Source organism: Proteus sp. G2674, assembly GCF_009915195.1.
Taxonomy (GTDB): domain Bacteria; phylum Pseudomonadota; class Gammaproteobacteria; order Enterobacterales; family Enterobacteriaceae; genus Proteus; species Proteus mirabilis.
Map to the genome: position 1 here is coordinate 115344 of NZ_JAABLS010000014.1, position 57671 is coordinate 173014.

The following is a 57671-nucleotide window of genomic DNA, read 5'->3' on the forward strand; positions in this document are numbered from 1 at the left end:
AAAACTACTTGGCAGCTTGGTTAGTGACTCAGAAAAGCCTAGCGAGTAGATCCCGCCCGCTCGTTCACGAAGATTAAGCCTTAAACGTTGGCTGACAACGGTATCAAGCAAGTTAAGTGCTAACAGTTGCTGTTGTGACCATTGGGCTTTGGCTGCGTATTGAATACTGATCATACTCTTATCGCTACTGGCAATAGGGTAGGTTTTATTAAATGAGCTTAATTTGGGATTAATCGCCGGATCAGCCCAAAATAGACGTTGCGATGAACGTGTCGGCAGCGTTGCTATCCAACGTTCGATCATCGGTTTGGCCTGATTTAGGTTAATAGGCCCACTAATCACCAATACCATATCGGCAGGCTGTCCTAGAAGTGATTGATTCGTTTGTTGTAATTGTTGTGCGGTAAACTGTTGCCAAGGGCCTTGTGGCGAAATCACTAAGCGCTCACCGTTTTGATAGCTCTCTTTATTAATATGATCTAAGAAAATACGTTCAACTGGTGTTTTGGCGATCCCTAATGCCGTTGCTTGTTTTTGTTGCTCTAATTTTTGCCCATTAAATTGTGGTGCCGTCACTTTTAAATGCAATAAGGTCAACAAGGTGTCTAACTCATCAATAGGCGCTTCGCCACGCAAGCCGTGGAATAACAACTCACTGTATGGACGCAAACTGATTTGATGCTGTTTACTAAATAACGCTAACTCTCTTGCGTTGTAATGCCCATATCCACTCACTTCTGGTAAGTTTAATGCCCACTGAACCAAGCCTAAACTTTGTCCTGTTTCCAGAGAAACACCTCCGGGAATACGCAGTGATACTTGGATATTGTCTTTTAGCCACTGGTCATTTTTAATAATAACTTTTACGTTATTGCTCAGTGTCCACAGCTGTGTTTTTTCAATCGGAAGTGTTTGTGTGGTGACAACAGTACCGGTTTGCTCAGGTTTAATATCTAATACCACCGCATGGGTTTTCAATGTAAACGCACCGGGATCAGATTGTCTAATCTCTTGCCAGCGTTGCGAGGCTTTAGTGGCACTAAATACCTGACTATCACTATCTGGGCCGATAATTGCCACTCGTGGTGAAGCTTGTGTTAGGTATTGGGCAAAATAGTGTTTTAAGGTATCAGGTGTAACGTTATTTATTAGTTGATAACTTAAGTTTAACGCCTGCTTTTTGCTTTGGATTGGCATTTCTAATTCAAGTGCCGTAGTAATTTGGTTAGCTAAATAACCATGCTCATAGCGCTCTTCACCAGCAGCTTGTTGGCTAAGACGTTTTAACAGCGCATTGCGGGCATTATCTAACTCTTGCTGAGATACTGGCTGTGAGGCTAAACGCTGTACTTCAGTAAATAGAATATCTAATGTACCTTGATAATCATCCCCTTTAGGATGGGCAATCATCAATTGTTGTGAGCGACGGGCATCTAACATCGCACCTTGTGTATTGGCACTGACGGAAGGCACTAACCCATTATCAACAATGGTTGAAAAGCGCTGATTTAAGATGGCGAGCCACAACGAGTCCATTAAATCATCATATTGACCTTGGCGACTATTTAATGGTGCAGGCAGTGTACGCTGTAGAGTGAATTGCACAATGCGTGAGCCTTGCTCTTTATCAAAAATCGTCTTTACTAATAAATCTTTATTGTCGATAAAGCGGTGCCATGATGGAGAGTCAACGCCTTTGTTTTCACTATTTTTTGCATTGAACATCTGGGTAATATCAGCAATCGCATCACCTTGATTAAAATTACCCACTAACACCAATGCCATTCTTTCAGGCTGATACCAAGTATCGTAATAACGTTTTGCTTCTTTGACATCACCATGCTTAACGATATCTAAGTCCCCAATGGGATCACGATCTAGATAACGACTGCCATAATAACGTAACTCTTCAAGTTGGCGATTAATACGAAAACCGATACCTTGGCGTAATCGCCACTCCTCGACGATCACCGGACGCTCTTTATCAAACTCAACGGGATCAAATGTCATGCCAAAGGCCCAATCGGACAAGATCCTCAACCCTGTTTTTATTTGGGTCGGATTGGCATTAGGCAGGGATAATTTATAGGTTGTTGAGTTTAAGCTCGTTGCCGCATTAACATGACTCCCCAACTTCATTCCTAGGCTTTCAAGCTGTTTAAACCCAGTTGTTCCCGGAAAATGAGTCGTGCCTTTAAAAGCCATATGCTCGGTAAAGTGGGCAAAGCCAAGTTGTTTTTCATCTTCTTGTACCGAGCCACTTTTCACCAGTAAACGCATTTCAACCCCCGTTTGTGGGCGTTGTAGCAAATAGACATTTAAGCCATTATCAAGCGTAAAATGGCGAATATCGGGGCGCAGTGAAAGGGCATTATTGGTATGCTTAGACGAGGTGCCTGTTGCACAACCCAGAAGTGATAAACTGACTGAGATAATCAGTAACTTACGATACATATTCAGTAACTCCAGCTGATTGAGAGGAGGACGCAGTCGGCGCTTGTAATGAAATTACTTGCTCGGCAATAGCGTGAGTGAAACGCTGATGACTGACTAAGACAATGCCCGAGGTTGGTAGATGCTGTTTAAGTAATAACAACATATGTAGGGCATTTTGTTCATCAAGAGCGGATGTGGTTTCATCTAATAAAATAAGATCGGGTTTATTGAGTAATAAACGGGCAAAGATAAGACGTTGTTGTTCACCACCGGATAAGCGCGTTGTCCAATCTGTTTCCAGTGAAAGCTGATTTTTTATTTTATCTAGCCCCACCCAATGAAGCACTTCTTGGTACTCTTGTTGTGAGAACTGAGATGCTTGGCAAGGATAAGCCAATAAGCTATCTAAGCGGGCAACAGGCAGATACATACGTTGTGGGAGCCAACTGATATTGGTTACCCGTTGAATATCTCCTTTAAAATAAGGCCAGTGACCGCTTAACGCACGTAACAGCGTTGATTTCCCGATACCTGAGCTACCTTCAATTACCGCCAATTCACCCGCTTTGAGAGAAAAGTGAATATTGTTAATTAATAATCTATCGTCTTGCATAAATAGCGATAAATTGGTTGTCAGCTTAGTTTGTTTATCATCTAACTCGGTGATCTCAGGCTGGTGATCATGCTCTAACAACACCACAAAATGATAAAGACGGGTAACCGTTGCCTGCCATGCAGCAATTTCTTTATAGGAGAAAATAAACCAGCTTAATGCCCCAGCAACACTGGAGAAGGCTTGTCGTAACTGCATTAATCCCCCTAGCATTAATTCGCCGGCGAGGAATTTTGGCAAAGCAAAAATAATTGGCGCCATTGCCGTGGCTTGCTGATAACCCACAGTAAAGAAAGCAAGGTTTCTCTCATAACGGATAAGGTTATTCCAGTTGCGGATCACCCCTAAAAAGCGTCCCATCAGTTCATGACGATCGCTCATTTCACCCCGTTGACCGGCAATAGCATCACCATGTTGTTTACGTGTGATAAGCGCAGTACGGTAATCCGCCTCTTTACGCTGTTTATCCATATTGATTTTACGTAATGGAGAACCAATGAGCTGGGTGATGGTGATCCCGATAAGGGTATAAATAATACAGGCCCAGAACATATAACCCGGTATATTCCACTCTTTGCCTGCTAAAGAGAAAGAGAGTGCACCAGAGAGTGACCATAAAATAGTGGCAAAAGAGATAAGTGTTAACAGTGAATGTAAAAAGGTCACTGTTAAGCGCATTGTCGATTCAATCAGTAAACGAATATCTTCGGCAATTCGTTGGTCGGGATTGTCTGGCTCTTGCGAGGTTAACCGCAACATATAGTGTTTACTATTTTTTGATAGCCAGCGCTCAAGCACTTGCTCTGTCATACCTTCACGCCAGCGAATGATCATTTTTTGGCGTAAGAAATCACCCATCACGACTACGGTAATTAATCCGGCAATAATAATCACAAACTGTTGCAGCAGTTTATATAAGGCTTGCCCATCGAGTTGTTGTAGGGCGTTATAGAAGCTGCCATTCCATTCATTCATTTTGACGTTAAACCAAACGGATGAGAGGGTTAACGTTAAAGAGAGAATTAATAGGAACCAGCAGTAAAGGGCGGCACGCCGTCCCCAAAAAGGTGAAACCAAATAGAAAAATTGTTTTATTGTTTTCATTGCTTATTTGTCATGTTTTTATTGTTTATTGACTCGGTTGCTCACATTAACTTCATCAATTTTTAATAGTCATAGCTGACTTGTAGCCAGAACTGTCGACCTGGCTCGTAAGATTTGTACTCTTTATCTTGATAGGTAATGTAATCATTGACATTTTTGGTATTGAGTACGTTATTCACTTCAACGGAAATACCTACACCGTAAGCAAATTCAGGCTGCCAACTGAGCTTGGTATCCCAAGTAAAACGACTACTGTAATGACGTTTTTTATATTCAAATAGCGGGCCGTACTCACTTGGTTTTGGCGCACCATTATTGGCTTTCTCTGCTTGTGAACGAGCTCCATTCCATTGCAAACGGTTAAACCAAGTCACCCCTACATCATCCCAAACACTGGTTAGCTCAGCGGTCACTTTTAACGGCGAGTTAAAGTTGTCAGAGGGTAAGTCTTTGGCATTGATAATTTTTCCGCCATACCACACCTTGTCATAGTTCATTCCTTGAACGCTGGGATCAAAATTGGCATAACCTGAGTCTTTTGGCGTATTGGTTTTGCTTTTTTGCCAGCTAATCGAAGCATTAAAGACGTGGTCGGCTTTAGCAAGCTCCCATGGTTGGCTATTTCTCACGGAGAGCGTTAAGGTATCGTGTGTACTACGACCATTATTATTGAAGTGGCGAATAGCACGTTTTTCATCAATGGTTGAGTCTGGATATTTAGTATCACTACGCACCTCATCACGACCATTGCGATGCACATACTGTAAACGCCAAGTGGTTGAGGCTATCTCTTGTTGTAGACCTAGAGTGAATTCATCGTTATAAGGGGTTTTTAGTGAATCAACACCATCAAAGTCGGTACGATTAGTCCACTTTTCCTCCGATGTTTGACAGTCAAAATAGCAGTGTTGTAAACCGGCATTTTGCGCACCATAAAGGGCGTAAGTGAGCATTGAACGTCCATAGTAACGGTTTACCCCACCAATAATTAAAGTATTACCTGTGCCCCAAATATCGTAAGTAGCACTTAAACGAGGTGAGAGGTTGTTTTTTTGTACAAAATCATCACGATCTAAACGTACACCGGGACGTAAGGTGAGGCGTTTATATTGAATATTATCGTCAATAAAAAATGAATAATTGGTATAAGACGCATTATGGGTACCCGTTAGAAAACGCGTCGTTTGTGATAAGCTTCCCATCCATTCATCATTGACCGTCATGCCGCGATAGGTGTAGTTGTAATAGGTTTTATCACGAATATAAGCGCCTTTGGTGCGGCTAATTTCAAATCCGGTGGTGGGGCGATGAGTGACGGCACCCCACACGATGGGATCAAAACGCATAATACTCTTGGCGCTATAGGTTTCTTGTTTACTACGCAGATCACCTTGACCACCACTGGAGACTTGATTAGGGTGTTGCCAATCAGTGTAATCTTCTACTTTGATAAAGTAGTCTTGGTCATTGGTGCGTTTATCTTCCAGATTTTGATAACCTGCGGTTAACTCTAAGGTTCCTAGCGCAAGTTGATGCTTATAAAGGGCGGTAAAACTGAGTCCATTATGTTCATTATCATAACCGGAGTTATACACAGAGCTGGAGAACAGATAGCTCTTATAGCGGGCAATATTACTTGATAGATCAAAAGATTGTTTATCAGAGATATTCCAAGAATATTTGATAAAGTAGTTATCTGAAGTACGCGTTTGATCACGATAATGTGGGCTTTGTAATACATGCTCTAATTCGCCTTCAGGGGTGTGAACAATTCCCCCTTCAGCACTTATCATCATTGGAATAGTTGATTCCCGACGAGAAGCTGAGAAAATTAATCCTGTATTTTCCGTTAAACCTGTTTCAAACCAACCGCCATAATTTTGTTTATCATATTTTTTCTGGAAACGGGCTGGATTACTAAAATCATTATTTGCAGTATCAAATTTTAATTTGGGATCGGTGAAAATATTATTCCAGCTTGAACGGGTAGTACGGTAATAGGCATTGGCATGGGTTTCGCCAGACCAACGACGACTTTGTACTTCAACTGTGCCTCCAGTAAATCCGCCAAATTCAACGGGAATATTGTTATCGTAAACGGTGACACTATCAATAAGTCGACTATCAAGATACATCCCTTGCTCATCACTGGTAATACGGGTATTGGTTTCACCATTGCCCGAATTTGCCGGATCAAAGTCATTATTAAAACTGACGCCATCAAGTTTATAGGCATTTTGATAGCTACTGGAGCCATGAATAGAAATACGTGAGGGCTTAATTTCACCTTGGTTCATCGAGTTGCTATCGTTATTTGCAAATTGAACCGCAGGGTTACTTTTAAGTAAGTCGGTGACATTGCCATCGCCAGTATTACGTTGCTTTATCTCTTCCGCGGTGATGTATTGTGGTGCTGAAACAACATCTGTAGCAGGATGATAACTGCTTCCCACCCCTGTGACTTTAACTTCAGGGATCACAATCGTACTGCTTGTTGCTAATGGACGAATAACAAAGCCATTTCCCTGTGAAATAATTTCCATACCACTACCGATTAACACCTTTTGTAATGCGGTATGGGTTTCATATTGACCAGAGAGTGCAGGAGCCCGTAAGTTTTTTATTGCGTTGGCATCAAACAGAATTTGTACCTGACCTTGTTTAGCGATAGTGTTTAAAGAATCAGCTAAAGATTGCTCTGGTAAAGAGACTGATAGCGTTGCCGCATAACTATAAGGGGCTGCCACGGTAGCCGTTATTAATAATGTGAGTAGCGACCTTTTTAGAGGCCTTTTTTTATTATTTATTCTCATTTCACCAATCCCATTCATAGACTTAATAATTTTTGTTACTAAGTAAGAGGGTGAAATGAGAATTATCCTCACCTGTAAAAAAGAATATTTTTCATGTTTGTTTTTACTTGTTGATAATTAACACATTATTTTTATCAGTAAAAATAACATTAACCGGTAAAAGTAGCGGAAGTGCAGTAATAAAGCTTTTCGCGTCATTAATATTTGCCACACCTGATACCTTTATTTTTGCTACATCGGCTGATGAGATATGAACGTTGATATCCAGATAAGGTTTTAATTTAGTGATCACGTCACCAAGTGGTTGTTCAAAGAAATGGAGTTGCCCAAAACGCCAGCTTCCTACAGAATCAGCATTGACTGAGGAAATGACAAATTGATTATCGGTTGATTGGCTAATTGCTTGAGAGCCAGCATATAGGTAAGTCGCAGGGGATTTTTCTGTGGCTTTAACTTCAACAATGCCTTCATGTACGGCGACACTAATTTGATTATTTTGATAACGACTCACTTCAAATTCAGTACCGACAACTTTAATTAATCGCTCATCAGCATGGACATAAAATGGCCGATAAGGATTGGGTTTTACTTTAAAATAAGCCTCACCTTTATCTAACCAAAGGCGTCTTTGGGTTTGGACATACGAGACGCGTACCTGTGTATTTCTATTTAAAAAAACTTTAGAGCCATCAGCGAGGGTCATCTCTTTAGGAAAATTGCTGGTGGCTAAGGTCATATTATCCATTAACAGGGTGGGTAAATGACTATAAGGAAGATATAACACAGCAACTAAACAGAGTGCGGCCGTAGTGTGAATAAAGGGGCGCCAGAGTGAAGATTTCCTTTTTTCTATAGGCACAATAGTAGGGCGTGGTAAGGCTTCACAACTATGCCAAATTTCCGCGATAGCTTGATAAGCTTGTTGATTATCTTTATCTGCTACCCACTGTTTAAAGGCTTGTCGTTGCTGTGAACTCATTTGCTGACTATGTTGACGGGTGAACCAAAGCGCAGCTTGTTCATCAATAGATTGCTGGCTTAATTGATCATGGGTATCTGCCAAAAGCGTTGCAGGCGCCTCATCTGTGTGAGGTTGATTTCCCGACTTACTCGTCATTGGTGCATTTCTCCTGTCCTGCATCGACATATCTTTTACAATGTAATAGTGCTGCGGCAATATGTTTCTCTACCATGCTTATCGAAATTTCCATTTGTTCTGCAATTTCGCTTTGTGATAATCCATCAAAGCGATAAAGAATAAAAGCTTCTCGACGGCGGGGAGGAAGAGTATCAATAGCTTGTGTCAGTAAATCTAAACGCTGTTGATGCTCAAGGACGTGCCCGGGATCAAGCTCTGTCGTATAGGTCTGTACCGCATCTTCTAATTGATAATCTTCTTGATAGATATTTTTTTGTTTTTGGTTTTTCCTCCAATGATCGATCAAAACGTGGTTCGCTATTTTAAATAAAAAAGCACGCTGCTCTTGGACAGGAGTTTGTTCTTTTCGATTTAGCCATAGTGTAAACACATCTTGAGACAAATCATCCGCATCATGGTGATTACCCGTGCGTTTTTGGAAAAAACGTACAAGTTGACCATAGGTTGATTGGTAGGCACAACTGATTTTTTGTGCTAATGATTTATCGCTAGTCATAGTCTCTGGTGTCTAAAAAAGAGTGAAATAATAAGCTCTTACTGCTTCTAATAAGGAATTTTTATAATCAATATTTAGCTAATTTTTTATTGTATTATTAATAATAAGCAATATCATTTGTGTTTGTATTATGCCTATAATTCATTAGAAAGAAAATCAGAGGCAAGAATTATGAGTAGTATGTCGGCGACTTTTCCACGCCGTTGGTCCTTTTCTATTGGTGGGTTAACTGCCAGTATTGTGTTTCATGTCACCTTGGTTGTGGTTGCTATAGGTTGGATAACGACGAAAGATGAGCAATATGCGGTTTTACCTCCAGCAATGACGATGCAAGTGGGGCTTTATCAATTGGCAAAAGCAGAACCCAAAGAGGTTCCTGTTGGGCCTGAACAGGTGATGTCAGTTCCAGAAGCTGCCGAGCCAGAGCCGATGAAAGAGCAACTTGATGTGTCTAAAATGCCAGTAGTCGAACAGGGAACTTATCAGCGAGTTGCGGAAAAGCCAAAGGTGAAACCTGTGGTTAAGCCTAAGCCTGTCGTGGTAAAAGTGCCTGATGATCTTCCCGTTTCTCAAGCGCCAGCAGATACCACAACCGCCCCTTTATCAGGTGAAAACGCGACCAGTAGTGCCGATTTTACCAGTACCGCTTCATCATCTCGCAGTGGCCAAATGGGGTGGGAAAGTTTAGTCCATAGCCATATTGATATGTATAAACGTTACCCTCGTGCAGCATTACGTTTTAAAGCGACGGGAGTGACACAAGTTGAAATTTCGCTCAATGCAAAAGGTGAGTTATTAGATGTGAGTATACAAACCTCGTCTGGTAATCGTATCCTTGATAAAGAAGCGATTAACACTATTAAACGGGCATCGCCATTTCCGGCACCTGAAAGCCACCGTTTAGTTAACGGCTCTTTCTCATTTATTGCACCCTTGAGCTTTGACTATCGGCAAAGTAGTTAATATCGTCATTGAATAGTGTGAGCCAATAAAACGTAAAGAGAGATAATAAAAAAGCAGAGGGTGAGCTCTGCTTTTTTGCGTTCAGCTAAATAATGATTACTTAGTGATGCGTTTATATTTCATGCGACGAGGTTGGATAGCTTCGTTACCTAATGTCCGTTTTTTATACTCTTCATATTCAGTAAAGTTACCTTCAAAGAATTCTACTTTACCTTCATCTTGATAATCGATGATATGAGTGGCGATACGGTCTAGGAACCAACGGTCATGGGAAATGACCATAGCACAACCTGGGAATTCTAATAGCGCATTTTCTAAGGCGCGTAGCGTTTCAACATCCAGATCATTGGTCGGTTCATCGAGCAGCAACATATTGCCGCCGACTTGGAGAAGTTTCGCAAGGTGTAAACGTCCACGCTCACCTCCGGACAGTTCGCCAACACGTTTACCTTGGTCAACGCCTTTAAAGTTAAAGCGGCCCACATAAGCGCGACTTGGAATTTCAAAGTTACCAATGCGCATAATATCTTGGCCACCAGAAACTTCTTCCCAAACTGTTTTGCTATCATCCATACTATCGCGGAACTGATCAACAGAGGCCAGTTTCACTGTCTCCCCTAAAGTTACGGTTCCTGAATCAGGTTGTTCTTGACCTGAGATCATACGGAACAGCGTTGATTTACCGGCACCATTTGGCCCGATAATACCGACGATAGCGCCTTTAGGAATGGAGAAACTTAAATCATCAATCAGAACGCGATCACCATAAGATTTAGTGAGGTGACTCACTTCTAGCACTTTATCCCCTAAACGAGGTCCAGGTGGAATAAATAGCTCACTGGTTTCATTACGTTTTTGGTAATCAACGCTATTGAGTTCTTCAAAGCGAGCAAGACGAGCTTTACCTTTAGCCTGACGACCTTTAGGATTTTGGCGGATCCACTCAAGTTCTTTTTGAATTGATTTATGGCGAGCGGCTTCAGTGGCTGCTTCTTGTTCAAGACGCGCATCTTTTTGCTCTAACCAAGAGGAGTAGTTACCTTCCCAAGGAATACCTTCTCCACGGTCAAGTTCTAAGATCCATCCTGCGACATTATCTAGGAAGTAACGGTCGTGGGTAATAGCCACAACAGTGCCTTCATAATCATGTAAGAAACGTTCTAACCAAGCAACAGACTCAGCATCCAAGTGGTTAGTCGGTTCATCTAACAACAGCATATCTGGCTTTTCTAACAGTAAACGACAGATAGCCACACGGCGACGTTCACCACCAGAAAGATGTTCAATTTTGGCATCCCAATCTGGTAAACGTAGTGCTTCTGCTGCACGCTCTAATTGGTTATCAAGATTATGACCATCGTGAGATTGAATAATCGCTTCTAGCTGACCTTGCTCTTTTGCCAGTTGGTCAAAATCAGCATCAGGATCAGCATAAGCTGCATACACTTCATCAAGACGATTGAGTGCATTTTTGACTTCGCTTACCGCTTCTTCAACGGCTTCACGAACCGTTTGTTGTGGGTTTAATTTTGGCTCTTGTGGCAAGTAGCCAATTTTTAGACCCGGTTGTGGACGTGCTTCACCTTCGATATCGGTATCGATACCGGCCATGATACGCAGTAAGGTTGATTTACCGGCACCATTTAGACCAAGCACACCAATTTTCGCGCCCGGAAAGAAGCTGAGTGAGATGTTTTTAAGGATATGTCGCTTAGGGGGAACAACTTTCCCGACACGCAACATACTATAAACGTATTGAGCCACTATAATTACCCTTTGATTATAAAAGAGATTTTATCTGAAGTGTCAGTTTTTGCGTTAAACACAAAAAAATGTAAATAAGCAATGAATATATGACACCTAAATGAACAATAGTAAAGTCAATGTCAGTATTTTGCCAAAGACCCGAAAACGATGAAAGTCGCCAGTATACCCGATTTATAAAAGAAAACCTTAGGTAAAAGAGAGGTTTTTATCATCCTTGAGTGCTTGTTCGAAAAGTGAGGAAAATTTCATTTAAAGAGGGAACTAACATTGTTAATGATTATCATATTAGCTAATGTATTTATTCTTTGGATGTTTAAATTTGAGGTGGGAGAGGTAACGTGGTTAAGCAAAAGTGGTCCTTCGTCTTGGCAATTAGTACATTGTGTTTCTCTGCGTGGGCACAAGCAGATTCATTAAGTGAACAACGAACACGTTACCAAGAAATTAAAGCAGCTTGGGATGCTAAAGATACAGCACAAGTTGAAAAATTATTACCGACATTACAAGATTATCCTCTTTACCCCTATCTTGAATATCGCCAAATTACCGACAATCTTGATGTGGTCGCTCCGGCTGTGGTGACTGAATTTGTCGAAAAATATCCAACTTTGCCACCCGCGAAAGCACTACCTTCTTTGTTTGTTAATGAGTTAGCAAAACGTCAAGAGTGGCAAAACTTACTGACTTTTAGTCCTAATCCTCCTAAGCCTAAAGCAGCAAGGTGTAACTACTATTATGCTAAATGGGCGACAGGGGATAAACAAACGGCGTGGGTTGGTGCAAAAGAAGTGTGGTTAAACGGTACTTCTATGCCTTCAAGCTGTGATCCGCTATTTGATGAGTGGCAAAAAGCAGGAAATTTAAGCATTGAATTAGTGTTAGAGCGGATTAATTTAGCAATAAAAAGTGGTAATACTGGGTTAGCAACTTATTTAGCTAAGCAATTGCCGATGGATTATCAAACGATTAACGATGCCATTGTTGAACTACAAGATCACCCTAATCTGGTTGCTCGTTATGCCACACAACTTTCACCAACAGATTTTACGCGTAATATTGTACAAGCCGCATTTTCACGTTGGGCGCGAAAAGATGCCGATAGTGCAAGAGCACAGCTTGATAGTATTGCCAGAGCTCAAAAAATGACGACAGCTGAACGCCAATTAATGCGTGATACGGTCGCTTGGCAATATATGCCATATGCCACACCAGAGCAGGCTAAATGGCGTGATAGTGTGATACAAGATACCGCTTCAGATACCCTGCGTGAGCGTCGTGTGCGTTTAGCGTTAAGCCAAAATCAGCCCGCAGAATTAGCTTTATGGTTAGAAAGATTATCACCTGAAAGTAAAAATAAAGAGGAGTGGCGTTATTGGCGAGCGATGGTGTTGCAATCGCAAGGTAAAAACAGTGAAGCACAAGCGCTTTTACAAGAACTAACACAACATCGCGGTTTTTATCCTATGGTGGCGGCTGAAAAGCTAGGTAAACCTTATGTTATGGTAATAGACAAAGCGCCAAGTGTTTCACCCACAATTCCACAGCAACCTGAAGTGCAACGAGTACGCGAATTAATGTATTGGCAAATGGATAATTTAGCGCGTACTGAGTGGGCAAATTATGTTGCCACCCAGCCTGCTACCACACAATCTCAACTAGCGCGTTATGCTTTTGAGCAACAATGGGCTGACTTAGCAGTACAAGCAACGATTACTGGTAAAATGTGGAACCATTTAGAAGAGCGTTTCCCACTTGCATGGCAAAATGAATTTGAACGATATACGAAAGATAAAGCGATAGACCGCAATTATGCGATGGCGATCGCTCGCCAAGAAAGTGCATGGAACCCACAAGCTCGCTCTTCAGCTGGGGCAACGGGTCTTATGCAAGTGATGCCGAAAACCGCAGAGTTCACGGTAAAACAAGCAGGTATTACCGGGTATGCAAGTAGTGCGCAACTGACAGATCCGGTTAAAAATATTGAAATTGGTACCGCTTATCTTGATTCTGTTTATCAGCGTTTTAATCAAAACCGTATTTTATCTAGTGCTGCCTATAATGCAGGTCCTGCACGGGTTGACCGTTGGTTATCTGATGCTAATAGCCAACTAGATGCTATTGCTTTTATTGAGAGCATTCCTTTCGCAGAAACGCGCGGTTATGTCAAAAATGTACTCTCATTTGCGGTGTTTTATAGCTATTTTGCCGGAGAGCAACAACCGGTATTAACTCAAACTGAGTGGAATAGTCGTTATTAATGAGATAATTAAGCGATTTATTAATGGAACCTCTTTGTCACAGGATAAAATATGCTATAGTTTGTACTAGTTTATGAGTGTGGCTAGAAGAGGTTCCCACTATGCTAGATCCTGCATTATCACCAGAAGAGAATGAACACTGGGTACGTTTTGTTGAGTTATTACGCCAAGCGTTTGAACAGGGAGTTGAATTTCCTGTTTTACAACTTTTAATGACGCCGGATGAGCGCAGTGCATTAGCAACAAGAGTACGTATTGTTCAAGAATTAATGCGTGGGGAATTAAGTCAACGAGAGCTAAAAGAGCTATTAGGGGTTGGCATCGCCACTATTACCAGAGGTTCTAATAGCTTAAAAACAGCACCCCATGATGTGAAATTATGGCTTGAAAAAGAGCTTATGATAAAAAAATAATTGCCTATTCGTTAGAAATAAAAATGCCATTTAATCAGTTGGTTAAATGGCATTTTTCTAAAATAGCGACAAGAGGACTATTTAATCACTCATTCATCATCTTTTTTGTTAAGTTGTTTATAAATATCATGAGTGACGGGGACTAAAGCTAATACAATCGCTTGTTGGTAAACAGAAGTGCGACTTAATAAACCATCAGTAAAATAACCAATAGCGCCACCTTTTTGCTTAATATTATCAATCTTGGTTAAAAATGCCATTTCATCGCCAAGTTCACGACCTTCACGAACACCTTTTAAGATCTGTTCCGGTAGCATTAAACTGGCTGAGCGAGATTCACCGCGAATTTGCTCGTGTTCGATAACAATCCAAGCAAAAGTCATATCGTCTTCAATACCCGCTTCAACACCTACCCAAAAGTCAGCTTCTGGACGTACTTGTCTTGCGGCCATCACACGTTGGCGTGCGCCAGTTCTCGTTTCTGTATTTCCAATAGGTTGCTGTGGAACGCGGCTATCGACATTAATATCTTCAATATCAAAGGTATCTTTACCGAACACTTGCTCAAAGGCGAGTTTGATCGCGTTGATTTTTGCTGGATTCGTAGTGGCTGCAATGACATGATACATAATGAGTTAATCATCCTTTGAAAAATTAGAGCAGTATAACGGAAAAAATGTATGTTACAGGTCTATCTTGTTCGCCACGGTGAAACTGAGTGGAACGTGGCGAGACGTATACAAGGGCAATCTGATAGCCCACTAACAGCAATGGGTGTGCGACAGGCACAACAAGTTGCTGAAAGAGTAAAATCAGCAGGTATTACCCACATAATTTCTAGTGATCTTGGCCGGACTTGTCAGACGGCAGAGATTATTGCACAAGCTTGTCGCTGTGACGTAATCACGGATCCCCGTTTGCGTGAACTTGATATGGGCGTTCTTGAACAGCGAGAGATCGCCACATTAAATACACAAGAAGAAGCTTGGCGCAAGAGTTTAATTGATGGTACACCTGATGGACGAATTCCCCAAGGAGAATCAATGGTGGAATTAGCTAATCGTATGCAGGCTGCTTTAAACAGTTGCTTGGCGTTACCAGAGCATAGCCGTCCTTTACTGGTGAGTCACGGTATTGCATTAGGTTGCCTGCTAAGTACTGTGTTAGGCCTACCTGCTTACGCTGAACGACGTTTAAGACTACGTAACTGTTCAATTTCACGAGTAGACTATCAAAACAGTCCTTGGCTCGCTAATGGATGGGTAATCGAAACAGCAGGGGATGTGAGTCATCTTACTGATATCGCTCTTGATGAAGTACAGCGCTAATGACAATAACAGACTCTCTTTGCTGTAAAAGAGAGTCTTATTGTTAGGCCATTTCGCGTTTAATGGGAATATAATACTCAAAACGCTTAATATGATCTTGTGGCTCGGCGGTCATCACATTGTCATAGTGCACTTCTTTAAGATAATACTTTTCAATATCATGTCCTTTACGGCGAGTAAGCCCCATGGTTGGCAAGCAAACACCATAAATTAAGAATAAAAATTCCTGCATGGCGCCTCGTTTTGCCTCTCCCTCGAAGTCAAAGCGAATATAATCGCCAGCCTCTAATATGACTTCATCAGCAGTATCATCTTCTACAAAACTCGCATAAGCAGGCTCAACGGCGGTGGTGTAGATAACACGCTGTTCATCTTCATGCTCATCACTGTGTTGCGTATGGTGCAAACCATAAACCTCATGGGGGATAGTGTTTACCTTAGTAATATAATTTTGCCAAAATGTTTGACGCATATCGGAACAAGCATTGGCCCATTGTTCTAGTGTATGGCTACAAGTTTGTTCAATACCAATCAATTTTATCTCCGGTAATTGCACATATTCCCATTTGGGCAAAGGCTGAGGATCTAATTTTATTGGAGGACAAATACCAACAGCACACCACTCATCAGAACGGCGATATAGGGCTGGAGTTCTATCAAACTGCTTCTTAAAGGCGCGAGTAAATGTTTGTTGAGAATCAAAACGATATTGTAAAGCGATATCTAAGATAGGACGACTTGTTAAACGCAATGCCACAGCCGCGCGAGATAGACGCCTCGAACGAATATAAGAACCAATCGCTTGCCCCGTTACTTCTTTAAACATGCGTTGTAGGTGCCACTTAGAGTAACCCGCTTTAGTTGCGACATTATCGAGGGATAGTGGCTGATCCAGATTATTGTCAAGCCAAGCGAGTAAATCACGTATGATGTTGGTTTGATCCATACATCTCCCTTAGTCATATTCGTTTATTTATGCTGTAGATGGTAAATAGCCTGAACGTCTATAACAAGTTATATTGTTAGATAAAGATGAAATATAGTCTTTTTCAATGAGTCATGTATACAAATTATTCTACCAGTTAACAAAAGTTTGCTTTATCCTAGACAAAATCATTCTTTCTTCTTTTTATGGAATAAATTTAATATGTTTAATTTCAAAAAGATACTCGCACTTTCTATCTTGCTTCCTATGTCAATAATGGTGAAAGCTGAAGAAATTGGTTATGTCGATACGGTTTTTAAGTTTTTTGGTGCCAATCATAAAATTGTCATTGAAGCTTTTGATGATCCTGAAGTCAAAAATGTCACTTGCTATTTAAGCCGTGCTAAAACAGGGGGCATTTCCGGTAGTTTAGGGCTTGCTGAAGATACCGCCGATGCGGCTATTTCTTGCCAACAAGTAGGGCCAATCGAATTAAGCGAAAAAGTCTTAAAAGGTAAAAATCGTGGTGATGTTGTTTTTCAAAAAAGAACGTCACTGGTCTTTAAAAAGCTACAAGTGGTGCGTTTTTACGATAAAAACCGCCATGCACTGATATATCTTACTTACTCTGATAAGGTTATCGATGGCTCACCGAAAAATGCCATTAGTGCAGTACCCATCATGCCATGGAAAGAGTAATTTTTTTAATTAATTAACAAAATTAATAAGATTAAGTGTAAGAAATTTTTTTAGCTGATAAATTAGTTTCTATTTAAAATAGTCGCTAAGATCAATTTTTATCTTTTATGCTTTAATAAAGAAAAACCCCGAAACTGAAATCCGGGGTTTTAGCATTATTTTTACTAGGGTAACACTGATATCACTCGTCTAAATCACCACAGAAACGATAACCTTCACCATGGATAGTAGCGATAATCTCAGGTGTATCAGGGGTTGATTCAAAGTGTTTACGAATACGACGAATGGTAACGTCTACAGTACGATCATGAGGTTTTAATTCACGACCCGTCATTTTTTTCAGTAATTCTGCACGAGTTTGGATTTTTCCTGGGTTTTCGCAGAAATGTAACATCGCACGAAACTCACTACGAGGTAATTTATACTGTTCACCTGTAGGGCTAATAAGAGAGCGACTATTAATATCTAGCTCCCAACCATTAAATTTATAGCTTTCAACTAAACGACGCTCTTCTGTGCCATTCGCTAAATTCATAGTGCGTGACAATAAGTTACGAGCACGGATAGTTAATTCACGAGGATTAAATGGTTTAGTGATGTAATCATCGGCACCAATTTCAAGGCCTAAGATTTTATCAACTTCATTATCACGACCTGTTAGGAACATTAATGCAACACTTACCTGTTCACGTAATTCACGGGCTAATAGAAGACCGTTTTTACCAGGAAGATTAATATCCATAATGACCAAATTGATATCATGGTCGGACAGAATATTATGCATCTCGTTGCCATCAGTGGCTTCGTGTACGATATACCCTTCAGCTTCGAATATGCTTTTCAGGGTATTACGAGTAACTACTTCATCTTCAACAATCAGAATGTGCGGGGTTTGCATATTTGCTACCTAAAATTACCAAAAATAGAAAAAGGATATCTGTGTGTAACTTCTGTGTGTGCAAGGTGTGTGGTTATTCATTTTTGTTATTAGCACGCCAAAATTAGACCCAGATGAAAATTCGATAAATAACCATCATGTTATTAATTACAAACATGACCTATTTTACTGACAATGGACGTTAAAATCAGAATGTAAAATGCCCATAGTCTATTAACAGCAATATAACACCTGTTGTATTAAATACCATCTAAAAAGCTAACTTTTGTTGACACATATCAAAATCAAGATAACAGCTTAACCTTGATTTCAATAGTTAACTATATAATTTGATTTATGTAATGCAAAAGAAAAATATATGTTAAATATAGTGAGATTTTATCTTTTTACCAGTTTTGTTACAAAAAAAGAAGTGAAATAAAATACCTTATTATTTGTAAAAGTACAAATCTCTAAGTAACTCTTAAATGGTAGCGTTATTTTCTGTAACTCCCCCTTATTAGTAGTAATATGTATACTACAATATAAGTAATGCTCGAATAAATTTTATTTAAACTGTAGGTAAATTGAGGCAATAGAAAAGAAAAAATTTGACATCTCTCTCGCTTTGCTTTAACCAGTATAGGGTCAAACTAATTTTGAGACAGACAGGATTGTTATGCGTACTTACAGCCCAGTGACTATGAATACAATTATTACCACCACCACCACCGGAATTTTATATTGCGGGGCGGGCTGTCGCATATAAAAAACAAAAAACGAAAAAGCCCGCATTGAGAAATGCGGGCTTTTTTTTGGCGAAAAATCAGGAGAGCTGTATGCGAGTGTTAAAATTTGGGGGAACTTCAGTTGCCAATGCAGAAAGGGTGCTGAATGTTGCTGATATCGCTGAGAAAAAACGAGAGCAGGGACAAGTCGCTCTGGTATTATCAGCACCTGCCAAGATAACGAATTACTTGGTGGCAATGATTGAAAAAACGGCAGAAGGAGAAGAACCTCTCACTCAAGTACGAGAAGCAGAGCAAATCTTCGCTAATCTATTGCAAGGTTTACGAGAAAATCAACCTGGTTTTGATTACCAAGGCTTAAAAGACAAAGTTGAGCGTGAGTTTGCTGAGATTAAACATATCCTGCATGGTATCTCCCTATTAGGGCAATGTCCTGATAGCATCAATGCTGCGATGATTTGTCGTGGTGAAAAGCTTTCGATTGCCATTATGGAGTCGGTGTTACAAGCTAGAGGATATAACGTTACCGTCATTGATCCGGTTAAAAATCTCCTTGCTCAAGGTCATTATCTCGAATCGACAGTGGATATTCCTGAATCAACTCGCCGTATTTCCGCCCTTAATATTCCGAAAGATCATATGATCTTGATGGCAGGTTTCACTGCCGGTAATGAAAAAAATGAGCTTGTGGTTCTCGGTCGTAATGGCTCAGATTATTCAGCCGCCGTATTAGCCGCGTGTTTACGTGCACAATGTTGTGAAATTTGGACGGATGTTGATGGTGTTTACACCTGTGATCCACGCCTTGTCCCAGATGCACACCTACTAAAAGGCATGTCCTATCAAGAGGCGATGGAACTTTCTTACTTTGGTGCTAAAGTCCTTCATCCACGCACTATTGCACCTATTGCTCAATTTCAAATCCCTTGTTTAATTAAAAATACGGGCAATCCAGAAGCACCGGGTACGTTAATTGGTGATGGTCAAAAAGATGACAGCACGCCGGTAAAAGGGATCACTAACCTGAATAATATGGCAATGATCAATGTATCAGGGCCAGGTATGAAGGGAATGGTGGGTATGGCGGCTCGTGTCTTTTCCGTGATGTCGCGTGCAGGAATATCGGTAGTATTAATTACTCAATCTTCATCTGAATACAGTATTAGTTTTTGTGTACCGCAAAAAGAGCTAATTAGAGCGCAAAAAGCACTGTCAGAAGAATTCTATCTAGAGTTAAAAGATGGCGTACTTGATCCGTTAGATATTATGAACAATGTTGCTATCATCTCGGTAGTCGGTGATGGTATGCGTACCCTTAAAGGGATCTCAGCCCGTTTCTTCTCTGCTTTAACTCGAGGCAATATTAATATTGTTGCTATTGCTCAAGGCTCTTCTGAACGTTCTATCTCTGCAGTTATTGCCAATGATGCAGCGACGAATGCGGTGCGTTTATGTCACCAAATGCTCTTTAACACTAACCAAATCGTAGAAGTCTTTATTGTCGGTGTCGGTGGTGTTGGCAGCGCGCTAATCGAGCAGATCCATCGTCAACAAGCATGGCTAAAAAACAAACATATCGACCTACGTGTTTGTGGGATTGCCAATTCACGTGCGATGCTAACCAATATGCAAGGTATCGATTTAGATAATTGGCAACAAGCGCTACAAGCAGCTAAAGAGCCTTTTAGCTTTAGTCAGCTTATTCGCTTAGAAAAAGAGTACCACTTCCTCAATCCTGTGATTGTTGATTGCACTTCAAACGAAATGATTGCACAGCAATACGCCAATTTCTTACAAAATGGCTTTAACGTTGTTACGCCTAATAAGAAAGCCAATACGATGTCGATGGATTACTATCATCAAATTCGCCAATCAGCGGAAGCATCACGTCGTAAATTCTTATATGACACTAATGTTGGTGCGGGTTTACCTGTTATTGAAAACTTACAGAACTTGCTTAATGCTGGCGATGAGTTGGTGCAATTTAATGGTATTCTTTCTGGCTCACTCTCTTATATTTTTGGTCAGCTAGATGAAGGAAAAAGCTTGTCTGAAGCGACACTTTCTGCGAAAGAAAAAGGCTTTACAGAGCCAGATCCAAGAGATGATCTCTCGGGAATGGATGTTGCACGTAAACTGCTTATTCTCGCTCGTGAAGCGGGCTATCAATTAGAGTTGAGTGATATTGATGTAGAGCCTGTTTTACCTAGCTCATTTGATAGTACAGGTGATGTCGAGAGTTTCTTAAACCGCTTACCTCAAGTAGATGTTGAGTTTGATGCTAAAGTCGAAGAAGCCCAAAAGTCAGCGAAGGTATTACGTTATGTGGGGCTCATCAATGAGGGGAAATGCCAAGTCAAAATAATGGCCGTTGATGCTAACGATCCTCTCTTTAAAGTAAAAAATGGTGAAAATGCGCTAGCCTTCTACACTCGCTACTATCAACCAATTCCTTTAGTTTTACGTGGATATGGTGCAGGAAATGATGTCACTGCTGCTGGGGTATTTGCAGATGTATTACGTACACTATCATGGAAATTAGGAGTTTAAAGGTGGTTAAAGTTTATGCACCGGCGTCAATTGGCAATGTGAGTGTCGGTTTTGATGTGTTAGGAGCCGCAGTTTCGCCTATTGATGGTCAATTATTAGGAGATTGCGTAACCGTTGAAGCGGCGCAAGAATTTCAACTTCACAGCAAAGGACGATTTGTTAGCAAATTACCTTCTGATGCTAAGCAAAATATTGTTTATCAATGTTGGGAGCTATTTTGTGAAAAATTAGGTAAACAATTACCTGTCTCGATGACACTTGAAAAAAACATGCCGATAGGCTCAGGATTAGGATCAAGTGCTTGTTCTGTTGTGGCTGCACTTGTTGCATTAAACGAATTTGCTCACAAACCATTTAGTGAAAGCCACTTATTATTAATGATGGGAGAGCTGGAAGGCCGTATTTCCGGTAGTGTGCACTACGATAATGTCGCGCCATGTTATTTAGGTGGTTTACAACTTATTTTGGAACAAAACGACATTATTTGTCAGCCTGTGCCAGCTTTTGACGATTGGTATTGGGTGATGGCTTATCCGGGGATCAAAGTTTCAACGGCACAAGCAAGGGCTATCCTCCCTAAACAATACGATAAAGCTGATATTATTAATCATGGTCGTTATTTATCTGGATTTATTCATGCTTGTCATACACAACAACCAAAACTTGCCGCAAGCTTAATGAAAGATGTGATTGCAGAGCCCTATCGAACACAGTTGCTCCCTGGTTTTGATAAAGCGAGAGAGGCTGCATTACAAAAAGGCGCGCTTGCATGCGGTATTTCAGGCTCAGGGCCAACGCTGTTTTCTATTACTGATTCATTGGCTATTGCCCAAGATGTGGCGCAATGGTTACAACAACATTATGTACAAAACGATGAAGGCTTTGTACACATCTGCCGTTTAGATACTCGTGGCGCAAGAGAGATAGGGTAAGTAATGAAATTATATAATTTAAAAGATAACCAAGAACAAGTCAGCTTTGCTCAAGCGGTTAAACAAGGTTTAGGAAAACAGCAAGGACTCTTCTTTCCCAAAGACTTGCCTTCATTTTCTCAAGCAGAAATTGATGCGCTATTAAAATTAGACTTTGCAACACGCAGTAGCCGTATTTTAAGTGCTTTTATCGATGATGAAATTCCTGCTGATGTGTTAGCAAAACGTGTGAATACGGCATTTGCTTTTCCTGCGCCAGTGACACAAATAGAAGAGGATATTAGTTGCCTTGAACTCTTCCACGGACCGACGCTGGCTTTTAAAGACTTTGGTGGCCGTTTTATGGCTCAAATGTTATCAGAAGTCGCGGGTGACCAGCCTGTTACAATATTAACGGCGACATCCGGTGATACAGGAGCAGCGGTCGCTCATGCTTTCTACAAGTTAGATAATGTCCAAGTCGTGATCCTCTATCCACAAGGAAAAATCAGCCCATTACAAGAAAAGCTATTTTGCACATTAGGGGAGAATATTCATACTGTTGCTATTCAAGATGACTTTGATGCTTGCCAAGCATTAGTCAAACAGGCATTTGATGATGAATATTTAAAGAACACCATGCATTTAAACTCGGCTAACTCGATTAATATTAGCCGCCTACTGGCACAAATCTGCTATTACTTTGAAGTGGTTGCACAAATTCCAGCTGAAAAACGTCAACAATTAGTTATTTCTGTACCAAGTGGTAATTTTGGTGATCTCACAGCAGGATTACTGGCTAAATCGATGGGATTGCCTGTTAAACGCTTTATTGCAGCGACCAATGTGAATGATACCGTTCCTCGTTATTTAGATAGTGGTAAATGGGAACCACATCGGACAATAGCAACACTTTCAAATGCGATGGATGTTAGCCAGCCTAATAATTGGCCTCGTATTGAAGAGTTATATCGTCGCAAAGGTTGGCTGTTATCTGATCTTTCGCATGGGGCTGTGAGCGATGAAACGACGGAAGAAACCGTACGTGAACTGGCACAAAAAGGCTATATTTCAGAGCCTCATGCGGCGGTTGCTTATCGTCTATTACGCGATGAGCTACAAGAAGGAGAATATGGGGTATTTTTAGGTACAGCTCATCCGGCGAAATTTAAAGAAAATGTCGAACGTATTTTAGGTGATACATTACCTTTACCAAAAGAATTAGCTGAGCGTGCTGATAAAAAATTACTATCGCATCTTTTACCGGCAGATTTTTCTCAATTAAGAGCATTTTTATTAGAACGAGCACCTAAATAAATGTAATTATTTATATTAATTAATTTTGTTTTTATTAAAAAGCTCACTATAAAAGTGAGCTTTTTTATTGTTTTAAATAATTTTACACTCAAATAAAAATAAGAAAATAATCATTTAATGCTAAGGAGAATTACACTAGTTTTTATCTCTTAATGTAATTAATAATAAAGAGGTAGGCTATGGGTGGATTTAAAAAAATTAATATCAATGGTGATATTGAAAGAATTACACTGGAAATAGTGAAATATATTAAAGAGCATAGTGTTGAATTACCTTTTAATATTGAGTCAGTAAGGCGTGTTTTAATTGAGAATTATATTTATATTCTTACTTATCAAAATGAATATGCTGCTAATGATTTTTTAATAAAAATAGAAAGTAATTTATCTCTTTATAATCGGGATAAATTTACTAAAGCGATTGATTTTATTGTAAAAGAAATTAATGCAAGTATAGAGAATTTATTTGTTAATAATTCTTATCTTGTAGAAAAAAATTATCAAAAGCTAAATAAAACACGTATTAATTCAGTATTTCAGCATTACCCTTCAGGGTTCTTTCACTTAAAAATAGAAGATAAAGACTTATTTATACAGATAGATAATACTAATCAATTATTTAAAATCATTGACTTTGAAGGTACGGTAGAATTCTTTTCTAAAAAAGATGAACTTATTCATATTATTAATCAAATGGTTAAAAACAGTGTTGCTGATAACTCTATATCTTACCGATTTTACGCTAAGAACGAATATTTTAATTTCTTTACTCTCGATAAATATTGGCAAGTAACACCTAAAGATATTTATGCCGAAGTTATTAATGATATCAAGGCAAAAAAACAGGTACATATTGATAGTCATTTAACTATTGAATTAATAGATAGTTATTCATATAAAAATATTTTTATTGTTAGAGACTCTAATGAAAACTCAGAAAAAATACTCCATATATATCTTAATAATATTGATGAAGCATTCTTGATTGCCGTAGCTAAACATCGTCAGCTAAAAGAAAATGGTGAGCATTTACTTTATAAATTAGATAAGGATTGGTTCTTTACTAAAATGAAAGATAAATCCGTTAAATATTTTTCACAAACTTCTGATTTATTAATACCATTAGAAAAGATAATGGGAAGAATTAATCTTGTTGCTTCAGCTGAAACTAATTATAATTTTAGCCATTTTGATCCACTTTCAGGGGTATGTTATGGAATAAGTTTGAAATATTTATTGGAGGTTAGAAATAATGGTATAGAAGGAGGGAATAAATATTTACATTGGCTAAAAGAAAATATTAACCTTTATAAGGATAAAAAAGAAAAGATATCGGATAAGCTTGAAAAAATTATATTTGATAGTGTGCAAGAATATGAAGTATTAAAATTGATTAAAGAGATCAAGGAAATTAAATTCGCACAGATTTTTCAAATGGAGAGAATATATGAAAAAATAAATTATACAATTTTTGATTTAACAAAGGCTACCGAATACCGAAAAATTTTAGCAGAAAATGGCTTGAAAGCATCGAATGCAAATAGGCTAGAAAGTAGTCTCTCACAAATAAATTATCACTTAGAATATATAATGCAATATTATAATGAATATTATGCGATTATTGCATTTAGAACGCATGCCATTGCTCTTACTTATAAAAGATATTCTAATAATCATTATAAATTTACGCTATTTGATTCTAATTCTGAATTGACAGAATTTTCTAATATAGAATCAATGAAAGACGCTTTGATAAAAACAATGGGCTCTTATACTCTAAATAAAGCTGATGGAAAAGAATATTTTATAATTGATGAATATAAAAGAAATCCTACAACGAAATATCGTAGTTTATGGGATCAAAATGAAATCGAGTTACATAAAGGTATCGCTGAAAATATAAAAAAAATTGGTTTTTCATTGCCTTTTAAAGATGGTGTTGTTGGACGAGTTATTCATTACAGTGAACAGCGTGATCTCATTTTAGAACTTAAAATAAATAATGAATTAGTTGAAGTTGTGGTCAAAAATGTTTTTGTTGATGAGGGAATATTTTTAGTTAAAAATAATTTAGATAAAATTCTTGAGAATAATAAAATCAGTAAAGTAATTATAATGAGTAATAGTGATGGTATTGATATTCAATTTACTGAATTTAATACACATCAAAAAATGAGTAAGCCAAAAGGATATCTAGAATTTAATGATGTTTATTATCGAGATTTAATTAAGATTAATAGTTATTTATTGAATGGTAAAAAATCATTTTCATTGAATAAAATTGTTTCATTAATTGATACACTAAGGGGGAATATTTATTTTGATAAAATAACAGCCAGTTTTTCTATAATTGATGAAATTATACTATTTAATCAGAACAATGAAAGTATTTCTCTTGTTGATATACTGAATCAAGTGAAACAGAAAATAGAAGATAAATTATTCTATGGCGATCTTCTTTATGGAAAGGAAAAGTTAATTGCATTAGCACAAAAAAATAGCCTAGTAGCGGCAATTTTTTATCGAATGATGGTTAATGAAATCAATGAAGGTTATACTGGAATTAGTAATTTTATTTATGAGCAAATTATTGATAACCCTTTTTTAATATTAGATAAAAATAGAAATGTTGGGGTTGTTGGTTATGATTATACGATTAATTTTAAAAATAATTATAAAACGTTAAAAGAAATTATTGATGGTATCGATATTTCTGAAATAAAAAATCTTTTTCTTTTAGATGATGAAAATAGACTGCACTTAAAATTAACTTATCAAAGATTATCAGAATATAGAAACAACAAGTATGTTAATAAGCTTCTTCATTTGATTGAAGATGAAATTGATTCTATAAAAAAAACAGATGATACAGGTATTTATCGTGATTTGTATTTTGAGTTTTTTAGCAATCATCAGTTTAATAATAGAGTGATTATTCATGAAATAGCACAATTAGAAAGTTATTTTAATAATAATTATCAGGAGCGAAACCATGGCTATCATCCTAGTAATTTTTATATTAATGAAAATGATCCTCTTACCCTACTAGAAAAGTCATTTAATCAGAACAAAAATGAAATAGATAGTAGTTATCTATTATTTAATGAAAGTAAAGAAAATTTTGACTTTTTATTTGTTGATAATAATTTTATTACTAGAGATTTTGTAGACAATATTGTTATTGAAAGCATTAGTGGCGTTTATCAAGATGATATCGTCATTTATTTCTATAATGGTGTCAAAAGTGAACAATTAACACAATACTTAAAAGATAAACCAGAAATAGGCCGTTTTCTTGATTATTGTTTAAAACATAAAATAAGAGTGATTGCTGCTGGAAATGAAGAATACTTTCCTGCCACCAATGCGCTTGTTAAGCAGAAAAGCCGTGTTGAATCACTACAAAATGTTATTTTACAACATCAATTTGTTGGTGAAAGAACAATTGTTTTTGCCAATAAGGAGACTTTATTTAGTTATCAAAGTGGTCATTTATTTATTGAAGGGATTGCTCAGCGGCTAAATATGCCTATTTATACTGTGACGGATAACAGTCTTATACTTGAAAATGAATACATTATGGTAAAACCGACGACTGAAAGTCAGTTTATTGGTCACCCTTTACTTGCTGATACAGGTGCATCTAATACGTTACTTACTGAAACAGTACCTAATGAGCCTAATACAGTGCCTAATAGGCAAAGAGTAGATATTGAAAATAAAAACTATGCTGCAGAAATTTATCAATTCGTCTCACACAATTACACTAATTATAGAGATAATCAAGAGTTTAAGTTAGGTTATCAGAATGAGATTAGCACGATTTTTTCTGGCTATTCTGACAATATGACCATTGCTGATATTTTAAATTACATTCAGTTAAATCGCTATCAGATTAATTATACTCAATTAGGTACAATTATTAGGAAAGTTGATCAAATTAATCTTAAATATCATAAAGAAAAACTCACAGAACTCAGTGATAAAATAATTAATCATGATTTACTCATTGATAATGCAATTGAGAAACATTTGGTTGAATTATCGGCAGTATTTAATACGTCAGATAATAGTTTAATAAAAAGGAATTTAATTCAATCACTTTATGATCCCTCTGTTAATAAAGAATTTAACCAATTTTTAATGGATGGAATGAACTTTGAACAGTGGCAAGAAATAACTAATAAAGACTATGGAAACTATAATTTAACGGAAAGAACGTATCAAGTTATTGAAATTATTCATGCAATTTATGATACTCCTCACTTAATAGATAATTTAAGTGAACTATCTAAAAATAGGCTTAATGCTTTTTTTGATGAGGGTAATAAAGGTATTTTATCACGAGTATTATTGAGCACAATTTCAAGCTTTGAACTCTATAAAGAGACCATAAATAATTTAAAAAAACTCGCTGTTATCAGTCAGTCTGATGAAAAAATTAGCGCTTTATCACCAGTAGAAGCATTAAATAAACTCAATGAGTTTAAAGGCGAAGTTAACTTAGCCACAAGTGAAGATAGCTCTACCATTTCATCTAAAGTGGAAATTAATAATCTTGTCATTGACAAAAGATTACTCTGTTATTTAGGTGCAAAGATAAATGGTGAAAGTATCGATGCGATAGATCTTAATCAGATAGAGAACTGGGATAAAAAAATTACTTTTGATCCTCAGCATCTTAATGATTATTTTTTATCTGTGACGGGCAATGAAAAAGATAAAGAAGTTATTGCATTATTACGTTATCTATTAAATAGCAAACAAGATAAAATTAAATATTTTCTTTCTCATATGGCCAGTAGAGCTGATTATGTCGCAGCTCATGAAAGATTAATGAAAATAATAGCATTAGGTAGTAAACAGTATAATCAGCAAGATTGGGAAAATTTAAGAATACCTTCATTAAAAATTCCCAGACATATGAGAGTTATCAGTAAAATTGGTTACGCTAATATTAGCTTCGGTATGTGGCAATCAATCAATTCAACCTTTATGCTTGCTGAGCAACTTAATAATCCGCTATTAACCCCTCAAGAGCATAGAGAGACCATCAATAATCTTGCCATAACATGGTCAGAAATGGCCTATAATGGCTTATCTGAATTCATTGAAATCGCTTTAGCTAAAGGATTATTAAAGTACCGTAATAATCCTTTAGAGTATATTAGTAAAACCAGCACTCGGATTGGTATCGGGCTTAATATCCTGTCTATTGGATTTGATATCTATAATATCTACGATAACTTTAGCCGTATCTCAGTAGAAAAAAATGAAAAACGACGGATTGACTATATTGTGAATGGCTCTTTAGCTATAGTCTCCGGATTGGTCACTTTGGGAGTTTCTATCGCAATGCTTGCTGGCTCTACGGTCGCGGGGCCTATTGGTATTGTCGCTGGCGCTGTTATCGCCTTAGCCATTTCAATTTATAATGCCGCAAGACTGATAGAAGAAGCGAAAGAAAAAATAGGATTTACACCACTAGAAGAACTTAATAATGGTTTTTATGCATTTTTAATGGGGGATATCTTACCAAGCAAAAAGAATGAAATCGTCTATTTAGAAACAAAATCACAGTTAGAAACCATGATTGACCAAAATGCACAAGAACATCTTAATGAAATAAAAAAACAGAAGCCTCACAGTTATTATTTTTATACGAATGAGAAACAACTTTATGAAGAACATCATTATTATAAAGTGATCCCTCGTATATTGGGGAAAACATTAGATAATATACTTAATCCGTTTGGCGAAATTGTTGTACAACGAGTGGCGAAAAATTTAAGTAAAGAAGAAGCAGAAAAGATAGCTGCGCTTTCTCATTATCTTAGTGTCGAAAGAACGGAATATAAATACTATGTTCCTAAAGAAGCCATCGCAACAGATGAAATTCTCATTTTTGATATGGATTTTTATGTTAATCAATTAAATCGTTATACGATTAATTTTGCATTTGAAGATGATAATCCTGTTTTTGAGGATGAGGTGGATATCTCTTTTTTTGATAAAATAAGAACAACAAAAGAAAAATCATTGAAAAATTTATCATCAGGAGAATTAACAGATGATTTAATTAAATCAACAGCAAGAAAACAATATTTTGAGCCAAGTTGGCGTGAGAATGAGCTATTTTATTTTAATACTTATAATGGGGATGATATTATTGCTGCACCATTAATAACACAAAATATATTTGATGTTCATAATGGGACTAAACGATTAAGTGGAGGAGAAAAAGATGACACCTTTAATGTGTTCACTTCAACATCCCCTCGTTATGCCAGCCGTTTTTATGGTAGAGAAGGTAATGATACATTACGTATTATTCAGACAGAAAAAAAATATATAGGGTATGAAGTTAATCTATCTAAAAATTATATTAAATTTATCGGGGGAGAAAATAAATCCAATAGCCAGAGTTTTCATGCCAGACTTTTTATCTTTCAAGAGCAAGGACAAATCTATACCCATAAATTAGCGGATACAATGCCTAATATAACACTACAAAAACAACCCGTTATTGCCTATTTAGAGAGTATTGAAAATGTAGTAGGCAGTGAAATAGGTAATGATATTATTTATGGTGACCAAAAAAATAACTATTTAAATGGCATGGGCGGGGTAGATTCATTATATGGATTAGCTGGAGATGATACGCTGGTATTACGGGAAGGTTATGCACAAGGAGGGGCGGGGAATGATAGTTATACGATTCTAAGAGCATCAAATACGGATAATAATGTTAAACAACTTGAAACTATTATTGATGAAGAGACGCATACAGAAGCTAGTCTTATCCAGTTAAATTATACTTTTGATGAAATTACCGCTATTTCTCGTCGTGAAACAGATATTGTTTTTACACTTAAAGTTAGTAATGATAAAGATCCTGATCAATTTATCGAGCATTTAATTGCATTAAGTCATGTATACCAAGATAAGAATAGTCAATTATTAGCCCATCGATATACCATTGTGACTATGGATGGTTTTATACTTACTATTAATGAAAATAATAATCAACCAAGAGAGGTATCATATAACTTTAGTTATTTAGAAAAGTATAATCAGCAAGAGAAGCTACAACAGCTTTCTGTTAATGACGATAAACACGCATTGTCTATTCAATCTGACAATAAAACTAAACTTATTCAATTATTACCTGAGTTGCAATACAGTGGTTTCTCTTCTGGAGAACATTTAAAGCTTAATCTACAGGGTAATAGCGAAAATAATCATTATGCTGGAATTGCGGCTCATTCATCAATTAAACTGAGTCGCGGTTATGACAATTATCAAATAAGCTCATTGCTAGCTAAAAATAGAAATGAAAAGATCACTATTTCTCTGAGTGATAATGATAAACGATTAACATCTGATTGTACTAGCCATTTCTTTTTATCTGATGTAAGTGGATTTGATTTGATGTTTAGTGATGGCGTTTTATCGCATCGCTATAATCCTGATGCTCATATTAAACTTGTGTTCGATACGGAAAGTGTTAGTGCTATTTTTAACTCAGGAATGACACTTCAATTTATTGATAAAGATAATCGAGTTTTTCATTTGCCTAAGCCAGACAGCGGTCAGCGTTTACTGATCCCCACTATCACTTTGGATGTTAGGTTGAGTCATCAAAGTGATGTTCTGATGATCCCACCCTCCCTACGTTTAAATCAAGAGACATTATCAGCATATTCTCTTTTATCTCCACGTATGCCCTCTATTTTAAGTCTATTAGCACATAATATTTCGCCCCAAGCTATGCAAGCGATAGATTTATTACCGGTGATAGAATTAATGGATGGTGATGATATTGTTGTTAATCATAATCAAAGTAGTTCAGTGATTGATGGGGGGAAAGGTGATGATCATATTGTTGTCAATGAAGGGCACCATATTTTAATTGCTGGAGAAGGTAATGATAATCTTAATGGCGGAAGTGGACATGATCTGTTTATTTCAACCTCAGGGAATGATTATCTAAGTGGAGGAAGTGGTAATAATGTTTATGTGGTACAAAAACGTCATGGTGAAGTGACGGTGTATGATGAAGGTGAAATGAGCCATATTTTTGTATCAGGATTATCTGAGCATGAAAAATTAATATCCTCTCAAGCAGGTGAAGATAAACAGTATCGAACTACCGATAATCAATTTGTCTTGACTGTTAAAACAAACCGAGTAGAGAAAATAGAAACTGATCCTGTGAAGGTTATCGAAAAAGAACAGACATTATCAATGGGATCCCTTGCGACAATTATTCAACAAATGGCTCAATTTAATCAGCAACAACTATCGACGATGCAAGGCAGTGATGTTATTCCCTCATCAAACTGGTCGCTTTTGGCTGTGGTCGTTAAGCATTTATAATTTCCCTTGTGACCCAATAAAAATAGCCCTAGTTTCAGGGCTATTTTTATGAATTACTATTATTTGATAGCAAAAAATGAGGCTTATTTTGCTAGATGTTCTGCACGTTTAAAGACAAGGGTATTGCCTTCAGACTCGGCGGCATTAAATTGATAACCCTCTAGATTAAATTCTTTAAGTTGTGCCTTATCACTTAATCTTTCTTGAATAATAAAACGGCTCATTAAGCCTCTTGCTTTTTTAGCATAAAAACTAATCACTTTATATTTGCCATTTTTCTCATCAAGAAAAACAGGTTTAATAATTTCAGCATTGAGTTTTTTTGGATTGACTGATTTAAAATATTCATCAGAGGCTAGATTAACCAAGATATTATCCCCTTGAGCTTCAAGGGCGTTATTTAACGTTTCAGTAATTATGTTACCCCAAAACTGATATAGATCACTGCCTTTTTTATTGTTCAGTTTTATGCCCATCTCTAAGCGGTAAGGTTGCATTAAATCGAGTGGGCGCAATACGCCATATAAACCGGAAAGGATACGCAAATGCTGTTGTGCAAATTGAAAGTCGTCATCTGTGAAAAGTTCAGCGGCTTGCATTCCGGTATAAACATCACCTTTGAACGCTAAAATGGCTTGTCGCGCATTATCGGGTGTAAAGTCAGGTTGCCATTCACCAAAGCGAGCCGCATTTAGTCCTGCCAATTTATCACTAATTTTCATTAAGCTTGCGATATCACTGGACGACAGTTTTCGACATTCTGTAATAAGTTGTTGGGAATATTTTAGCAATTCAGGCTGGGTGAACTGCGTTGTTGCTAAAGGCGATTCGAAATCCAGTGTTTTAGCTGGTGAAATAGTAATTAGCATAATTCCCTCAATAGTTATTTTGATTTAGTTCTACTATAGCAAATTGTTTGGTAGATAAGTTAAATCATAATAATAGGAAAAAACAATACTTTCACCAATGTGCCATAAAATAGACATATTAAACGATTCAGCCTGAGTTGTTATTCTGTTTTTTGCTACTTTTGTTTTGCGAAATCGTTTGGCATTCAAATAATTGCTTTCGATGAATCTAAGCATCTTGTAGTGTGAGCAGTCCATGTTATTATCAATAGATATCCGCAGGTGACTGCAAACAGATTTACCTAGTAGATGAGATAAACAAAATGACCAACAAATTAACTTCTTTGCGTAAACTGACTACAGTTGTAGCTGATACAGGTGACATTGCAGCAATGAAACTGTATCAACCTCAAGACGCAACTACCAACCCTTCTTTAATTTTAAATGCAGCCCAAATTCCTGAATATCGTAAATTAATCGATGAAGCGATTGAATGGGCGCGTTCACAAAGTGATTCTCGCGAGCAACAAATCGTTGATGCGTGTGATAAACTTGCTGTCAATATTGGTTTAGAAATCTTAAAACTGATCCCAGGTCGTATTTCAACAGAAGTTGACGCACGTCTTTCTTATGATACCCAAGCCTGTATTGTCAAAGCGCGTCGTTTAATTAAACTGTATAACGAAGCGGGTATTAGTAACGATCGTATCCTGATTAAACTTGCTTCTACATGGCAGGGTATTCGTGCAGCTGAGCAATTAGAAAAAGAAGGTATCAACTGTAACCTAACTTTACTGTTCTCTTTTGCTCAAGCTCGTGCATGTGCAGAAGCTGGTGTATACCTGATCTCTCCATTCGTTGGCCGTATTATGGATTGGTATAAAGCCAATACAGATAAAAAAGAGTTTGCACCAGCAGAAGATCCAGGTGTTATTTCTGTAACTGAAATTTATAACTACTATAAAGAGCATGGTTATAACACCGTCGTTATGGGAGCAAGCTTCCGTAATATTGGTGAAATTTTAGAATTAGCAGGTTGTGATCGCCTAACTATTTCTCCTGCGTTATTAAAAGAGTTATCAGAAGCACAAGGTGAAGTAGAGCATAAACTATCCTTTAATGGTGAAGTTAAATCACGTCCTGCGCCAATCACTGAAGCTGAATTTTATTGGCAACATAATGCTGATCCAATGGCTGTTGATAAATTATCTGATGGTATTCGTAAATTTGCGGTTGATCAGGAAAAATTAGAGAAAATGATTGCAGATTTATTATAATCTAATCTCTTATTCTCATAAATTAAGTTAATACCAATTGTAACTTGAATGAGATAATTAGGTTACAACTCCTCAAAACCCCATGTAATGCACATGGGGTTTTTCTTTAGTGATACTATAAACGCGACTTAATATATTATCATCGATAGAGTTTTTATAATAATTCATTGTGTAGATATGATTATTCATTTTATATCTGGAAAATAAAAATATTTATATTATATATAAATATGGTTTTAATATATTCTTAAATGTATTGTTATCAATAATATTATACCTGTTTTATTCATTAATCCTGTAAACATGATATGCAATATAAATAGTATATTGTTCAAAGAGTTAATTTATGAAAGTGATAATTAATATATTGTATAAAATATTATTTTATAGCTAATCAATATTAAATAATCAATATTTTTTGTAAATAAAAGGAGTTTGTATGAATAATCATGTAATAACAATATTAGATAGAATTTTTGATCCTCTTGCTAAAAGAATAAAAGAATATATCAAAAATAACATAACAGATAAAACTATAGATTATAACGAAATAAAAAACTTACTTTTAGAAAAATATTTAATTCTCAGTATTTATAAAAATGAAGATATTGCACAAGATTATTTATCAGAAATAGCAGAAGGATTTGCTATTTATAATAGAAATAAAGAAACAAAAAATATGCAATCTATCAAAAAAAAATTAGATGAGAATATACAATTATTTATTAACGAGATAGAAGCAAAAAAAGCAAAGAAAGCAAAGAATAAAATTACTACCAGTAAAAGATCGTTAGAGTCATTATTCACGAATAATGAATATTGTATTTATGATCTTAATTTTTATGGAAAGAGATTTTTTATTCACATTAATAATGAAAAAAGTAAATATGAAATTATTAGTAACAATAAGAAAAAACGTTCATTTAATAATAGAAAGCTTTTATTAGATTATTTATTTAACAATATAAACCATATAGATGAGAAAGTTGAAGTACAGTTTACTGCTTATAAGAAAAAAGAATTCACGAAATTAGCGAACAATATAGAGAAATGGGGAATAAATGAACGTTTTTTAAGTAAACAGATTATTAATAGTATAAAGATTAAAGAAGTTGTCAAAGTTAATGAAGATTTCTCCATTAAATTAATAGAGTTATATGATTACAAAAAGGTTTTTTTAGTAAAAAATAATAAAGATAATAGTGAAGTGATTGTTCATATCTATACAGATAATATTGAAAATGCGATTTCTTTGCTAACTGAAAATTATGCTAAAATTAAAAATAAAGCTGAAAGTTTAATTTATCAGAAAAATAATAAATGGATGGTTGAAAAAATAAATGGCGAGAGAGTTGTATTTTCACCCGGTAAAGATTTAGTTTTACCATTAAAAAATATGTTAGAACAACTAGATATAGCTATGAGTAGTTATACTGGGCAGTTGTTAGATATTGTGATGGAAGGATTAAATTTAAGATATTTAATAGAAGTTAGAAACAGTGGTATTGAAGGTGCAGAAAATTATCTAAAATGGTTAAGAAATTTTGCCGATCTATATAAAACTAAACCTAGTGATCAGAATGTTGGAGGATTCAAGGAAAAAATACAAAAAGCTATTTATGAATACAAATTGATGCAATTAACAGAAGAAACTAAAAATATCATTTATTTTCAGGCTTATCAACAAGAAAGAATTAATGGGATAATACATCACTATAATAGTTTTGATGGTCAAATTCCATATGCTAAGGTATTAAAAGGCCTTGGATTAGAACCAGTTAATAAAGAAAATAAATTCTTAAATGAAGAGTTACTTTTTAAAAAAATAGATGGATTACTTACAGGAAAGGACTGCAGATATATATTTGTCGGGTTTGATCGACATCAAATAGCGATCACTTATAAAAAATATTCAGAAGGAAAATATAAAATTTCTTTCTTTGATCCGCAATTTGGTACATTTGAATTTGATAACATCAAAGACTTAAAAAACATTATTAGAGAAAAACAAAAAACTTATGGGCTTACTAAAATAGAAAATGAACCATTGTTTTATTTTGATGAATTTATTGAAGTTAAAAGTGAAAATTATAAACCTTTATTTAGTAATGATAAGTCATCAGAAAATAGAAAAACATTTATAAATAAAGGTATTGCAGAAAATCTAAAAACAGTTGATTTTTCATTAGAACTTGCGAAAAATGTTACAGCTAGGGTAATACATTATGATGAAAGAGGTATTTTAATTGTACAAATAAAATATAATGATAAATTAATAGATATAAGTATTGTTGAAAGTGATGTAGAAGATGCACTTTATTTACTAAAAGATAATATAAATAAAATAATTGAATTTGAAGATGCCAGTAAAATAATCTTAAAAAAAACAAATAAAAATGTCGCCATTACACCAATAGAATTTAACACAGTATGGGGCGGGGATAATCCTGCCGGATATATTAAGTTTAATCATAATGAATACATTAGTATTATTAGTAAAGATCTTAACCGTTATAAGGGAGAGATTAAAAACAATATAATAAAAATAACAAAAATAATCAAAAAATTAAACTCTAATATTTACTTTGAAAAGCTAAGATCCAGTTTTGATTTGATTAATAATATTTCATATTTTATTAATAAATATGAAGAATTACCTATAAGTAATAAATTGCTAGAAATAAAAAAAAATATAGAAGAACTTCTTTTTTATGGTAAATTAGAGTGGGAAAAAAATAAAATTCTTACTCTGGCAAAAAAAAATAGCACTATCGCAACTAAGCTTTATCAAGTTATGGTAAAGGGAATAAATGATGGTAATTTTCAACAGAGTAAATTTATTTATGATAATATTATTAATCATAAATTCTTAACTGATGATATAAAAAGGCCTCAAGGGATAGTAAGTTATGACTATACAATAGTACTTGATAACAATAAAAACAATATATTAGAAATAATAAAAAAAATAGATAATAATCAACTTAAGAATATGATTTATTATGATGGTAATAATCAAATCCATTTGAGATTAACATATGATGAATTAATGACATTTAACAATAACCAAGGTGTTAAAGAACTATTATCAATTATAGATAAAAAAATTGATAAATATAAAAAGAATAGTAATAAAACAAGACAAGAAATTTTTACTGAAGTATTCATTAATAATGAATATGTGAATAGAGTATTACAATTAGAAATTAATGAATTAAATAATTTTTTTCTTACTACAGAAAATCAATTAATTCAGCAAGATAGCAGTCAATATTCTCATCTTGATCCTATTGTTTCAGAGGGGGATATAAAAGAATTAGCTATTAAGAATATTAAAAAGACAGGTATAGGTTTTATTTTATTTGAAAATAACGAAAATAGTGTCGATTATATAATAAATAACCCATCAAAACTAGTAAGCAATTTTAAAAAGATTATCACAGATTTAATACCTCGTATCTATCAGGAGGATTTAAATAATTATCTTAATGGAGTAAAAACTAATACTCGAATTATTAATTTATTAGAAAATAATGAAAAATTAGCTAAACTAATTAAAATATGTAGAAAATATAATATTTCACTTATAGCTGCGGGGGAGAATGACACTAATGGACTTCATAATGAGTTTATTAAAAAAAATATTAGTATCAAAAAATTTTATGATTTAGTTATAGATAATACAATTGAAAATGAAACAGTTTTAATTGTTGCTGATAAAGATAAGCTTTATAATTTTAAAGAAGGGATTATATATGTAGAAGGGATTTCCAGTAGATTAAATACACCTATTTTTAATGTAGAAAATAATCAAATTAGAAGATCCCAAAATGATACTATTTATATTCCTTCATCAATAAATAACGAAAATACAATATGGAGGGAACATGATGGTTTAGCAGGAGAGTATGTCGCTTATGAACCTATTATAGGTGAAATAAAAGATAGTGCTAAAATAAAAAAATATTTAGACAATATTTTTTACGCTAATAAAATATATGAAAACTTATCAACCTTATATCCTTTGCTGAGACATGAAAAAAGTTTTTTATTAGGATATCAAGATGATATAAAAGCAGTTATTCCTGATTATTATCATGAAATGACGATAAAAGAAATATTAGATTTTATCATATTGAATAAATATACTCTGAGTAAAAGACAATTAGGTGCTATTGTCAAAGAAGTAGACTTAAGAGTGGAAAGATCAGGAGCAAAAAATAAACAATATAAAAATTTCACTCTATTATTTGATAAAGTTAATAATAATAATGGTATAGATAATAAAGCAAAGTTATTATTATTTCCCCAGAAACAACTTCTGCTTAATTCAGAAAATAGTATAGAAGGGGGAGATGAAGCACTGACAATGCTAATGTTAGTTGCAAAATATTTAGAACATATGGGGGATGTTGGAAGAAGTCGCAATTTTATTAGTAATTTAATGGCGGCATTATCAATAATAAATAACAAACATTATGATGAATATAATTTCAAGAAGTTAAGTCAGGATCTTGTGTCGTGTCTTAATGAATTAAGTAAAAATCATCATGAAATTTCTAACACGGTAGGAAGCGTAAATAATGATAAACGTTCATTAGATTATGTTATTAATAAGCTTACTAATAAAAAGCTTAATTCAGGTAGTTGTTATCTGCAATTATATACATCAGATCACGTTATTATCGTTTGGGCTAATTTAGATAAAAATAATGATAATTTTGGTCTTTACGATCCTAATTTTGGTATGGTTGAGTTTTCATCTAAAAGAAAATTCATATCTTATCTTAATCATTTTTTTAAATCTAATGAAATCAATGCTGGACTGCTATATGGTTTAGAAAAAAATAGTAAAAATAATTTTATTTTCAAAAAAATTATTGACATTAATGCTACAAAACTTGCTGAAATAAAAATAAATAATAAAACTTTAGATAGTATAGTTGGTAGTAATATTATTAATTATCAAGGAATAGCAATAAATCAACAAGAAAATGCAAAAATTAGTCATAATATCAAATATAAAGAATTATTTATTAAAAATAAAATAAGAGAAAGTGACTTATTAGCTATTAATGCAGCAGGAGTAAAGGGTTACTATTCCTTTTCTGATAAAAAACGAAGTACAATGAGAAAAGTTGTTCTACTTTTATCCGATATTGATAATTTAGAGACTCATTATTTAAACTTTGCTCAAGAATATCATAATGCAGGCTATGATTTTTTTATTATTGATGCTTCAACAGATATTGATGCAGGTGAAAAAGCATATGATTATTTAATTAAAAATTATAATGTTGATTTAGATTCAATATTGTTACATGGACATAATAAAAGTGGTGAAAAAGTTTTTGATTTATTTCATTTACTAAATAAAAGAGGTTATTTCCCTGAAGGGATCGTCTTAAGTTCATCTAATAATGATTTAATCTCAGTTGTAAACAAAGTAAAGCAGTTAAAATATAAAACTGGTATTTATATTGCCCATGATCATCAAATTACAGATGAAAATAATTTTTTAATCGATAGGATCTTAAGATCATTTGGCCATGAAGTTAAAAAATTTAGTTTCAGTCATCGTGAAGAATATAATAATTTTTACAATTGCAAATATCATCAACCTGATCCAGTTAGAAAATTTTCTATTTATCAATCAAGAAACTTGACGTTAGCGCCTATTGGGCAGGAGCCTATTCCTACTATTGGTATGCCTGAAAATGATCAGAAAGCATTTAGGCAGGCAGCGGATAGTGAAAATGTGATTATTGGCGTTAGACCTATAGATGCGCGATCAACGACATTAATTCAATCTAGAGAATACAGCAGTAAAGGGCTTTTAATTAAAGGGAAAAGTTCTGATTGGGGGCCTATGGCAGGGTTTATTCCTGTTGATCAATCTCTTGCTAAGTTATCAGCTAGAAACAATGTGGCTAAATATAATCTAGCAAATCAGGAAGCTCTTGATAAAGGGTATGCTATCTCAGTGCCACTTACACTTTCACCAGAGCGTGTTAGAGAACTGCAGCAAAATAATATTTTAAATTATTCTGATCTCTTAACAGATATTATTCAGGTGACATGTCGTGTTGATAATAAAGAATATTATTTCTATTTATCTAAAGTTGATCAAGACGGGAAAGTCACCTATACAGTTAATTCTTACGATAATGGAAAATTAATCCCTATTAATGTACTGGCTGATCCAATATCGAAAAAACCTATGATTGCAGATTATGATTTATTTACTGTTATGTATTCTTATAATGATTTGAATGAAAAATCAACAGTAAGAAAAGCTATTCCATGGGAAGAATGGAGAAGTAGTGTTAATTATGATGAGTTATCACCTACTTACCAAGAGTATTATAATAATAAAGATCTCTATGATCGTTATGAAGGTGAACAATTAGGTATAATTAGCCAACATGTTAAGAATATAAAAAATAAACTCAATAGATTATTACAGAGAGAAAAAGGAAAGGAGATGATCCATCATGGTGCTGATGATGCAAATCCTTTTTCAGTTATAACAGATAATTTTCCTGCGACTTTTTTTGTACCAAATGAGTTATTAGATAAAAAATTAAATGCAGATAACAATACATTAAGAGATTTTTTTGTTGTTACTGAGAACAATGTTATCATCATACGTGATGCAAAAGAATTTTCAGATTTTCAGCAATTAGTGATAAATAATGGATTTATATCACCTTTAAATGAAAGGTGGAATGAGGGAATCGAAGAAAGTTACTTTTCAAGAAGAAGAAAGTCCTCTGAAAATTATCTAAATAATAGAGAGCTATTGGAAAAAATATTTTCAGCTAAAAACAAGCATAAATCACCATTAAATAAAATTAATAGTGAATATTCAGATTATGAATTGAAGTTAATAAGAAGTAATAAATTAGAAAATATTATCAATACAAGCTCACAGCAAGCCAATAAAGAAATAGAGCTATTAAAATCGCCTTACAATCACATTGAGGCGGCTAAGAAAGACATAGATAGTTATGGTGTTTATAGCAAATTACCAATAAACTTAAAAAAACGAATTAATCAGTATAAAAGAGATTTATCTTGGTTTAAGCGAGGGGGATATAAGATTTTTAATTTTATTATGTCTACTCCAGAAAATTATTTAAACCGTTCTGATTCTATTCGATTAAATAATATATTTAATATCATATTAGATTTACCTGAAATAAAAGAACCAATTTATAAATCTATTTATGTCGATGATTTATCCACTTATACAAAAAATATTGATACCGGAGCAGTGATTGCCATTAATAGTGTTCTTAGAGGTAGTGTAAATGCTCAAAAGATAAAAAAAGATGACAATAATGTTTTTATATCTATCTTAGGAGAACACAATGCTAGAACGATGATGGGTATTAGTAATGGATTTACTGATCAGGTGATGATTGCTCCGGGTAAGCATTTTCGTGTTGTATCGCAAAGAAAAGAAAATAATAAATATTATGTTGTATTAGAAGCAACGGATATATTAATACCAAGTGAGCCTATTTTTGATCTTTACGATGCAAGTTTAAAAGGAGTTGCTATCGATAATCATCGAAGCACCGTTACTGAAGCTTTAGAAGCTGTAATATCTGATAAACGATTACTTGATACAATTAATAAAATTAATACTGAATATATTGATACTACGATTGAAAATAATTTTATTGATAAAATCATAAATAAAAAGCTAACCCCAGAATATGCAGGTTATCGCTATTCTCAGGAATTATCAACGATATTTGGAACTGAGAAAAATTATGTGGATATATTAAAACAAATTATTAATGATCCACTTTCAAATAAAAAATATAATCAATATATAAATAAAAAAATAAGCAGAGAAGAATGGTTGGCTAGTTTTACTCATGATTATTATTTAAATGATCCATTAAAAGAAAAGTTTATTAATGTTAAATTATTGGTTGATGCGATTCATGATCAACTTAGTTGTATTGATACATTATCTGATGCCTCTAAATCAATATTGATGGAGTTTTTTGCTACTGATTTTGATACATTACGTGGTAAATTATTGAAATTAGTTTCTAATCAAGAAAGTTATACTCATTTTATTCGTGATATTGAAAAAACTCAGTTTTACTTAACACAAAAAAATAATTTTAAAGATAAGTCTATCCATGATGTTTTTTATACTGTTAAGCAAATAGAGACTAATAGACAAAATATTAGCCATGCTATTTTATTATTGAAGAAAAAATTACTTCAATCTTCTCAGAATAAAAATCAATATGATACGTTTATTTTAAGACTGCCTTTTGATAATAATAGTGATACCTCTTCTTTATTAACATTGCTATATGCTAGTTTAAATGGAAAAGTTACTCATGATACTTTAATGGCACATATTAATCTATTAGAAAAGTTATATATAAAATTAGCGTATAATGAATTAACGCCACAGCAATTAGAGTACCTGTCTATTTTTAATGCATTACTTGCCGATATTTCACAAAAAGAAGTAATGAATAATAATATATTTAAAATTGCAGATGGTATTCTTAATAATAAAGTAAGCCAATTATCTATAGGTAATTATCTGCTAGAGATAAATACTAAAAAGATTAATTTAAATATATCGACTACAGAAGATGGTCGCTTTATTTATCGTGTTTTTATTTCTGACGTCGGTGTAATTAATATAACAGGTAGTGATAGAGAACAAATGACCGTAGAGTTATTTAGCTTCTTAAATGAAATAAATAATGTTAAGAATAATATTGCAGTGGATTATTCAAATGAAACCTCTGTTTCTGGAGTCATTTATCATGTTAATGAGGAAGGGATTATCTCCTCTGAACTATTTGATAAATTTAATATACTTAAAAATAAAATTTCTAGTGATATAATTCAACAGAATATCATTAAAATTGCTGGTATTGAGATTGATAAAGCTATTTTATATGATCTGGGATGTCGCGTTGATGGGAAATCTATCATCAGTATTAATTTACAGGATATTCCAAATTGGCAAAATAAGTTAAAGTTTGATGCAGAAAAATTAAATGACTTTTTTTTTATCCGCCTCTGGCTCTGAAATAGATCAGAAAATAGTTTCTTTGTTAAAAAAAATTCTAAAGAATAAAGAAAAAAATATTAAAAATATCCTTTCACCAGATACGTCGAGAACTGATTATATTGTAGCTAAAGAACGGTTAATGAAAATTATTGAGCTAAATAATAGCAATATTGATTCTAATTATTGGCATGAGTTACGAAATCCTTCTCTGAAAATACCTCGCCATATGAGGATTATATCAAAAATTGGTTATGCAAATATTGGTTTTGGAGTTTGGCAAACTATAGTTTCAACTTTAAATATGATTGAATCTCTCGAAAATGGAAATTTAAAACCACATGAACGCAAAGAGATAGTAAGAAATTTAGCAATAATGTGGTCTGAAATGGCATATAATGGACTTTCTGAAATCATTGAAATTGCTGTTGCGAAAGGGATGTTAAAACATCGTTCTAATAAGTTAGAATATGCAGGGAAAATAAGTACTCGTATAGGCATTGCTTTAAATATCCTTTCAGTAGGTTTTGATATTTATAATGCCTATGATAATTTTAGTCGTATATCTTCTGAAACTGATACTAGAAAAAAAATCGACTATATTGTCAATGGTACTTTTGCTGTTGTTTCAGCATTAGTCACTATTGGGGTTTCAATTGCTATTTTAGCGGGATGTGCAAGCGCAGGTCCTGTCGGAATTGTGATTGGTGCAGCCATTACCGCTTTTTTAGCTATCTATAATGCAGTAAGGGTAATTGAAGACGTTAAAAAAAGAATTAATTTTACTGTTAGTGAAGAGATAGAAAATGGGCTATCTGTTCTTTTTACTGGGGATTTAACTTCATCTAAGAAAAATGAAATAACATTACTTGATACCAAAAACTATTTTCGTACTAGAGTCGATGAGAATAGTAAGGCATTTTATAAAAAGCTTATTGAATCTAATCCTCAAAGTTATTATTTTTATACAAATGAAGAATATGAGTTTGTTGAGAAGAGATATTACTCACTTTCTAATATACCCAAAGAGATTGATTCTGGTTATGTTATTATAAATAATAAGCCAATAGTATTGACTATTGGTGAGCTATATACTGAAACTGAAGCTGCTCAAATGAAAGCTTTTTCAAATTCATTTGGGTTTTACTCAACAAGCCTTAGATATTATGAGCCTAAAAAAAATATAGGCACTGATGAAGTACTTATTTATGATGTTGATTTCTATGTCAATGAATTATATAAATATAATGTTGAATTGGAATCTAATGAATATTTAAACTTAACAAGGAATACAAGAGAAAATATTAATTATAATAGAAGAAGTGCTAATTTAGGAACACATAATGTTAATGGGGTTTGTGCTGTATATGATTATTTAGGAAAGGATGGTGAGTTTTTCTATTTTAATACGAATAATGGGAATGATATTATTTCAGCCCCAGCACATGCTCATAACGTATTTGATGTTTATAATGGTATAAAAAGATTAAGTGGTGGTAACAATAATGATATTTTTAATCTTTATGTTACTGAATCACCTAATCATGCTAGTCGCTTTTATGGGCGAGACGGCATAGATACTTTACGTATCGCTGATAATTCACCATTATACTCAGGTTATAATATTAATTTAAAAGGTAATTATGTTAAATTTGTAAGATCTAAAAATCAGTCTAATAGTATTGGATTTGAACCTTCAACATTCTATTTCTTTGATAAAGAAACAGGAATAACCTCACCATTTATAATAAATGATTCAATGCCAAGCATTTCCCCTAGAACTGATGAAGTTATTGCTTATTTAGATAGCTTTGAAAATATTGTTTGTAGTGGAAATAGTGATGATATATTGATGGGAAGTGATGATGATAATTATATTGATGCAGCTTATGGTAATGATTATGTCCTAGGATTAAAAGGGAATGATACGATTAAGCTATCTGAAGGTTTCGCTAATGGTGGTGAGGGGCATGATACTTATATTATTTCACGACTAAATGCTTTTTATAAAGGAAAAAAAGAAGTATCTATTATCATCAATGAAGTAACTGGAGATGAAAAACTAGAAAATAATCAAAATGCATCTGAGCAAAATATTGTTAAACTAGAACATAACTTAAAAGATATAAAATCAATAAAACGTATTGGTTCAGATATTGTTTTTTTATTAGATAATGGCTTTATTATCAATGAAGATAAGACACAAACGCCACTTCCTGCAACATCGATACGTTTAAAAAACATATTTAAAAATGAGAACAGTTTTGATGTACTAACTAATTATTGCATTATTACAAATGATGGGTTTATTTTAAATAATAATAGTGATGCTAATTGTAATAGTGAACCGTTATTTAACTTTAGCTATATGGAGAATTATTCAAATCTTGATGATAAATATGAATATATATACATAAATAGCAATAATAGAGAGTTTAATCTTCGTTCACGCTCCTGTTCTGTTAAATATAATATACTGCCTGAATTAAAATACAGCGGACTTGCTAACGGTAACTCGATAGAATTATCTATTGAAGGAGATAGTAGCAATAATACTTATTTAGCCATTGATCATAATACGCGAATAACATTAACCGCAGGTGTTGATGTTTATCAGCTAAAAACGTTTATAGCTCAAAACAGCAATGAGCGTATTGAGATATTTCCTAGTAAAACAGTTGATGATGAAAGTGTTGATAATCTATCTACCTTTATTTTACCGGATGTTAGTGGGTATGATCTTAAGTTTGAAAACGGTGTTATCTCTCATCGCTATAATCCAGCTGCTCATCGCTTTATAGATATAAACATGACTGAACAAAGTTTAAATAAAATTTTAAATTCAGGTATTCAAATCAGATTTATTGATAAAGACAATAAGATGTTTATTTTGCCAAATAGTGATAGTGGCGAACAGTTGTTAATACCTGTTGTTAAAGAAAAATTATCTATCAGTTATTTTGATGATTATGTTATTATTCCTGAATCCCTTATTTTAAATAAGATAATGATGGAAAATAGTAATATTTATTTATCTCCGCCATTACAACAACACGCATTTTTATCTAATTTGCTTAAACATAATTCAATTCAAAATATTGAATTATTACCTATTATCGATTTGCTAACAGGTGATGATATGTTGATAAATAAAAATCAAGGTTGCTCTGTAATTGCCGGGGGCAAAGGAAACGATACTCTTATTGTGGAGGGCGGACAGCATATTTTATTTGCCAATGAAGGGGATGATAAGCTCTATGGCGGTAAAGGGAATGATGTTCTTATTTCAGAGAGTGGTAATGATTATCTGGAAGGTGGAGAGGGGGATGATATCTACTTAATTAACAAACATCATGGTGAGATCACGATTAACGATCATGTAGGGAAAAATGTTATTTTTATTACTGGGTTGGATAAAGGCGAAGTGATGTTATCTTCCCGTGATAATGATGATGAAGTTCTTCTTTCTCAGGATAAAAGTTTTATTGTGAGATTAAAAAATAAATATAAAGAGGAGCTGCAGAGCACTTATCAGATTGAACAAAGGGAGGAGGTGCTGAGTGATGAAGCATTAGTCTCTATTGTGCATGAAATGGCTCAGTTTAATCAAACTCAGTTGTCTTCTATGCAAGGAACCCTTTTGCCTGAAGCTAAAGAATGGACTTTAATGCCAATCATCACTAAGCATTTAGGTTAAGTATCAGATGCTCTAAAGTAAGTTATTATTTTATCTATTAATTATTCAGCTCATGCCTCAGTGGTGTGGGCTGAATTGCGAGTCATTTTCTAGGGGGGCTCTAATCTATCATTTCTTTTATTGTGGTTCAATTTGGTTAAAATGGTTGCGTGTTTCTTCTAATTTAAAATTAAATTTTCTTATTTTGTGACTTTTCATCTCTTTATAGTTAATTATTGTCTTTTTTTTTAAATTTAAAAAATGTTTTGATTGATTTTAAGATTAAATTGATTGGAATAAATAATTTATCCGGTAATAATTATAAAAATTAATTATTAAAAACATCCTATTTATTATTGGTGAATTATGAAAAAGATGGTTTTGGCAACAGTACTGGCATCGCTCTTTTTTAGTAGCGTTGCTATGTCAGAAGATAAAACAGCCTTCTCTTTACCTGCGATTGAAAAAAGTGCGGAAGAAGGGAATGCCGCTTCTCAGTATCAACTTGGTGTTAAATATGAAGGTGGCGAAGGTGTAGAACAAAATACACAAAAAGCATTGGAGTGGTACACAAAAGCGGCTGAACAAGGTCATGCAGAAGCGCAATTAAATTTAGCGTTAATGTATGATATGAATGATGATATTGAGCGTGATGCTGAAAAAGCGGTTTATTGGTATAACAAAGCGGCTGTTCAGGGACTCTCTTTAGCACAATACAATTTGGCCGTCTCTTTTGATGAAGGGGATGGTGTAGAGCAAGATCATGAAAAAGCAGTATATTGGTATACAAAAGCCGGTGAACAAGGTGATAGCGATGCGCAGTATAATTTAGCGATTTCATATGATGAAGGTATCGGTATCGAACAAGATCATGAAAAAGCGGTGACTTGGTACACTAAAGCCGCAGAGCAAGGTCATGCTGATGCACAATACAACTTAGCTGTCTCTTACGATGAAGGCGAAGGGGTCGAGCGTGATGGTAGCAAAGCGGTATTCTGGTATACCAAAGCGGCAAATCAAGGTAATCGAGATGCGCAAAATAACCTTGGTGTGATGTATGACGAAGGTGATGGTGTAGCAAAAGATCAACGTAAAGCGAATGAATGGTATAAAAAAGCTGCGCTACAAGGTAATGGCTTGGCACAAAATAACCTTGCAATAAACTATTATTATGGCAAAGGGGTTAAACGTAACTTGAAAGAAGCCTATGCATGGTTTGCTGTTGCTGTAGAAAATGGTGAAGGTGATGAGGCTATGCTAAAACGAACAGCCCGTGCCCTCAATGCTGCTCAATTAGCAGAAGCTAAACTTTTAGCTGCTTCTTATATTGCTAAATATCTTGATGACTAAGATTAAATCATTAATGTGATAAAAAACGGGAGTATAAAACTCCCGTTTTTTTATAGCTAAAATAACATAATAGCTTTTACTGAGATTGTTTTTAATTCACCCGTGTTCTCGTGTTAATATCAGCACGCTAATTGGCAGTTATTGATTAATTTGAGGTTGATATGAATGAATTACGTATAGGACTGGTTTCTGTTTCTGATCGTGCATCCAGTGGTGTTTATGAAGATAAAGGCCTGCCCGCTTTAGAAGCTTGGCTAAAAAAAGCAATCACAACCCCTTTTCATATCGAATCACGTTTGATCCCCGATGAGCAACTGATGATTGAACAAACATTATGTGAACTGGTTGATGAAGCAGGATGTCACTTGGTTTTAACAACGGGAGGCACAGGGCCTGCTCGTCGTGATGTTACGCCTGATGCAACATTGGCGATTGCTGATAGAGAGATGCCAGGCTTCGGTGAGCAAATGCGCCAAATCAGTTTGAAATTTGTTCCTACGGCGATTTTATCTCGTCAAGTGGGAGTTATTCGTAATCAAGCCTTAATTTTAAATTTACCGGGACAGCCTAAAGCGATCGCAGAGACATTAGAGGGATTAAAAGACAGTGAGGGACAGGTGATTGTCAGTGGTATTTTTGCCAGTGTTCCTTATTGTATTCAATTATTGGATGGCCCTTATATCGAAACTAACGAAGAAATTGTGGTTGCCTTTAGACCTAAATCAGCACGCCGTTCTACATCTGCTTAATACATTGCATCGGTTGTTTTTGTTATTAATATTGAATGTGAGTACGTTTTGCCCTAATAAAATTAAATAAGAACAACCTGCTATTTTTACCTATGAGTGATGCTTCTGTTGATGATTTATTGATCATTGAGATAACCCACTTTGTGCAATAATTGATTGAAACTGTTATATTTCAATTAGTTATTTTTTATATTAATGGATTATCGTTGTTGTTTTACATCATCATAATGGGTTAAAGATAATGTTTGTCATAACCTATTGATATGTAATATTTATTTTTTATATTGTTATTTTACTAGATCTTTTTTTTATCTTTTTACTATTTTTTTTTATTTTTCCCCTTGATGAATGTATTTATGACCCCATCTATTTTTCAACTGCAATTACCACTATTGAGTTGCGTTGATGTTTATCCGCTTTGTGATGATATTGAGTCCATTAATTTTTTGACTTGAAAAATGAATATTCATCCTCATATAGATTGGTAATCAAATTGATAAAGAATTCTCTTTGGAGGCGTTTAAATGGGTAAAATTATTGGTATTGACCTGGGTACAACTAACTCTTGTGTTGCTGTAATGGACGGTAAGAATGCCCGGGTTATTGAAAACGGTGAAGGCGATCGTACCACTCCTTCGATTGTTGCATATGCACAAGATGGTGAAATTCTAGTTGGTCAACCGGCAAAACGTCAGGCTGTGACTAACCCACAAAATACATTATTTGCCATCAAACGTTTAATCGGTCGTCGTTTCGAAGACGCGGAAGTACAACGTGATGTTTCTATCATGCCTTACAAAATTATTAAAGCTGATAATGGTGATGCATGGGTTGAAGCACGTAACGAAAAAATGGCTCCACCACAAGTTTCTGCTGAAGTATTGAAAAAAATGAAAAAAACAGCGGAAGATTACTTAGGTGAACCAGTTACAGAAGCTGTTATTACAGTTCCTGCTTACTTTAATGATGCGCAACGTCAAGCAACTAAAGATGCGGGTCGTATCGCGGGTTTAGATGTTAAACGTATTATTAACGAACCAACAGCTGCGGCATTGGCTTATGGTTTAGATCGTGAAGTGGGTAACCGCACTATCGCTGTTTATGACTTAGGTGGTGGTACATTCGATATCTCTATCATCGAAATTGATGAAGTTGATGGCGAAAAAACCTATGAAGTTCTGTCAACCAATGGTGATACTCACTTAGGTGGTGAAGACTTCGATAGCCGTTTAATTAACTACTTAGTTGATGAGTTTAAGAAAGAACAAGGCATTGACCTGCGTAATGATCCATTGGCAATGCAACGTCTGAAAGAAGCTGCAGAAAAAGCAAAAATTGAATTATCTTCAGCTCAACAAACAGATGTGAACTTACCTTATGTTACTGCTGATGCGACAGGGCCTAAACACTTAAATATCAAAGTGACTCGTGCAAAACTGGAATCTTTAGTTGAAGACTTAGTAAAACGTTCAATGGATCCAGTAAAAGTTGCATTAGAAGATGCGGGCTTGAAAGTCAGTGAAGTAAACGACGTTATTCTGGTTGGTGGTCAAACTCGTATGCCTATGGTACAAAAAACTGTGGCTGAGTTCTTCGGTAAAGAACCACGTAAAGACGTTAACCCAGATGAAGCTGTTGCTATGGGTGCTGCTGTTCAAGGTGGTGTATTAGCAGGTGATGTTAAAGACGTTCTGTTACTTGACGTGACTCCACTGTCTTTAGGTATTGAAACTATGGGTGGCGTGATGACTTCGCTGATTGCGAAGAATACCACTATCCCAACTAAACATAGCCAAGTATTCTCTACCGCTGAAGATAATCAATCAGCTGTAACTATTCACGTATTACAAGGTGAACGTAAACGTGCGAGTGATAACAAATCACTGGGTCAATTTAACTTAGATGGTATTCAACCTGCACCACGTGGTATGCCACAAATTGAAGTGACTTTTGATATCGATGCTGATGGTATCTTGCATGTATCTGCAAAAGATAAAAACAGTGGTCGTGAACAAAACATCACCATTAAAGCTTCTTCAGGTTTAAATGAAGAAGAAATCCAAAAAATGGTACGTGATGCAGAAGCTAATGCAGAAGCAGACCGTAAATTTGAAGAGTTAGTGCAAACACGTAACCAAGCAGATCAATTAGTTCACGGTACACGTAAACAAATTGAAGAAGCGGGTGACAAATTAGCGGCTAACGATAAAGAAGCTATCGAAAAAGCGTTAAGCGAATTAGAAATTGCTTCTAAAGGTGAAGATAAAGCTGCTATTGAAGCAAAACTGCAAGCGTTAGTTGAAGCTTCAAAACCTCTGTTAGAAATTGCACAACAACAAGCTCAAGCGGGTGCAGGTAATACTGCCGATGCAACTGATGCAGGTGCGAAGAAAGATGACGATGTTGTCGATGCAGAGTTTGAAGAAGTAGACGGCAAAGATAAAAAATAATGCCCTTAACGGGCCGCGGTAACTCAATGATGAACAGTTACTGATACCGAAACACGGGCGTCGAGGCAACTCTACGCCCGTGTGCTTATGTCAAGGGTAATCCAGAATGGCGAAAAGAGATTTTTACGAAGTACTCGGGTTAAGTAAAACAGCCGATGAAAAAGAGATCAAACGTGCTTATAAGCGTTTAGCGATGAAATATCACCCAGATCGTAATCAAGGTGATAAAGATTCGGAATCTAAATTTAAAGAAATTAAAGAAGCTTACGAAGTTCTTAGCGATCCACAAAAACGTGCGGCCTATGATCAATATGGTCATGCTGCCTTTGAACAAGGTGGTTTTGGTGGTCAAGGCGGTGGCGGTTTTGGTGGCGCTGACTTTAGCGATATCTTTGGTGATGTGTTTGGCGATATTTTTGGTGGTGGTCGTCGTCAACAACGTGCTGCACGCGGCTCAGATTTACAATACAACATGGACTTAACGCTAGAAGAAGCTGTTCGTGGTATTACCAAAGAGATCCGCATTCCAACCTTAGAAACCTGTGATAAATGCCACGGCAGTGGGGCAAAAGAAGGCACATCAGCGGAAACTTGCTCAACATGTCATGGGGCAGGTCAGGTTCATTTACGTCAAGGTTTCTTCACCGTTCAACAACCATGCCCTACTTGTCATGGTCGCGGTAAAGTAATTAAAGAGCCTTGCTCTAAATGTCATGGTGATGGCCGTGTTGAACGTTATAAAACCTTATCAGTTAAAATCCCGGCGGGAGTGGATACCGGTGATCGTATTCGTTTAAGTGGTGAAGGTGAAGCGGGTGAGCAAGGAGCACCGGCGGGCGATCTGTATGTACAGGTTCATGTTCGTCAGCACCATATATTTGAACGAGATGGTAATAACCTCTATTGCGAAGTACCTATTAACTTTGCGGTTGCAGCATTAGGGGGAGAAATTGAGGTGCCAACTCTGGATGGTCGTGTGAAACTAAAAATTCCAGCAGAAACACAAACTGGCAAAATGTTCCGCATGAAAGGCAAAGGTGTTAAATCTGTACGTAGCCATGGTGTCGGTGATTTAATGTGCCGTGTTGTTGTTGAAACGCCAGTGAAACTGAATGAAAAACAAAAGCAGCTTATGGAACAGCTAGGTGAATCATTTGGTGGTAAAGGTGGTGAAAAAAATACACCGCGCTCTAAGAGTTTCTTAGATGGAGTAAAAAAATTCTTTGATGATTTAACCAAATAATTTTTGCGTTATCTTCATTCCCAAAAGCCTGATAATGTATTGCCTATCAGGCTTTTTCTTATCAATTTCATAAAAATACCTAGAAACTTATCCTCTGTTATCTTCAATAGTCATTCCCCTCTTATTTCATTAGGTATCCCCTCTGGTAACAAAAAAGGTTGAACAATATTATCTTCACCTCTTATTATTCTTGTGAGTAAATTATCAACTATTCTTAATAAAAAGCACACTATAGTCACAATAATATGGATAAAAAATAGAATATTTACCTGTTTTCTATCAATTCTTATTTTAAATGTGAATTATTGCTTATATTTATCATAAAAAATAATTGTATCAATAGGTTGTATTTTATTTTTTTTATTTTTGTTTTTTACCTTTCGTGATATTACTTATTGATTATTTTTTACATAATTCCTTCTTTACTCTTGATATAAGTGATTGAGATCGAAAAAGCCGAATTATTTTTGCTAAATAATCTGTTTTTTACGAATTCATAATTAGCATATTATTAACACAAATAGACATTTTTAGGTTAACAATATGACAGCAATTATTAGACAATTTTTAAGATTAGAGGCATCAGGCGGTATTCTTCTGATTGTTGCTGCTATTATCGCATTAATAATGGCGAATACACCTCTTAGTGCTTTGTATAATGAGTTTTTATCTATCCCAATAATGATTAAATTTGGGGCATTAGAGCTAGATAAACCGTTGATCTTATGGGTTAACGATGCACTTATGGCCATCTTTTTCTTAGTGGTAGGATTAGAAGTCAAACGGGAGCTAAAAGAAGGTTCCTTAGCGCAACGTGATCGGGCTATTTTTCCTGCAATTGCTGCAGTAGGAGGAATGTTAGCACCTGCTTTGATTTATCTATTTTTTAATCATGGCGATGCGATTGGTCAGCAAGGATGGGCTATTCCGGCAGCAACAGATATTGCTTTTGCTCTAGGTGTAATGGCGTTACTAGGGCGTCGCGTTCCTGTGGAATTGAAAGTCTTTTTATTAGCGCTAGCCATTATTGATGATCTTGGTGTCATTGTGATTATTGCGCTCTTTTATTCTAAGAGTGTGGCATTAGTCCCGTTATTATTGGCAGCGCTAATCACCATCATGTTGTTTATTCTTAATTGGCGTAAAGTGAGTAATACAGCAGTTTACTTAGTCCTAGGCTTTATTTTGTGGGTGTGTATTTTGAAATCAGGTATACATGCCACAATAGCGGGAGTGATTGTTGGATTCCTGATCCCATTAAGAGATAAAGAGGGGGCTTCACCGTCGGAAGAGTTAGAGCATGTTTTACACCCGTGGGTTGCCTACTTAATATTACCGCTATTTGCATTTAGTAATGCGGGGGTTTCTTTAAATGGCGTTACCCTTGATGGCATGTTATCGACCTTACCCGTTGGTATTGCATTAGGGCTTTTCTTAGGTAAGCCGATTGGGATTTTTCTCTTTAGTTGGGTTTCGGTAAAACTAGGGATTGCAAAATTGCCAGATGCGATTAATCTTAAGCAAATATTTGCCGTTTCTGTTTTATGTGGTATCGGTTTTACTATGTCTATCTTTATCGCAGGTCTTGCGTTTGAAGGTGCTATAGAAGCCTATAATACATACTCTAAACTGGGTATTTTAGTTGGCTCAACCATGGCTGCTGTTGTGGGATATTTATTGCTTAACTCTGTTTTACCGAAGTTGAAGCAGAAGCAAAAATAGCGAAATTGAGTAGGGAACTCGTTTTCTAAACACAATAAAAACCGAGCTATAAACATAAACCTACGGCGCAATACCTTGTATTGTGCCGTAGGTGTTTTTATGAGGATTGGAGAAAGGAACACCAATCGCTAATGCGTTGTTAACGAAGTCTGTGTGATGAGATCACAGAAGTTGAAAGGAAAATCACTATGCGTGTGTCACATCTCAATTTTAATCATCTTTATTATTTTTGGCATGTGTGTAAAGAAGGCTCTGTTGTAGGGGCTGCGGAAGCGCTGTATCTGACACCTCAGACAATTACAGGGCAAATTAAAGCATTAGAAGAAAGATTAGGGGGAAAATTATTCAAGCGTCAAGGGCGCGGATTAGTTCCCTCTGAATTAGGTCAGCTTATTTTTCGCTATGCCGATAAAATGTTTATGCTGAGCCAAGAGATGCTAGATATTGTCAACTATAGTCGAGAATCTAACCTGTTATTTGATGTTGGGGTTGCCGATGCGTTATCTAAACAACTTGTTAGTCGTGTATTAGAAACGGCGGTTATTGATCATGAACAAATACATTTACGCTGTTTTGAATCGACTCATGAATTGTTGTTAGAGCAATTAAGTCAGCATAAGTTAGATATGATTTTATCTGATTGTCCCGTAGATTCCTCACAGCAAGAGGGGTTGTTCTCTGTTAAATTGGGTGAGTGTAGTGTCAGTTTTTTCTGTAGTCAGCCAATACCAGAAAAGCCATTCCCAGAATGTTTAGAAGATAGAAAATTGCTTATCCCTGGTCGACGCTCTATGTTAGGTCGTCATTTGTTAACTTGGATACGCAATAAAAATCTTCAAGTAGAAATTTTAGGTGAATTTGATGATGCCGCATTAATGAAAGCATTTGGTTTAAATCATAATGCTATCTTTGTTGCACCTTCTATTTATACCAATGAGACATTTGTCCAAAGTAATATTGAGGAAATAGGCACATTAGACTCGGTAAAAGAAGAGTATTACGTTATTTTTGCTGAACGTATGATCCAGCATCCGGCAGTACAACGTGTGTGTAATACCGATTTTTCAGCTTTGTTTAGTGGTGAAAAGAAAGCCAATAACGAATGAAATACGTAGAGTTTGCATAGACAGAATGTAAAAAAACCGGCCTAAGCCGGTTTTTTAAACACAAGAAACAATAATTACATTGCTTTGATTTGTGCTTGCAGATTAGCTTTATGACGTGCTGCTTTATTCTTATGAATTAAGCCTTTAGTTGCCTGACGGTCAACAATTGGTTGCATGTCATTAAATGCTTTTTGTGCTGCTTCTTTATCACCAGAAGCAACTGCTGCGTATACTTTTTTGATGTAAGTACGCATCATTGAACGACGGCTTGCGTTGTGCTGACGACGCTTTTCAGACTGAACCGCACGTTTCTTAGCTGATTTGATATTAGCCAAGTTCCAACTCCCAAATATATTCTAGCGAGGACAATACAAAGGTGAAGGAATATGCCTTTTCAACCTAAGTTTGTCAATGGATTTATACAAAATTAGCGTCGTTGTACGCGACACTGGTTTCGTTGTGATGGCGCAAGATTTTATCAGTTAAGACGGGTAGAATACAGTCTTTTGAGTGAAAAAATCATCAAAATCGTGTATATGAGTAATAAATAATAGATTCTAAGCGGATCTACGGTTGATTTTGTGCGATTTTATAACCAACAAGTGAGTAATCGTTTATTTTTTGTTAGCAGTGAGCATGTTAATTTAACAATCATAGTGAATTGACAAAGCAAGATATTACTCACCAATAAACATTGATATATTGGGTTACTCTCGAGCCTTTGACAAGGTATAATCCAATTATTTCCACGGTATTGAGCCAGTTATGGAGCTAATTCGCGGTATACAGAATATTCGAGCACAACATCATGGTTGTGTTCTAACAATTGGCAATTTTGATGGTGTCCATCGCGGTCATCAGGCATTATTAAAACACTTGAAGCAAGAAGCATCACGTCGTGGCCTACCTACTGTTGTGATGACATTTGAACCTCAACCTCTGGAGTTTTTTTTGCCAGAGAAAGCACCTGCTCGTCTAACGCGCCTACGCGATAAGATAAAATATTTGGCAGAGTGTGGTATTGATTACCTGTTATGTGTCAAATTTGATAAGCAATTTGCGGCACAAACACCGGAAGAGTTTGTTTCATCACTCTTAGTTGATAAATTAGGTGTGAAGTTCTTAGCCATTGGCGATGATTTTCGTTTTGGTAAAAATAGAGCAGGTGATTTTCATTTTTTACAACAAGCCGGTGTTCGATACGGATTTGAGGTGGCAAATACTGAAAGTTATTGTGACAAAGGATTACGTATTAGCAGTACGGCGGTACGAGAAGCCTTATTCAATGACGATTTAGCTTTAGCTGAATCATTGCTTGGACACCCTTATAGCGTTTGTGGACGCGTGGTACATGGTAATCAATTAGGAAGAACTATTGGTTTTCCAACCGCCAATATTCCCATGAAACGCTTAGTGGCACCTGTTGCTGGTGTTTATGCGGTTGATGTTTATTTAGCCGACCATCAATCGCCTTTAGCGGGGGTGGCTAATATTGGCAGTCGTCCTACCGTAAAAGGTAAGGGTGTACAATTAGAAGTTCATTTAATCGACGTTAATATGGATTTATATGGACGTCGTATTGATGTTGTGTTACGAAAGAAATTACGTAATGAACAGCGATTTGCATCATTGGATGCGTTGAAACAGCAAATCGCAAATGATGTGGCTGCTGCTAGGGATTTTTTATTGCAGCGGTCGGAGTCATAAACTAGCGGAAACTTGGAACTGAGAATCGAATGAGTGACTATAAAAATACCCTGAACTTACCAGAAACAGGGTTCCCTATGCGCGGGGATTTAGCAAAGCGCGAACCAGAAATGTTATCACGTTGGTACAAAGAAGGTTTGTATCAAGCTATTCGTCAAGCTAAAAGTGGTAAGAAAACATTTATTTTGCATGATGGCCCTCCTTATGCCAACGGCAATATTCATATTGGTCACTCAGTAAACAAAATTCTCAAAGATATTATTATTAAATCCAAAGGGCTGTCAGGCTTTGATTCTCCGTACATTCCAGGATGGGATTGTCACGGATTACCTATTGAATTAAAAGTTGAACAAATTGTAGGTAAACCAGGAGAAAAAGTCTCTGCAGCTCAATTCCGCGAGGAGTGCCGTAAATATGCTTATGAGCAAATAGAGGCGCAGAAAAAAGATTTTATTCGTTTAGGTGTGCTAGGTGATTGGGACAAACCTTATCTCACTATGGACTACAAAACGGAAGCCAATACTATTCGTGCATTAGCACGTATTATCGCTAATGGTCACCTATTAAAAGGGGCAAAACCTGTTCACTGGTGTACGGCTTGTGGTTCATCGCTAGCTGAAGCGGAAGTGGAATATTACGATAAAACCTCTCCTTCTATCGATGTGCGTTTCCGTGCAGTTGATTCAAACGCTGTAGCGGCTAAATTTGGTGTCGTCACTGATAAACCTA

The 57671-nt window shown here is 35.4% G+C and carries 31 protein-coding genes and 1 other annotated feature (2 of these 32 cut by a window edge); of the genes, 20 read left to right on the top strand and 11 right to left on the bottom strand.

Going from position 1 to position 57671, the window contains the following annotated elements:
- The 5 genes from GWI58_RS06780 to GWI58_RS06800 form a co-directional block, all read right to left on the bottom strand.
- Positions 1-2454, bottom strand: the 5' portion of a protein-coding gene (locus GWI58_RS06780; protein ID WP_161769024.1) for a M16 family metallopeptidase. It extends 345 nt beyond the left edge of the window; only the first 2454 of its 2799 coding nucleotides appear in the window; the start codon lies at positions 2452-2454; the stop codon falls past the left edge of the window.
- On the bottom strand, positions 2444-4153 hold the full coding sequence (locus GWI58_RS06785) for an ABC transporter ATP-binding protein/permease (RefSeq protein ID WP_161769025.1): 1710 nt from the start codon (positions 4151-4153) through the stop codon (positions 2444-2446). Before GWI58_RS06785 ends, GWI58_RS06780 begins: the two co-directional genes overlap by 11 nt.
- Positions 4154-4215: 62 nt before the next feature.
- A complete protein-coding gene (locus GWI58_RS06790) occupies positions 4216-6966 on the bottom strand; it encodes a TonB-dependent receptor (RefSeq protein ID WP_161769026.1) in 2751 nt (916 codons plus the stop codon).
- Between the two features lie 103 nt (positions 6967-7069).
- Positions 7070-8083, bottom strand: coding sequence for a FecR family protein (locus GWI58_RS06795; protein WP_161769027.1), 1014 nt, complete (start codon positions 8081-8083; stop codon positions 7070-7072).
- Positions 8073-8621, bottom strand: coding sequence for an RNA polymerase sigma factor (locus GWI58_RS06800; protein WP_004248947.1), 549 nt, complete (start codon positions 8619-8621; stop codon positions 8073-8075). The genes GWI58_RS06795 and GWI58_RS06800 overlap by 11 nt, the downstream gene beginning before the upstream one ends.
- A 171-nt stretch (positions 8622-8792) precedes the next feature.
- On the opposite strand from GWI58_RS06800, the gene GWI58_RS06805 reads away from it, so the two are divergent.
- Positions 8793-9584 (top strand): energy transducer TonB, encoded by a 792-nt coding sequence (locus GWI58_RS06805; RefSeq protein WP_161769028.1) that lies wholly within the window; start codon positions 8793-8795, stop codon positions 9582-9584.
- A 96-nt stretch (positions 9585-9680) separates the two neighbouring features.
- On the opposite strand, the gene ettA is transcribed toward GWI58_RS06805, so the two are convergent.
- Positions 9681-11348, bottom strand: coding sequence for an energy-dependent translational throttle protein EttA (gene ettA, locus GWI58_RS06810; protein ID WP_004248950.1), 1668 nt, complete (start codon positions 11346-11348; stop codon positions 9681-9683).
- A gap of 341 nt (positions 11349-11689) precedes the next feature.
- Here ettA and sltY point away from each other — a divergent pair, with 341 nt between their 5' ends.
- Both sltY and trpR read left to right on the top strand, forming a co-directional pair.
- Positions 11690-13609 carry a murein transglycosylase gene (gene sltY / locus GWI58_RS06815; protein ID WP_161769029.1) on the top strand — a complete coding sequence of 640 codons (1920 nt, stop codon included), beginning with the start codon at positions 11690-11692 and terminating at the stop codon, positions 13607-13609.
- A 101-nt stretch (positions 13610-13710) separates the two neighbouring features.
- A complete protein-coding gene (gene trpR, locus GWI58_RS06820) occupies positions 13711-14022 on the top strand; it encodes a trp operon repressor (protein ID WP_004248952.1) in 312 nt (103 codons plus the stop codon).
- 89 nt (positions 14023-14111) lie between these two features.
- On the opposite strand, the gene yjjX is transcribed toward trpR, so the two are convergent.
- The gene (gene yjjX, locus GWI58_RS06825) at positions 14112-14651 is read right to left on the bottom strand and encodes an inosine/xanthosine triphosphatase (protein ID WP_004248953.1); all 540 of its coding nucleotides are present in this window, start codon (positions 14649-14651) and stop codon (positions 14112-14114) included.
- A 51-nt stretch (positions 14652-14702) separates the two neighbouring features.
- Between yjjX and gpmB the strand changes: the two genes are divergently transcribed.
- A complete protein-coding gene (gpmB, locus tag GWI58_RS06830) occupies positions 14703-15350 on the top strand; it encodes a 2,3-diphosphoglycerate-dependent phosphoglycerate mutase GpmB (protein WP_004245229.1) in 648 nt (215 codons plus the stop codon).
- Between the two features lie 43 nt (positions 15351-15393).
- Here the strand turns inward: gpmB and robA are convergent, their stop codons facing one another.
- Positions 15394-16296 carry an MDR efflux pump AcrAB transcriptional activator RobA gene (gene robA / locus GWI58_RS06835; RefSeq protein ID WP_049256134.1) on the bottom strand — a complete coding sequence of 301 codons (903 nt, stop codon included), beginning with the start codon at positions 16294-16296 and terminating at the stop codon, positions 15394-15396.
- A gap of 201 nt (positions 16297-16497) precedes the next feature.
- Here robA and creA point away from each other — a divergent pair, with 201 nt between their 5' ends.
- The gene (gene creA, locus GWI58_RS06840) at positions 16498-16974 is read left to right on the top strand and encodes a protein CreA (RefSeq protein WP_004248955.1); all 477 of its coding nucleotides are present in this window, start codon (positions 16498-16500) and stop codon (positions 16972-16974) included.
- 181 nt (positions 16975-17155) lie between these two features.
- On the opposite strand, the gene arcA is transcribed toward creA, so the two are convergent.
- Positions 17156-17872: a two-component system response regulator ArcA gene (arcA, locus tag GWI58_RS06845; RefSeq protein ID WP_004245226.1), complete on the bottom strand. Its 717-nt coding sequence runs from the start codon at positions 17870-17872 to the stop codon at positions 17156-17158.
- A 678-nt stretch (positions 17873-18550) separates the two neighbouring features.
- Positions 18551-18669: a sequence feature (Thr leader region), on the top strand.
- A gap of 21 nt (positions 18670-18690) precedes the next feature.
- Here arcA and thrA point away from each other — a divergent pair.
- The 4 genes from thrA (at position 18691) to GWI58_RS06865 (ending at position 31756) form a co-directional block, all read left to right on the top strand.
- Complete coding sequence (thrA, locus tag GWI58_RS06850; RefSeq protein WP_036971259.1) at positions 18691-21150, top strand: bifunctional aspartate kinase/homoserine dehydrogenase I; 2460 nt, start codon at positions 18691-18693, stop codon at positions 21148-21150.
- Positions 21151-21152: 2 nt separating this feature from the next.
- Positions 21153-22082, top strand: coding sequence for a homoserine kinase (gene thrB, locus GWI58_RS06855; RefSeq protein WP_004248956.1), 930 nt, complete (start codon positions 21153-21155; stop codon positions 22080-22082).
- A gap of 3 nt (positions 22083-22085) precedes the next feature.
- Positions 22086-23378: a threonine synthase gene (thrC, locus tag GWI58_RS06860; protein WP_161769030.1), complete on the top strand. Its 1293-nt coding sequence runs from the start codon at positions 22086-22088 to the stop codon at positions 23376-23378.
- Positions 23379-23557: 179 nt separating this feature from the next.
- Entirely contained in the window at positions 23558-31756 is an 8199-nt protein-coding gene (locus GWI58_RS06865; protein ID WP_161769031.1) for a calcium-binding protein, read from the top strand.
- Positions 31757-31839: 83 nt separating this feature from the next.
- On the opposite strand, the gene yaaA is transcribed toward GWI58_RS06865, so the two are convergent.
- Positions 31840-32625, bottom strand: coding sequence for a peroxide stress protein YaaA (gene yaaA, locus GWI58_RS06870; RefSeq protein WP_004245218.1), 786 nt, complete (start codon positions 32623-32625; stop codon positions 31840-31842).
- A 302-nt stretch (positions 32626-32927) separates the two neighbouring features.
- Between yaaA and tal the strand changes: the two genes are divergently transcribed.
- The 9 genes from tal to nhaR all read left to right on the top strand — a co-directional run bounded on the left by tal (position 32928) and on the right by nhaR (position 55235).
- Entirely contained in the window at positions 32928-33881 is a 954-nt protein-coding gene (gene tal / locus GWI58_RS06875; RefSeq protein ID WP_004245217.1) for a transaldolase, read from the top strand.
- Between the two features lie 439 nt (positions 33882-34320).
- Positions 34321-42960: an anthrax toxin-like adenylyl cyclase domain-containing protein gene (locus tag GWI58_RS06880; RefSeq protein WP_161769032.1), complete on the top strand. Its 8640-nt coding sequence runs from the start codon at positions 34321-34323 to the stop codon at positions 42958-42960.
- Positions 42929-46636: a calcium-binding protein gene (locus GWI58_RS06885; RefSeq protein WP_161769033.1), complete on the top strand. Its 3708-nt coding sequence runs from the start codon at positions 42929-42931 to the stop codon at positions 46634-46636. The genes GWI58_RS06880 and GWI58_RS06885 overlap by 32 nt, the downstream gene beginning before the upstream one ends.
- Before the next feature lie 345 nt (positions 46637-46981).
- Positions 46982-47965: an SEL1-like repeat protein gene (locus GWI58_RS06890; protein WP_004245216.1), complete on the top strand. Its 984-nt coding sequence runs from the start codon at positions 46982-46984 to the stop codon at positions 47963-47965.
- 161 nt (positions 47966-48126) lie between these two features.
- Positions 48127-48714 (top strand): molybdopterin adenylyltransferase, encoded by a 588-nt coding sequence (gene mog / locus GWI58_RS06895; protein WP_004245215.1) that lies wholly within the window; start codon positions 48127-48129, stop codon positions 48712-48714.
- Positions 48715-49238: 524 nt separating this feature from the next.
- Positions 49239-51164 carry a molecular chaperone DnaK gene (gene dnaK / locus GWI58_RS06900; protein WP_004248962.1) on the top strand — a complete coding sequence of 642 codons (1926 nt, stop codon included), beginning with the start codon at positions 49239-49241 and terminating at the stop codon, positions 51162-51164.
- Positions 51165-51270: 106 nt separating this feature from the next.
- The gene (gene dnaJ, locus GWI58_RS06905) at positions 51271-52407 is read left to right on the top strand and encodes a molecular chaperone DnaJ (protein WP_004245212.1); all 1137 of its coding nucleotides are present in this window, start codon (positions 51271-51273) and stop codon (positions 52405-52407) included.
- 543 nt (positions 52408-52950) lie between these two features.
- The gene (gene nhaA / locus GWI58_RS06910) at positions 52951-54129 is read left to right on the top strand and encodes a Na+/H+ antiporter NhaA (RefSeq protein ID WP_004245211.1); all 1179 of its coding nucleotides are present in this window, start codon (positions 52951-52953) and stop codon (positions 54127-54129) included.
- Positions 54130-54317: 188 nt separating this feature from the next.
- A complete protein-coding gene (gene nhaR, locus GWI58_RS06915; protein ID WP_004245210.1) occupies positions 54318-55235 on the top strand; it encodes a transcriptional activator NhaR in 918 nt (305 codons plus the stop codon).
- A 74-nt stretch (positions 55236-55309) separates the two neighbouring features.
- Here the strand turns inward: nhaR and rpsT are convergent, their stop codons facing one another.
- Complete coding sequence (gene rpsT, locus GWI58_RS06920) at positions 55310-55570, bottom strand: 30S ribosomal protein S20 (protein WP_004248964.1); 261 nt, start codon at positions 55568-55570, stop codon at positions 55310-55312.
- A 430-nt stretch (positions 55571-56000) separates the two neighbouring features.
- Between rpsT and ribF the strand changes: the two genes are divergently transcribed.
- On the top strand, positions 56001-56942 hold the full coding sequence (ribF, locus tag GWI58_RS06930; protein ID WP_020945179.1) for a bifunctional riboflavin kinase/FAD synthetase: 942 nt from the start codon (positions 56001-56003) through the stop codon (positions 56940-56942).
- A 29-nt stretch (positions 56943-56971) separates the two neighbouring features.
- On the top strand, positions 56972-57671 hold the start of the coding sequence (gene ileS, locus GWI58_RS06935) for an isoleucine--tRNA ligase (protein WP_004245207.1). It continues 2111 nt past the right edge of the window; only the first 700 of its 2811 coding nucleotides appear in the window; the start codon lies at positions 56972-56974; the stop codon falls past the right edge of the window.

Coding starts and splice junctions, on each gene's coding strand:
- GWI58_RS06880 (WP_161769032.1), top strand. CDS start 34,321: ATGAATAATCATGTAATAACAATATTAGATAGAATTTTTGATCCTCTT.
- yjjX (WP_004248953.1), bottom strand. CDS start 14,651: ATGTATCATGTCATTGCAGCCACTACGAATCCAGCAAAAATCAACGCG.
- GWI58_RS06795 (WP_161769027.1), bottom strand. CDS start 8,083: ATGACGAGTAAGTCGGGAAATCAACCTCACACAGATGAGGCGCCTGCA.
- thrC (WP_161769030.1), top strand. CDS start 22,086: ATGAAATTATATAATTTAAAAGATAACCAAGAACAAGTCAGCTTTGCT.
- yaaA (WP_004245218.1), bottom strand. CDS start 32,625: ATGCTAATTACTATTTCACCAGCTAAAACACTGGATTTCGAATCGCCT.
- robA (WP_049256134.1), bottom strand. CDS start 16,296: ATGGATCAAACCAACATCATACGTGATTTACTCGCTTGGCTTGACAAT.
- GWI58_RS06865 (WP_161769031.1), top strand. CDS start 23,558: ATGGGTGGATTTAAAAAAATTAATATCAATGGTGATATTGAAAGAATT.
- GWI58_RS06805 (WP_161769028.1), top strand. CDS start 8,793: ATGAGTAGTATGTCGGCGACTTTTCCACGCCGTTGGTCCTTTTCTATT.
- nhaA (WP_004245211.1), top strand. CDS start 52,951: ATGACAGCAATTATTAGACAATTTTTAAGATTAGAGGCATCAGGCGGT.
- GWI58_RS06800 (WP_004248947.1), bottom strand. CDS start 8,621: ATGACTAGCGATAAATCATTAGCACAAAAAATCAGTTGTGCCTACCAA.
- GWI58_RS06890 (WP_004245216.1), top strand. CDS start 46,982: ATGAAAAAGATGGTTTTGGCAACAGTACTGGCATCGCTCTTTTTTAGT.
- arcA (WP_004245226.1), bottom strand. CDS start 17,872: ATGCAAACCCCGCACATTCTGATTGTTGAAGATGAAGTAGTTACTCGT.
- nhaR (WP_004245210.1), top strand. CDS start 54,318: ATGCGTGTGTCACATCTCAATTTTAATCATCTTTATTATTTTTGGCAT.
- dnaK (WP_004248962.1), top strand. CDS start 49,239: ATGGGTAAAATTATTGGTATTGACCTGGGTACAACTAACTCTTGTGTT.
- tal (WP_004245217.1), top strand. CDS start 32,928: ATGACCAACAAATTAACTTCTTTGCGTAAACTGACTACAGTTGTAGCT.
- creA (WP_004248955.1), top strand. CDS start 16,498: ATGTTTAATTTCAAAAAGATACTCGCACTTTCTATCTTGCTTCCTATG.
- dnaJ (WP_004245212.1), top strand. CDS start 51,271: ATGGCGAAAAGAGATTTTTACGAAGTACTCGGGTTAAGTAAAACAGCC.
- GWI58_RS06885 (WP_161769033.1), top strand. CDS start 42,929: ATGACTTTTTTTTTATCCGCCTCTGGCTCTGAAATAGATCAGAAAATA.
- thrA (WP_036971259.1), top strand. CDS start 18,691: ATGCGAGTGTTAAAATTTGGGGGAACTTCAGTTGCCAATGCAGAAAGG.
- gpmB (WP_004245229.1), top strand. CDS start 14,703: ATGTTACAGGTCTATCTTGTTCGCCACGGTGAAACTGAGTGGAACGTG.
- GWI58_RS06785 (WP_161769025.1), bottom strand. CDS start 4,153: ATGAAAACAATAAAACAATTTTTCTATTTGGTTTCACCTTTTTGGGGA.
- trpR (WP_004248952.1), top strand. CDS start 13,711: ATGCTAGATCCTGCATTATCACCAGAAGAGAATGAACACTGGGTACGT.
- mog (WP_004245215.1), top strand. CDS start 48,127: ATGAATGAATTACGTATAGGACTGGTTTCTGTTTCTGATCGTGCATCC.
- GWI58_RS06790 (WP_161769026.1), bottom strand. CDS start 6,966: ATGAGAATAAATAATAAAAAAAGGCCTCTAAAAAGGTCGCTACTCACA.
- ribF (WP_020945179.1), top strand. CDS start 56,001: ATGGAGCTAATTCGCGGTATACAGAATATTCGAGCACAACATCATGGT.